This is a genomic window from Paenibacillus oenotherae (assembly GCF_019443105.1).
GTDB classification, from domain to species: Bacteria; Bacillota; Bacilli; order Paenibacillales; family Paenibacillaceae; genus Paenibacillus_Z; species Paenibacillus_Z oenotherae.
This window is the reverse complement of record NZ_JAHZIJ010000011.1, coordinates 115344-163965: the sequence shown is the minus strand read 5'-3', so window position 1 is coordinate 163965 and position 48622 is coordinate 115344. Positions and strand designations below refer to the sequence as shown.

The following is a 48622-nucleotide window of genomic DNA, read 5'->3' as shown; positions in this document are numbered from 1 at the left end:
GATACGATTGTAGGCAAGAGGTTTCCTTTCCGTAGGGGTGTCGTTACTATCTACGGTACAGGAACCTCTTCTTTTTGTAAAATTCCCCTCTGTATTTGGTGCTTGTGGTTCTTTGCAAAATTTCTGCCGTTAAGGAGAAAAGAAGGTGAAATACCTGCGCTCTGGCAGGCATTTCACCTTTATGGGGCTAGAAACGAGCAAATACATGCCGTTTCGCAGGTTTCGCCTAGCTCGCGCATCGCGTACTACGCATCTCGCTTGTCTCGGCGTTTGAATTATGGATCGTCCTCTGGTGAGGAGCATATCAAATGTCCCATGATCGCAGGCATTCCGCATCGTACAGCTTCTTAAAGTGGGAGTTGGGAATTCCATAAAGAACTTTCTGGACAACTCCCTCTGCCTTTTTATCCTTTGTCCGATGGACGCTTGAGCTTACCCTGCAGCTTCTCGATCGTCCCCACAATCCGGTTCGCGCGCGTCTCTTCCTTCACGGATTCGTTAATCCAACGGATATACTCCTTGCGATGCGACGGGGCAAGTCCAGTGAAGAACGCCTCCGCCTCTGGCGCATTGGCAAACGCAGCTGTCAAATCCTGCGGTACGACAAGATCCTGCTCCGAAGAAGCCGCGCGGTCCGATTTGCTCGACGATGCACGACGTGACCCCGCGCCGCTCTTAATGGCATCCTTTGGACGCAGTCTCATTGCTGACCACGTATCATCAATCGAGATGAGCGCAATGCCTTCCCAGCCCTCGTCATGAACTGATTTCCAGCCGCGGTCGCGGTTCAAATCGCTTTTCAGCTTGGAAGTGCCCTTGGGGTAGCAGATCCACAGGAGTCCATCCCGCTTCACCGCCTCCAGCGCTTCAGGAGCATGCTCCTCCAGATCTGCGATATCCTTCGCGAACAGCTGGACGAAATCATAGGTGCCCGCCTTGCTTTTATCATACACGGTCGATTCTTCGCCAAGCTCCAGCTCTTCCACATATGCTTCGTATGGAGGCTGCAGAACCAGCGCGGAAATGCCATGCGATAGCTTCAGCTTTTTCATAAGCTCAATATTCATTGTGTCTGTCCTCCTGAGGCCAACAAGTCCTTAACGACTACACTTACCATAATAAGCCCGGCTACAGGCGGCACAAAAGCATTGCTCGCCGGTGGCTGCTGCGCTTTGCGGATTTCCGGAGCATGCTCAGGCACGATCCGCTGCGTGACATCCTCACGCGGCTTCTGCGGCTCTTCTGTAGAGAATACGACCTTGACGCCCTTCTTGATCCCTTCCTTGCGCAGCCGCTGCCGTACAACTCGGGCAATGGGGTCCATGGAGGTCTTCGAAATGTCCGCCACCTGAAACCGGGTAGGATCCATCTTGTTCGCAGCGCCCATGCTCGATATAATCGGGATTTTGCGCTCCAGGCATTGCTTGATCAGATGGATCTTGTACGAAATGGTGTCCGAAGCATCCACCACATAATCAAGCGGATACTCGAACAGCTTCTCATACGTTTCCTCGGTGTAGAACATCCGCAGTGAAATGGCCTCGCATTCCGGATTAATGAGCTGGATCCGGTCACGCATCAAGTCCGCCTTGGGCTGTCCGACGGTTGTTGTAAGCGCATGTATCTGCCGGTTAATATTCGTGATGTCCACAACGTCCTTATCGATCAGAATAAGACGCCCTACTCCGGTTCTCGCCAGCGCCTCTGCCGCAATTGAACCGACGCCGCCAATGCCAAGAACAGCAACTGTGCTCCCCTTCATGAGCTCAAGTCCTTCCGGACCGATAGCAAGCTCTGTACGTGAGAATTGATGCAGCATTATGTTAACGCCTCCTTAGGCCAACAGAACTGGCATGATAACCCATCTGCAGCGGGATTAATTCTGCGTGCCGCCAGTTGCCGCCGCCTCAGGCTGCTTGACTGGCTTTGGAATGGTGCGGATATGCAGCTGCTGAAGCTGCGACAGCTCGACTTCCGACGGCGCATCGCATAGAAGATCTGTTGCGCTTGCTGTCTTAGGGAATGCGATCGTCTCACGCAGATTCGTACGTCCTGCAAGAAGCATAACCAGTCGGTCGAAGCCAAACGCAATGCCGCCATGCGGTGGCGTACCGTATTCAAACGCATCCAGCAAAAATCCGAACTTCTCATGCGCTTCCTCTGGGGAGAAGCCAAGCGCTTTGAACATTTGCTCCTGCACATCACGCTTATAAATACGCATCGAACCGCCGCCCACCTCATAGCCGTTCAACACGAGGTCATACGCCTGCGCCCGAATTTGGCCTGGGTCGCTCTCGAACAAGTGAACATCCTCATCATGCGGACGAGTGAACGGATGATGCTCGGCTACATAACGTTTCGCCTCTTCATCCCAGCCCAGCAGCGGGAAGTCAACCACCCATGCGAATTTGAACTCCGACTCGTTGATCAGGCCAAGATCCTTGCCGATCTTCAGGCGCAGGTTGCCAAGAACGTCAGCAACGACCTTCTTCTTATCCGCTGAGAACAGCAGGAGGTCGCCCTCTTCCACGGCAAGACGCTCGGTAAGCGCAGCAATCTCTTCCGGCTTGAAAAACTTCACGATCGGTCCGCGCCATTCGCCTTCCTTCACCGTGACCCATGCAAGACCTTTGCCGCCGTAACGCGCCGCGAACGGCTGCAGGTCGTCAAGCTCCTTGCGGCTCCAGCTGGCACATCCTTTGGCATTCAACGCTTTAACAACACCGCCGCCTGCCGCTACAGATGCGAATACCTTCACATCACTGCTCGATACGATATCGGTGATGTCCTCCATCTCAAGTCCAAAGCGCAGGTCCGGCTTATCCGAACCATATTTGTTCATCGCATCCGCATACGTGATCCGCTGGAATGGCACAGGAAGATCAACACCAACGGTTTCCTTGAACAGCTTGACAGCAAGCTGCTCCATCAAATCAAGCAATTGATCCTGGGACAAGAAGGAGGTCTCAATGTCCACTTGGGTAAATTCCGGCTGGCGGTCTGCACGCAGATCCTCGTCGCGGAAGCAGCGGGCGATCTGATAATAGCGCTCAACACCACTGACCATGAGCAATTGCTTGAAAATTTGCGGCGATTGCGGCAAAGCGAAAAATTCGCCTTGATGAACGCGGCTTGGCACCAAATAATCGCGTGCCCCTTCCGGGGTGCTTTTCGTCAGGATCGGTGTTTCTACATCAATGAAGCCTTCGCCGTCGAGGAAGTCGCGGAATATCTTCGCCGATTTGGAACGAAGAAGCAGCGTCTTCTGCATTTCAGGACGACGCAGGTCAAGATAACGATATTTCAATCGAATCGACTCATCCACCTCTACGCCATCCTCAATTGGGAACGGCGGTGTTTTGGCCGCATTCATAATTTCAATTTCCGTTACGCGGATTTCAATTTCACCCGTTGCGATGTTCGTATTGACAGTCTCAGAGTCGCGCTCCACCACTTGACCTTTGACAGCAAGGACGAACTCATTACGGGCACGGTCGGCAATCGCCAGCGCATCACCGGAGAAATCAGGGTTGAACACGATTTGTACAATCCCTGTACGGTCACGCAGATCAATAAACAATACGCCTCCAAGATCGCGACGGCGCTGTACCCAGCCGTTCAGTGTTACGGTTTGGCCGACTTCCGCTTTGGAAAGCTGGCCGCAAGAATGAGTTTTCAACATCATAATCAATTACACTCCCTTATTATTAATATTCGTTAATGACGCACCAATAATTACATCCGCCAGTTCCTGAAGCGGAACAACCCGCTGCTCGCCTGTGGACATATCCTTCAAAGCGATCTCGCCCCGCTCAAGCTCGTCATCGCCAAGAATGGCCGTGTAACGCACCTGCAGCCGATCCGCAGATTTCATCTGCGCCTTCATCTTGCGGCCTTGGTAATCCCGCTCGGCGGCGATGCCGCGCAGCCTCAGGCCATGCAGCAGCCTCGTGACCTCGCGATCCGCCGCTTCGCCAAGACCAACCAGATAAACATCGACACCACTCAGGTTGTCGAGCTCCACGCCCTGCTTCTCGAGCAGAATAACTGTCCGCTCCAGACCAAGACCGAGACCGACGCCCGGCTGATCGGGGCCCCCGATATCCGCTACAAGCCCGTTGTAGCGTCCGCCTCCGCCGATCGTATCGATGGCGCCGATGCCTTCAGCTTTGAATTCGAAGGCCGTGTGTGTATAGTAGTCAAGTCCGCGCACAAGCCTCGGATTAATCGTGAACGGAATATTCATACCGCTCAGGTGGCCTTGAAGCGCATCGAAGTGCGTCTGGCATTCCTCATCCAGACTATCAAGAATCGACGGGGCGCCTTCGAAGTGCTGCTGATCAACCTTGCAGTCCAGCACCCTAAGCGGATTGCGGTCGATCCGTGACTGGCAGTCCTTGCAGAGCAGCTCGCGCTTGGGCTCAAGGAACTGCAGCAGCCGCTCGCGGAATGCCGCCCTTACAGCAGGTGTGCCTACGGAGTTAATCTCAACCCCTACCCCCTTCAGACCGACCTCTGTATAGAAGGTGTAGCCAAGCGCGATCACCTCCGCATCGAGCGCAGGATCGACAGCGCCCAGCGCTTCAACACCAAACTGGTGGAATTGCCGATAGCGTCCTGCTTGTTGGCGCTCATACCGGAACATAGGGCCGATGTAATACAGCTTCGTCAAATCCGGCTCGCCATACAGCTTGTTCTCTACAAAAGCGCGAACAGCTCCAGCCGTTCCTTCCGGTCTCAGTGTAATGCTGCGATTGCCGCGATCCATGAACGTGTACATCTCTTTCTCTACAACATCGGTTGTCTCGCCAACACTGCGCTGGTACAATTCCGTTGCTTCAAAGATCGGCGTGCGAATTTCGCGAAAATTAAACCGTCGGCAAATATCACGCGCTTTGCTCTCTACGAACTGCCAGCGCTCGACTGCGCCCGGCAGAAAATCCTGCGTGCCTGGCTGTTTCTGAAATCCCATAGCTATCCCCCTATTCAATTCAGCTTCTCAAACATCAAAAAAGCCCCCGTCCTCCACCTCAAACAAGGCAAAGGGACGAGAGCTGCGCATTTGCTAAGCTACCGTGGTACCACCCACACTTTCGAAATGTCCGATGTCCGAATAGACATCTGCATTTCGCTTGATCGGTTAACGCCCGACTACGCAGACCGGCTAATGATTAGCTGGCAATGGTTCGCCAACATATGTTCACCGACTGTCCTCCGGGAAGTCTGTCCGTTCATACACGCCAAGGATTCTTGCAGCCATGGAATCCCTCTCTGGGTAGGTGCTCACTGAACGACGCGGTCCCTTCACTGGATCGACATCATATAACAATTATTTCTCATTGTAGCGATGCAGCTGCTCCCTGTCAAGAGGTGCACATCCAGCTGCTGTTCAGCACGGGCTCAATATAGATCATGCATGAAAATGCACTCTTACAGAATAGGTTATTTTGTCGAATTATGTAGAAAGAATGAGTATTTTGTACGATAACCAATATATAGAAATTATTTCATACATATGGTATATTTCAGTGGTACCGGTACATTTGATCACAAAATCACATTATGATAAGGAGTGTTTGTTGATTATGTCAAGAGTTCATTCAAAACTATCCTACACCGTTTTATCATTCGTTTTGCTGCTTGCTGTTTTCATATCGATACCTCCGCAAAATGCACAGGCTCAGCCCAACACAGTTGATTTGGTTAATGCCTCTATGAGTGGATACTTTGGCGGTCTCTTCTTCGGTGGTGGCATTGAAGTAGATGATCTGAACTATACGAAGCAGGTTAAAGTAGTTTGGCGGGTAAATAGCGGATCGTGGACAGAGACTTCCGCATCCTACGTACGCGACACAACGAACAACCATGAATTGTGGAGTTTCTATTCCGATATTGAAGAAAGTTATGAAGATTTGTCCAGCGGTTATTTGGAGTTCAAAGTCAAATACGTTGTCAATGGACAAACCTATTGGGATACAAATGGCGGCAGCAACTACAAGCTGAGCTTTGGTTCTGCTGCTCCATCGTTTGCGATAGGCAATCCGCCTGTAAGAGTCAATTTCAGTGAAGTGCCGTACAGCAGCAGTTACTTTGATACAACTGCAAACGTGGCTCATTTCGGAGTATTCGTTAAAAATCTGGGATTTAGCAAAACCGTAAAAGTCCGCTACTCCACCGACAACTGGGCTACCTATTCCGAGGCTTCCCTGGCTTACGATACCGCAGTAAGCAATAGCGGCAGCACACTCGAATCCTGGAAAGCCTCTGTACCGGTCAGTAGTACAGTCAACAACATCAAGTACAGCATCTCCTACACCGTCAACGGAGTTACCTACTGGGACAACAACCTCGGATTAAACTACGAATTCAACCGTTAATCAAAACAATAATTACGAACCGCAAACGACTGCCGTCTGATACAAAATCAGGCGGCAGTTTTAAGTTGAACGATTGAATTGAACATTAGAGCCGCTGCGCCGGGGAATGTTCTTACGATCGCTGTTGTTCCCGGAATTCTTGAATTTATGTTGTGCACAGTGGAATTCCGGGAACAAAGGCGAACGCTAACGCTTCTCCAGAAACATTCCCCTGCTCCGCTCTGTTGTTCTTTCTCTCATTCACTTATTGGGATAAAGTAAACATCTACGCATCACAGAACGATGCGTTTCTGTAAAAACCGTTTGTGAGCATCGTAATGACCTTACTTCCTCGCAGCTTCACTCGCAACTCATTAACATTAGTCGAAACAGAGTGGACAAAAAACACAAGCTATTCGCGTCCCGGGAGGGACTCACAAGGGAGCACATTAGTGAAGCGGGTCCCGAAGGGACGTAAAGCGGGGAGAAGCACACACTCCGGTTGGTTCGTCTCTGCGGCAGTACCCGTTATTCGTTAGTCCCGAGAGGGACTCACAATGGAGCACTTCAGTGAAGCAGATCCCAAAGGGACGTAAAGCGGGGAGAAGCACACACCTTGGTTGGTTCGTCTCTGCGACAGCACCCGTTATTCGTTAGTCCCGGAAGGGACTCAGAAGGGAGCACGTCAGTGAAGCGGAGCCCGCAGGGACGTAAAATGGGGAGAAGCACACACTCCGGTTGGTTCGTCTCTGCGGCAGTACCCGTTATTCGTTAGTCCCGGGAGGGACTCACAAGGGAGCACATTAGTGAAGCGGGTCCCGAAGGGACGTAAAGCGGGGAGAAGCACATAATGAAAGGGGGACGCTACGGGGGAGCATATCGACAACAATCCGGGTGTCCAGAGGGCGGAGCCCTTGGGGTCCCCCTTCCAGGGGGATTTAGGGGGTAATCAAAAGAAAAAAACCTACAAACAAGTTGTAGGTCCATCAATAGTATATTCAAAAAAGGGGGTCGACTTTTATTATAGGCTGAGCATGTTAAAGGAACATTGAAATCAAGTTACAGTTCCATTACAAAAAATAAAGCGTTCGCACCTGAACCTTACACGCCTGTCGTCTCCAGCTGTGGCTGAATGCGGAACAGTTTGTTCAATGCCTCAATTTTCGCGTCGGTATAGGCCAAATAAGTCTCATTGTAGGCCTTGGGCTCTTTGGGATTAGCCAATCTGCTGATGACACCTGTCACCGGATCAACCCATTTGCTGGACGCGCCGCAGCCCAGACCTATAATCGACTGCATCTCTTCGATAATAAGAATATTATACAGACTTTCAATGCCAGGCTTTGCATAGCCGACATTCTCCAGATTGCCGAGTATATTTTTTTGCCGGTACAAATAATAAGGGACATAACCGAATTGATCCGTCCATTCCACAGCACGGCGCATCATCCGGTTGATCTCATTGCGTCCGGCAACCTTGTACTTGCCTTTGCCGCGGTGCTGCGTCATCTCCGAAGCGCGCTTGAATGACAGTGTGTGCACGGTTAACGATTCAGGCATCAGCTTCGCCGTCTCCGATAAAGTATGATCGAACTCCGCTTCGCCTTCGCCGGGAAGACCGATAATAAGATCCATATTAATATTTTCCATGCCGGAGTTTCTTGCCAGCTCGAATTTATCGATTGTTTCCTGCACTGTATGATGCCTGCCGATAAGATCGAGCGTTTCTTGCGTATAGGACTGCGGATTGATGCTGATCCGGTCGATTCCCCATTTGCTCAGAACAGCAAGCTTCTCTGGCGTGATCGTATCAGGTCTCCCCGCTTCAACCGTAATCTCGCGAACATTGCGGACATCCGGAAAATGGTCATACATAAGCGAATAAAGCTCATCCATCTCTTCCGCTGTAATGCTCGTAGGCGTACCGCCCCCGAAATAAATAGTCGTAATGCCGATGCCATTGCGCTTCAGCCATTGCCCAATCTCACGCATCTCATAGTGAAGCCCTGCAAGAAAGCCGCTCACAGAGCCTTGACGTCCATTGATATCATAAGCCGGAAAAGTGCAATAGGCGCACTTGGTCGGACAGAATGGAATTCCAATATAAATACTCACTTCGTTCCGTAAACGGTACAGATCAGGCAGCGCGCCAAGCTGGCTGTCAACAATGCGCTGCATGAGCGCAACCTTCTCATCCGCGATCAAGTAATCCTCCCGAAGCTCCTTGTGCGCACGCTCTGCCGGCACACCGCTGCGCAGCCGCTCATGCAGCAGCTTCGTCGGTCTGATCCCGGTCAGAATCCCCCACGGCTGCACAATCCCTGTATGCTGCTGCAGCACATCGAGCAGAACGAAACACATCGCCTGCTTGATCGATTTGCGCCGATCCTCAGGCGATGCTTGAGCAGCTGCGAGCCGTTCATGACGAGCGAAGAGCTCTACACTCCGCGTATGATCGGTCAGCTTGGCCGCAGAGGTGATCGTCGTACCGACAGTCTCTACTTCCAGCCTGATTCTCATATCCGCTGCGGCATGATCCCCATTGCCATACGAGGTCTTCACTTCCTCGTAGAACAGCGGAACGATATGAGACAGCGTTCGCTCGAACGAAGCCTCTTCCGCTTGTATATGAACGTGCATGTACAATCCATCCCCTTCTAAAAACCGCGTTCGCCCCTTGGCCCATGGCGTGGCGATGATGTTCCCGCCGCCCATTCTGCGGCTGCTTCAATATCCTCCTCGAACTCGGAGAATAGCAAGGCTTCCCGGCGATCCGGATGAAGCAGCCTTCTGGTGGAACGCTCTACCCCTTGCTCTTTGCGCGATTGATGCACTGCAGGCACACTCCTTCCGTTGATGCGCAAGCCCTGCTTCAGGACTTCTGTCGCTCCCGGCTAAGGCGGCGATGCGCAATTCTACGTAATCTAGTGTTCCCCGCAAATGCCAGTTCTAACACCTTGGCCTTAACGGATTCGCCAAGCCTTCCTGCTTGCTCAGCTCTTGCTGTCTATAATGATGGTAACCGGCCCCCAGTTAACGAGCGATACGTCCATCATTGCACCGAATCTCCCAGTTGCCACTGACAAGCCCCTTTCACGAAGCCGCATGTTAAAAAGGTCATACAGCGCTTCCGCTTGCTCCGGACGTGCAGCAGCCATGAAGTTCGGCCTTCTGCCCTTGCGGCAGTCGCCGTAGAGCGTAAATTGCGATACGGACAATATGCCCCCGTTCAAATCAAGCACCGAAAGATTCATCTTGCCGCTCTCATCCTCAAATATGCGCAGACCTGCTATTTTGTCAGCCATCCAGACGATGTCCGACTCCGTATCCTCATGCGTAATGCCCACCAGCAGCATCAGCCCCTGGTCAATGGCGCCTGCAATCTCGCCCTCAATCGTTACCGCTGCCTGCTTGCAGCGCTGCACAACAACCTTCATAGCGGCAATCCTCTCCACTCAGAGCGGTCAATCACTCTATCCGCTACTGCATGATGCGCTGGACGGAGTAAACGTCCTTCACTCGTTTAATTTTCTCGACTACAGACTGCAGATGTTCAATGTTGCGGATCAGAATCGTCATATGGATCATCGCCATCTTGTTCCGATCCGAGCGGCCTGATACGGCAGATATATTCGTCTTGCTCTCGGATACCGCCTGAAGCACCTCGTTCAGCAGACCTCTGCGGTCATGGCCCGTTATCTCGATATCTACGCTGTAATTCGCCTCAACCGACTGCTCCCATTCCACTTCAATAACACGAGCGGCTTCTTCCCCGTCCGTTCCGCCCGGAATGTTCTGACAATCGAGACGATGCACAGAAACTCCGCGGCCTCTCGTAATATAGCCGATAATCTCATCACCCGGAACCGGATTGCAGCAGCGCGCGAACCGAACGAGCAAATTGTCGACGCCTTTGACAGATATACCGTGTGTCGGACGTGATTTGCGAAGCGCCGGAGCCGTCTTCACTTCCTTCTTCTCATTCGTCAGCTCAATTTGGTTGGCTTCCTCGGCTTCCTTGCGCATTTTCTCCGTCAGCTTCGTCACGATCTGAGCCGCCGTAATACCGCCAAAGCCAATAGCCGACAACATATCTTCATTATCGTTAAAAGTGAATTTCGCCGCTGCTTCCTGCAGCTTGTCTTCCGTCAGGAAGGCTGACGGCTCCAGACTGAGCCGTTTCAGCTCGCGCTCAAGCAGATCGCGGCCCTTGGCGACATTCTCTTCCCGCTTCTCTTTCTTGAACCACTGCTTGATTTTGCTGCGGGCGTGGGAAGATTGCGCGATTTTGACCCAATCCTGGCTTGGTCCGTACGAATGCTTGGATGTCAGAATTTCGACAATATCCCCTGTCTTCAGCTTGTAATCAAGCGGTACGATCCGGCCATTGACTTTGGCGCCAATCGTCCGGTTCCCGACCTCAGTATGGATGCGATAGGCAAAATCAAGCGGAACAGCGCCCGCCGGCAGCTCAAACACCTCGCCCTTAGGTGTGAAAACAAACACAAGGTCAGAGAAAAAGTCCATTTTGAGCGACTCTACAAACTCCGAAGCATCGCTCGCCTCATGCTGAAGCTCAATAATTTCACGGAAGATCGTCATTTTCTCTTCAAAGCTGTCTCCCGGTACTACACTGCCTTCCTTATAGGCCCAGTGGGCTGCGATACCGAATTCGGAGGTGCGGTGCATGTCCCATGTACGGATCTGCACCTCTGTCGGCTCGCCTGTAGGCCCAATGACCGTCGTATGCAGCGACTGGTACATGTTCGCCTTGGGCATAGCAATATAGTCCTTGAACCGGCCCGGCATCGGCTTCCACAATGTATGGATAATGCCTAGCGTGGCGTAGCAATCTTTAATATTATCCACGATAATGCGGATCGCAAGCAGGTCATAAATTTCATTGAATTGCTTGCCCCGCGTAGTCATCTTCTTATAGATGCTGTAAATGTGCTTCGCTCTGCCTGAAATGTCGCCTTCGATGCCCATTTCATCCAGCTTCTCTGTAATCCTGCTAATCACATCAGAGATATATTGCTCACGTTCAGCCCGCTTCTTCTTCATCAGATTCGCGATTCTGTAATATTGCTGCGGGTTCAAATAGCGGAGGGCGATGTCCTCCATCTCCCACTTGATCGCCGATATACCAAGACGGTGCGCGATGGGACAGAAAATCTCCAGCGTCTCGTATGCAATGCGCCGCTGGGCCTCTTCCGATTGATACTTGATTGTCCGCATATTATGCAGTCTGTCTGCCAGCTTAATGAGTATGACACGAATATCCTGCGCCATGGCAACGAACATTTTTCGATAATTCTCGTTCTGCTGCTCTTCCTTGGAACGGAACTGGATCTTCTCAAGCTTCGTCAATCCATCCACAACCATGGCGCACGCATCACCAAACCGCGTTCTCACTTCTTCGAGCGGTACGGTTGTATCCTCGACGACATCATGCAGAAGTGCCGCAATAATCGACAGCACATCCATCTGCATGTTGACAAGAATTTCTGCGACGGCTACAGGATGAAGGATATAGGGCTCTCCTGATTTGCGCACTTGCCCGTAATGAGCCTGATCGGCAAATTCATAAGCTTCTTTAATTCGCTTCAAATCCTGTTCCTTCATGTATGTCGATGCTTTTTCGAGTAAATGATCAATGCCCATGCCCATGTATGTCCCTTTCCCGAACTTTGCGAACAGAACGCGCTCCGCATCCGATTAACTTATACAACTATAATGGAGCCCTAACAAAAAATAACCGCAGAAGCGGCCGCGAATTTTCAACCCGAGGTTTTCTACTATTATGCCTGTTTCATAGGCTTTCCGTCAACCCGGTCCGCCGGAACGCAAGGGGCTCCAAACAAGCAACGGCCCCCTCGCATAAAGCGATGAAGGCCGTTATTAGAATTCCTTAATATGTTATTAGTGAGAAGACATCCAGTCCATCAAGCTTATCCCGGCCATCCAAGTAACCAAGCTCGATTAGAAATGCTGCCCCGACAGGCACGCCGCCAAGCTGCTTAATCAGATTGATTGTCGTAGCAATCGTGCCGCCAGTTGCAAGCAGATCGTCCGCAATCAGAACACGCTGCCCAGGCTTGATCGCATCACGATGCACGGCCAGCTTGTCTTTGCCGTATTCGAGGTCATAGCTTGCTTCTACTACTGCTCCCGGCAGCTTGCCGCTCTTGCGAATTGGAACGAACCCCACTCCAAGCGCTGTTGCGAGCGGCGCCCCGATAATGAAGCCGCGTGCTTCCGGGCCTGCTATGAGGTCAATTTCTTTGTCAGCGACCGCTTCCTTAATCGCCCCTATCGCCGAGCGGTATACTTCTCCATTGTTGATCAGTGTCGTAATATCCTTGAACCGAATGCCCGGCTGTGGAAAATCTGGAATTACGCGGATGTAGTCTTTATAATTCATGATACACTCACTCCCTCATTCTTGGATAATGGCATTGACTCCACCTGCTGGCCAATCCAGGCCGTTAACTGCTTTGCATCGGCGAAAAGTATCGCTTCCGATTCCAGCCTATGCTGCGCCTCGCGGAATGAAGCAGAATGTGTCAGATCTTTCTTTATTGGCATAGGAACGAGCACTAGCTGACCGTCCCGCGACTCTATAAATTCCAGTTCTTTGAATACCTGCAGCATATAAGCAAGGCTCCTGCCGTCGACGGGGTACCCCAGCATAACAGCGAGCCGTTCCGCGCTGCCCGCCTCCGCAATCGGGCACACTCTTCTGAGCGTCCCGTACAAGCGTCCGAATTGCTCCCGATCCGTTGTCAGCAGAGGTTCAGCGGCATCAACCCCCCGCTTGAAAGAGCTGCTGTTGCTGCTATTGCTATTCGCATGCATCCCAGGGGCAGAGCCAGTCTCGTCATAAAGCGCATAGACAGCCTCAAGCTCCTGGCAGCAGCCGATCACTGCAGCAAGCTTATCCGTTGCCGGAGGCCTGCCTATGAGGATTAGCTCCCGGCACGGCCTGGAGCTCTCGCGAAATTCATCATAGGTCCATATGCCAATGCCTTTTGGCCAATTTGCAGTTGGCGGCAGTTCCTCAATCGCTTCCCGCCACGGATCAGAAGGGACCAGGATCGCCCCCTGCTCGATTGCAGCCTTTTGCAGCCATTGTCCGATAACGGAGAGTGATTCATGCTGCGACCGCCTGTCGTACAGACGCACATGCCCGATGCGCATATCCTGTACGACAAACTGCGCTTTGCGCTGACCGTTCCACTCGTTGACACTAAGCTCCCCCACCAGCTCAAGCGCAGCCCCGTCTGTCAATTTATGAGCCAGCGGCCCTAAACCGAAACCAATTGCATCAAGCAGCTTGCCTTCTCCGCTTAGAGTCAGCTTAAGATGCGTGCTATCTTTGCCTATAACCCGCCGGTCGGCAAGAGCGGCATCCTGCAGCAGCAGGCGCGGGGCAGCATTGCCGATTCCAAACGGCTCAAGCTGCATCAGCTGATTAAGCACATCAAGCGTAGCGTCCTCAATCGTGCAGGCAAGATCGATTGCCGTCTTCGCTACCCATTGCTCGCTGCTGAGCCATTCATCCGCCAGCTTGCCGAGCCTTGTCTCCAGTTCGCCGAGCTGATCTCTATGCAGACTCATTCCGGCAGCAGCCTGATGACCGCCATAGTGCAGCAGCAGGTCCTCACATGCTGTCAATGCCGCATGAAGATCATAACCTTCGATTGAACGGGCGGAGCCCTTGCACATTCCTGTCTCCGGATCAATGCCTAGAATAAGGGTTGGCTTATAGCATCTTTCTACGAGCTTTGATGCGACAATTCCGACCACGCCGACATTCCAGCCCTCTCCTGCCAATACGATGACAGATGGCTCGGGTCGTCCCGCTTCGGCACATTCCTTGCATCTATTCGCCCACATGCCATACGCTTCCTGCACGGTCTCCTCCACGATCCGCTGTCGTTCCCGATTAAGCGTATCGAGATATTGAGCGGCTGCTTGCGCTCCTTGCTCGTCCGATTCCGTCAACAGCCGAACCGCCGCTTCCGCATGCTGCAATCTGCCTGCTGCATTGATTCGGGGTGCCATGCCGAAGGCAACATTGGCTGCAGTTACAACCGGCAGTTCGATTCCGGCAACTTCAGCCAAAGCGCGAAAGCCAGGCTTCTCCGTGCTGCGAAGCTCATCCAGCCCTAGCCGCACCAACACTCTGTTCTCATCCGTAAGCGGCATCAGATCCGCGATCGTGCCAAGCGCAACGATATCCGTCCACTCCACCGGCGGCTCTCCCAGCAGCGCCTCGGCAAGCTTGAAAGCTACCCCGACGCCAGCGAGCCCTTTGAACGGATATGGACAATCATGCTGCTTGGGATTAATAAGCGCAAGCGCAGCCGGAAGCTCGTGAGGGGGTTCATGATGATCGGTTACAATAACATCAATCCCCCGTGCGTTGGCATGAGCAATTTGCTCCACGGCACTTATACCGGTATCGACAGTTACGAGCAGCGTTACACCTGCATCTGCCGCTTTGTCGATTGCCCCGGCATTCAATCCGTAGCCTTCCAATGTCCGATGAGGAATATAATAGTCAAACTTCAGCCCCAGCCGCTGAAACAAGAAGTTCATAAGTGTTGTAGAGGAAACGCCGTCCGCATCATAATCACCATAGATCCGAACAAATTCTCCCCGCTCCCTGGCCAGCTGAATTCGTTCAACTGCGGCGCCCATGCCTTTCAGCAGAAAAGGATCATGCAGACATTCCAGACCGCCCTGCAAAAAAATACGCGCCTTCTCCTCCTCATCAAATCCGCGCTGCACGAGCAGCTTCGCAACGAGAGGCGGCAATGACAGCTTTCCTGCAAGCAGCGATGCACGCTGCATGCCTTCAGGGTCCAGCTCAGCTACCATCCAGCGTGTTCGCGATTGTAACAAGGCAGTACCCTCCTTCATCCTTCACTGTTCTATGCACATGAAACGACGCTGCTGCTATTGCAGCAGCGTCGGCACCTGCTCCCCATTAGGGTTATGATTCGATTTGTACGGATAACCCGGATCATAGGGCTCCACATGTACCGTAACATCCGTTATGTGGCTAAACCGCTTCATTAAGAAATATTTGACACGCTTGGCAATATCATTGCCTTCGAGCACCGATATTCGAGGATTGACGCTGATGACAGCATCGACCACAACATAGTGTCCATGCTCGCGCGCGCGCAGCTCCTCCACTGTAACGACGCCTTCGATCCGGCCTACAGCAACCTTGAGTTCAGCAATATCGGTCGCTTCAATCTCACAGAACAGCTTCCGCTGTACAGACGCTGTCATGACACGATATCCGTTATTAAATACAATAACGACAATTATAAGAGATGAAGCAGGATCAAAATAATAGAGCAGCGGAATATTCAGCGGCTTGCCCAGTGCAGCAGCACCTGTCCCGATTATAGCAGCCAAAGAAGCATAGAGATCCGCTCTTCTCTCCTTGACCGGGAAGAACAGCTCCTTCAGCGCAAAAGCGATGACAATTGCTGCGGCTGCCGACCATCCAGGCGCCTTCTCCACGCCTTCAGCAATAGACAGGATAGCCGAAATACCGATTTCCAAGCCGACTATAATGAGCAGCATGGATGCAATAACACCTGTATACGCCTCCGTCCGTCCGCGAATGCCCGAGATCGGCGCATCAGTCGCCCCGACCTGGCGGCAGCGCCGTATATCGGTTAACGAAACGAATGATGAAGCTGCATCAGATGCGGAACGGCAGGCATCGGCCAGCAGCGCCTTGCTGCCTGTATTCACACCGATGCCTCCCTTCACTGCCGCCAGACAGACATTGCCGAGAAGCCCTGTCCACGCTGCGGACTCCGCTTTAGCATATCGTTTGTGCGCTGACATGGACGCCTCCTATAAATGATAGCGCAGTCTCATCTTTGCCTGATTGTGCAAGCAAGCTCCGCAAGACGAGACCCGTTATAGTGATGGAACAATCGATATTGATTAAATATTGGCCTTATGACGTTGTCGATACCTTCGCCGCCTGCTTAGGCTTCTGGCCTTTTTTGAGCAGCAGCCAGAGCGGGCTTGCGATGAAGATCGAAGAATACGCACCGCTTATCAAACCGAACAGAATCGCAAGCGCGAACAGCTTGATCGATTCACTGCCGAGGAAGTAAAGGCAAGCTGCCGCCACCACAACAGTAAGCACGGTATTAATGGAGCGTGAAAGCGTTTGTCCTACGCTGTCATTAACTACCTTGGCAAGATCCGCAGCCGTCTTCACCTTCGTAAATCTCATATTCTCGCGAATACGGTCAAAGATAACAATGGTATCATTGATGGAGTAACCGACGATCGTCAGGATCGCTACGATGAACGGGAGATTAACCTCCAGACGAAGGATAGAGAACAGGCTGATTACGATAAAAGCATCGTGCAGCAGCGCGACGATAGCCGCAACAGCGAACCGCCATTCGAAGCGGATGCTCACATAGATGACAATTCCGATACTGGCGATCAGCACTGCCTTCAGCGCATTGAATTGCAGCTCTCTGGCAATCTCGACATCGACGGTGTTCACTTCCATCGAAGCCTCTTGATCAAAGTTGGCCATAAAGCCTTCCTTCAGCTTCTGCTCATTCCCATCGGACAACACTTCGTCGAAGCGCAGTGTAATCCGGTCAGAGCCGATCGTAAGGCCCGGCTTTCCCAAGCCGCTGTCCGTTAGAAATTTCTCAATATCCGCTTTCTTGCTCTCCAGATCCTTCGATACAACAATATCAACACTGGAGCCTGATTTGAAATCAACTCCGTAATTAAGTCCCAGCAGAGCGAGTGTCAATATCCCGAGAATCGTAATGGCAATCGAAAATATAAAGAAGTAGCGGGCTTTGCCGACAAAATTAAATGATGTGAAGCCCTCTCTGTTAAAGTTCACGAATCTCACTCTCCTTAACTCCGAAATAAGCCGGTTTATTCAGCTTGTCACTGCGAATGAGCAAATAAAGGAGCCAACGCGAGTAAACAACATTCGTGATTACACTGACGATAATACTGAGAATCAGAATGACCGCAAAGCCTTTTACAGCGCCCGTACCGATAAAGAAGAGCACCAGGCCGGCAATAATGGTCGTAATATTCGCATCCATGATGGTGCGGAACGAATTTTTCGTTCCCGCTCTAAGCGAGGACAATATACTCTTGCCGCTCCGCATTTCCTCACGGATTCGCTCGTACGTAATAATATTAGCATCTACTGCCATCCCGATCGCAAGAATAAATGCCGCGATACCTGGCAGCGTCAATGTCGCCTTGATCAAGTAGAAGCCGAACAGCAGCATCCAAATAAAGAAGATCAAGGAGAAGCTGGCAATTATGCCTGGAATCCGGTAATAGATCATCATGAACAGCAGTATCAGCACAGTGCCCAGCGCACCTGCGAGCAGCGTCTGTTGAAGCGACATTTGACCAAGCGAAGCTCCCACGCTTTGCGTATATTTCTCCTTCAGCTTGAGCGGAAGTGCCCCGAGATTGATCGTATCCTTCAATTGCTTGGCTGCATCGCGCGAGTAGTCGCCGGAGATGACAGCCTGATTGCTGTTAATCTCGTAGCTGACTGCTGGCGCTGACAGCTCCGTTTCATCCAGATAGATGGCCAGATTGTTGCGGCTTAGCTTGGCAACCTCTCTGGTAATCTCCGCAAACTGCGAAGCGTTTTTCAATTCAATTGTAATATCCCAATTGCCAAGAGTAGTCTGCTGAATGTCAGCACCGTTCTGTACAAAATCAATACCTGTCAGCTCTACCTTGCAATAACCTGCATCCTCCGCACAGCCTCTTGCACTGCGGAAAGTCAATTCTTGAGGCTTCTTAAGAATATTCCGTACAGCCTCCTGATCTGTTACGCCAGCAATTCTGGCGCGAATCCGGTCTTTGCCTTCCGGTGTAATCTCCGGTTCCTCAACACCTGTTGAGTTGGCCCGCTTCTCAAGGCTTCTCGCCGTTTCGCGGAGTGCGTCCTGAGTAATAACACCGCCTGGCGTAAGGGGCTCTGCCTGATACAGAATTTCGAATCCGCCCTTCAAATCGAGACCAAGCTTGATCTGATTGACAAGCCATGGGCTCGTAGCTCCTACGACGCCTGCAGTAACGACGACGATGAGCAAGAATGCTAACATACGGTTCATAATGTCTAATTCTTCCCCCTTGAGTGATAGTCAATATTCCTATTATAGCGATGCCGGAAAAACGAGTCAAAAAAAATAGCCCCTCGGCACGAAGAGAGGCCTGGCACCCTTCACGACAGCGTAAGCAGCTCTCTTAGAAATGCGTCCCTCGATAAGCGCTTAATGTCATGAAGTTCATAAATTTCATCACCTTCAGCGATAAAATATCATTAACAACCTGATGCATGGCAGGCTCGCCAGTCTTGGCGTAAGCAGCACTCACACATTCCCATACTTCCTGTCCTGTCACATGCTCGTAGCCGATGAGATGAAACTCATCCGCCTTGCTATTGCATAATGACTCAATGGTCGCGATCCACTCTTCGTCCTTCATTACCGCGCCCTCCTTTGCTTACTTCCCTCTGTTAAATTCGCCCTCATCCCCTACGATTCCTGCCCGTCAACACCCTCTTGCGAAAAAATGGCTGCATGGAACGAGACATGCCCCGCATAAGCATGAGCATAGGACATGTCGGCGGCAGCCTTGCCGCGGCCTCATGTTCGCCAGAAAGTCTTTAAGAGAGAGGGAACGCATGTGACCAAGCAAACGTTTATTAAAGGTGCACTCATCCTGTTAGTAGCAGGCATTGTCAATCGCATACTCGCCTTCGTCCCCCGCATCGCGCTGCCACGCATTATCGGCGCTGAGGGCGTAGGCCTCTACCAGCTTGGTTATCCCTTTCTCATTGTGCTGCTAACCGTCATCACCGGAGGAATTCCCCTTGCTGTCGCCAAATGGATTGCGGAAGCGGAATCCAAGGGCGATACCGCCAGGGTGAAGCATATTTTCCGTGCTGCAATGGGACTTACAATCCTCCTTTCGCTTCTGCTCACCCTGCTGTTTATTATCCTTACCCCCTGGATGACAGAGCATCTGCTGACAGATACCCGCGTCTACCAGACTTTTCTCAGCATGACGCCTCTGCTGCTTATTGTCGGTGTATCCTCTGTGTACAGAGGCTATTTTCAAGGCAAACAAAATATGGTGCCCACTGCGCTTTCGCAAACGGTGGAAACCGTTATTCGCATAGTGTTTGCACTATTGTTTGCAAGCATGCTGCTTCCATTCGGCCTGGCGTGGGCAGCTGCCGGAGCGATGCTTGGCGTAGTTGCAGGCGAGCTCGGCGGATTAGCGGTGCTTGTGTGGATGTATGCCAAGAGCCGGCGGCGCGAGCAGCCCCCAGGTCCCTCAGCATTACAGCAGCCCCCGGCTGCCAGCCTCTCCAAGCGGGTTCCCGTATTGCGCCGGCTGATCAGTCTGTCTATTCCTGTAACGGCCAGCCGCATGATCGGCTCGCTATCCTATCTGCTGGAATCGATCTTGACTGCGCGGGCGCTTGCAGCCGCCGGACTTGCCACCGGTATAGCAACAGCACAATACGGCGCCTTGCAGGGCATGATTATCCCGATTCTGCTGCTGCCCACAGCACTAACGTACTCGCTGGCAGTCTCGCTTGTCCCTTCACTCTCCGAAGCGGCGGCCAAGGGCGACATGGCAACGATACATAAACGCCTTCATCAGTCCATGAGACTGGCTCTTGTAACCGGCGCACCATTCATCGTCGTCATGTCGCTTTTCGCTGAGCCGATCTGCCGCATTCTCTATCATCATGCCGATATTGCCCCCATGCTGCAATGGATGGCCCCGATCGGGCTGTTCATCTATCTGCAGGCTCCTCTGCAAGCCGCGCTGCAAGCGCTGGATAAGCCTGGCGTTGCGCTCATGAACACTTTTATCGGCGCTATCGTTAAGCTGCTGCTCATCGTCAAGCTTGGCTCCGATCCCGAATACGGCATTTACGGGGCGATTATCGCCATTAACGTGAATATCGTGCTTGTAACGGCACTCCACTGGATCAGCGTTGTCCGATTTGTCGGGTTCCATATGAAGCTGCTCGACTTCCTCAAAGTTGGGTCGGCCATGATCATAATGGGTGCCGTCGCCCTGTGGATAATGAACCGCCAAGCACTTCCGGAATTATGGCTCAATCTGCTGCTGTCATCGCTGGCTGGCGTACTCATCTATCTGCTCATTATGATCCGGCTTGGCATTATTGACCGCTATGACGTTGCCCGTCTTCCCGTTATCGGACGTTGGTTCCATTAGTTCTATGCATGGCAGAAGCCGGATTCGTGTTTCTCTTCAGCTGCAAGAGATCACTTGTCCGGCTTCGCAATTGTATCGAAATAGAGCTTTCCTTTGTGGTCAATGGTGCATAAGTACACCTGCTTGCATTCGGTAATGCCCCGTTCTCTCATCTGTTGATTCAGCCAGAACCGGTTCTTGCCCAGCATTTCCAAATTAGTCGTCTGCACTTTGCCGTCCATAATAAGCGGTACCGGCAATATTTCAAATTTGAAGCCGCGTGGAAATATGCTGGAGACACCGTCTCTTGGAATGCTTTGCTGTTCTGCAACAAAGGCTCCGGTGTGAACCGTCATAGCTGGATTATCAGACTGCTCTTTCTTGATAACGGACAGTTTGCCTGTCGTCTCCAGAATAGCAAATTCAACATCTGCTACAGTGGACACCTCGTTCTCCCTCAACTGCTGCATCAAGTCATCCAGATTGTACCGCTGCTTATGCATCGCCTCGCGATTCAGCTTCCCCCGTTCAATCATGACCGTGGGCTTGCCGTCGAACAGGAATCTAAGCTTGCGGCTCTTCAAGGCCAGATAAGCAAGCCCCACCTGAATAACAAGCAGCACGACCATCGGAAGCACGCCTTCCAGCATAGGACGCTTCGTATCTTCAATGACAATGACCGCTATTTCCGCAATCATGAAGGAAATGACCAGATCGAAGACAGACAGCTTGCCGATCTCCCTTTTGCCCATGAAACGCATGATCAGAAACACAACAATATAAATCAAGACCGTTCGGATAAACAGAATCCACAACTCCAATGGAAACCGCCTCCTCCAATGCTATGCGGTGCAAACCCTGGTTCGCAGCGTCTTAACCTCGTTATGCAGTCCATAACGTGTAAACTTATTGTCACCTTGTCAACCCGTCATCATTCAGGAGGCAGAAGCCCGAATTTTGGAAGTATAACGGTTAACGGTGCCCCATCATGATGGATGAACGCTATTTGAGCCTATTTGAGTCGTCTATGGTGTACTATTTCCGTCAGCTTGGCCATATGTTGTACAAACCGTTCATATGTAATTCTGCATTGAATAAGAGGATAAAAGGAGGGGACAAGGATGAATCCAATGAAAAATGTTCCAAAAGTGCAGATGACTTCGCCCATTCTATCAGGTATATTGTATGCCGCCATATGGTTGTCGATCGGGGCACTGATATTGTCGGCACTGCTTCGCTGGGGTAGTATGCACGAGAATGCGCTGCCAGCTTACAGTCTTATCGTGCATGGTTTGGCCGCCCTTGCAGGAGGCTTTATAGCAGGCAAACGATCCGGACAGCGCGGATGGTATTACGGCTGCTTGTTAGGCTTCGCCTATGGCATCATCGTGCTGTTAATCAGTTTCCTGGCTAACAATTCCGGCATGAGCGGAAGAACACTGATCATGCTCGGCGAGACATTGCTGGCCGGCGGAATTGGCGGCATGTTCGGCGTTAATGCCAAGCGCAACTGACAATGTGTGCCGTTTGTGAACAGTATTGGGAAATTGTATTATCCCCTTGAATATATGCTATACTAGATCGAGTATTTTTTTAGGGGGGAAGAGGACGCAATGGTTTTGTTCGACAGCATGACGACCGTTACAATCTATACGACAATCACCGTTATTTTTCTGATCTGGTATGGCGCTCTCGCTAATCCATTCAGCATCGGGGGATTGTTCGTTAAGGAACTCGTAACCAATCGCAAATATTTATTTCACTTCATCGCTTTATTAGCCATTCTGTTTCTGAATAAGATAGAGCTTCAAATTGAACAGAATATGAACTATACATCTGATTTCACTGCTTGGTTTCAATCCCTGGAGGGCGATTTCGTCAGCAACCTGCAGCAGCTTTTCCATAATGATATGCTGACAACCTTTCTCGCTTTCATCTACGTTGTTGTATTTCAGGCTCTCATGATCGCCTCGATCGGCATCTATACGTATCAGAGCAAGGACAGAGTGATGTTCTACGCAACTTGCTATGCGATCATGCTCAACTATCTCGTAGCGATTCCGTTCTACCTGTTCTTCCCGGTCAATGAGGTCTGGGCGCATGATTCAAGCGTTGCATTCCTGATGCTTGATGCATTCCCTAACTTCGAGTCGGAATACCGGGCACTATCCGGTCTGGACAACTGCTTCCCAAGCTTGCATACATCCATCTCTGTTACGCTTGCCATCCTGGCAATACGCTCGGGCAATAAGCGCTGGGCATGGTTCTGCAGCATCGTCGCGGCATGTGTCATTTTCTCAATCTTCTATCTAGGCATTCACTGGTTTATTGATATGTGCGGCGGTGTATTGCTCGGCGTATTCGCATCGACCACGGGAATCTACCTTAGCAAGCATGGATTCTCCCTCAGCCGTCGCCGCAAGCGCACCCTGGCTGGCAGCCCTGTCAATTATATTCGTGAGGACGCCAATTAATTCTTCAAGGAGCTGTCCGAAAAGTCCAAGTCCAATATCCAATGAGTCCGTCCTAAATGATGTGAAAATGTGACAAGAAGCCTCCAAAACCGCTAAAAGCGGGACTGGAGGCTTCTTTTTCATAGGGGACTCAGAAATGATCAAGCAACTCATCACACAACTCATCAAACAAACTTTTTGGAAAACCCCTTCTCCAAGTGTTTTGAAGGCAGAGTGACGGAGCAAGAAGCCTGCGAAAGTGCATGAATTTCGGTTACAAGACGCCATAATGGCAAAATTCCTGCGATCATGCATGAATTTGAGCAAAAATCGGCCGTTAAGGAGAAACTAAGGTGAAATACCTGCACTTTGGCAGGCATTTGCTCTACAGTAGGCCAAAACTCGAAAATTCCTGCTCTCTGGCAGGCATTTCACATCGTACCGCTTCTTAAAGCAGGAGCGCTGAGATTTCCAGAAAGGACTTTCTGGACAGCCCCTTGTCGTTCCATTCATGCATCAACAATCTGCATAAGAAAAAACCGGAGCACAGGCATCACTGCCCTGATCCGGCCTTGCAGGCGAGCTTCAAGCATGCCTCTGATGGCTATGCTTTAATCTCTTCTTTCTTCTCTTCCTTCTTGTCAATCGTAACTGTGGACGCCGCCGCTGCGCTGGCAGCAGTCACATTGTTCACCGCGCTGCGGTCAAATGTGATCTTGGTTGCATCATTAACTCGAAGAACGACAACATCATCGGTAATTTCAAGAATCGTACCATGCATCCCGCCAATTGTGACGACTTTATCGCCTTTCTTCAGCTGGCCCAACATCAAATTACGCTGTTTGGCTTTGCGCTGCTGAGGCCTGATAAGCAAGAAGTAGAATACTGCAAACATCAGCGCAAACATCAGAATCGGACTTAAACCTTCCATTGATTGTTCACCCCTTTCTAGAATCCTCTCGTATTCTCGAATAAACCATATTTGGTAAAGAAAGCTTCGCGGAAATCCAGCAGCCTGTCCTCCATAATGGCCTGCCGCACATCTCTCATAAGCTGCAATAAGAAATGCAAGTTATGGTATGTCGTTAATCGGATACCGAACGTTTCATCCGCTTTAATCAAGTGGCGGATGTAAGCGCGGGAATAGTTGGTGCATGTATAGCAGGAGCATTCCGGGTCCAGCGGCCCAAAGTCCTCCGCGAACTTCGCATTTCGAATGACCAGTCTGCCAGAGCTTGTCATCGTTGTGCCATTGCGTGCGATGCGAGTTGGCAGTACGCAGTCGAACATATCAATCCCGCGAATCGAACCGTCAATGAGCGCATCAGGTGAACCAACACCCATCAAATAGCGTGGCTTCCCGTGAGGCAGCAGAGGAACCGTGCTTTCAAGCATGCGGTTCATAATATCTTTAGGCTCGCCAACACTTAATCCTCCAATAGCATACCCCGGGAAATCCATGGAAGTCAAATCAGCAGCGCTTTGACGGCGCAAATCCTCGTACATGCCGCCCTGAATGATAGCGAATAACGCTTGATCATGCGGCCGGGCATGTGCCTGCAAGCAGCGTTCAGCCCAACGGGTAGTCCGCTCAAGCGACTGCTTCACATAATCGTATTCCGCCGGATATGGCGCACATTCATCGAATGCCATCATAATATCCGAGCCGAGTGCGTTTTGAATTTCCATGGCCTTCTCCGGCGAGAGAAACAGCTTGTCCCCATTGAGATGTGACCGGAATTCAACGCCTTCCTCTTTAATCTTACGCATGTTGCTCAGACTAAATACCTGAAATCCGCCGCTATCCGTCAGAATCGGCCGATCCCAGTTCATAAATTTATGCAGCCCGCCTGCCCGGCGCACAATCTCATGGCCGGGTCTGATAAACAGATGATACGTATTGCTCAGAATAATATGAGCATCCATCATCTTCAGCTCTTCGGGACTCATCGTCTTAACCGTTGCTTGGGTTCCTACCGGCATAAAAGCCGGGGAATCGATCACGCCATGCGGGGTATGAATACGCCCCAATCTTGCTCCTGATTGCTTGCAAGTCTTTATTAATTCATATTTAATCGCCACTATGCACTCTTCCAATCCTGGTTGCTAGTAAATAAACATTGCATCGCCAAAGCTGAAAAAACGGTATTCCTGTTGAATCGCTTCCTTATAAGCCTTCATAACGGCCTCTTGTCCGGCAAGTGCGCTGACCAGCATCACAAGCGTCGATTTGGGCAGGTGAAAGTTGGTCAGCAGCGCGTCGACAAGCTGAAATTTATAACCAGGATAGATGAATATATCCGTCCAGCCGCTGCATGCCCCGATGCTCTCATCGGCAAATCGCTGGGCGACTGTCTCCAATGTTCTGGCCGAGGTTGTTCCAACCGCGACAATCCGTCCGCCCTGCTCCCGTGTCTCGCTCAGAATTTTCGCTGTCTCTGCACTTAGCTCATAATATTCGGAGTGCATCGTATGCTCTTCGATAAGCTCCACAGACATCGGCCGGAACGTGCCCAGACCAACATGCAGCGTAACATAAGCAATACGAACCCCTTTCAATCTCAGCTGCTCCAGAAACGGTTCGTCAAAATGAAGACCCGCTGTAGGTGCCGCAGCTGACCCTTCATGCTTCGCATAAACAGTCTGATAGCGTTCCCTGTCATCGAGACGTTCTTTGATGTAAGGAGGCAGCGGCATCTCGCCAAGCCGGTCAAGCAGCTCCTGGAAAATACCGTCGTAATGAAACTCGATCTCCCGTCCGCCCATTTCACCCTCGGAGACAATTGTAGCCCGCAGCAGCGGCGAGCCAGTGCCATCATCGCCAAATGCCAGCTCCGTTCCGAGCTTCAGCCGTTTCGCGGGCTTCGCAAGCGTCTCCCAGCGATCCCCTTCCAGCTGCTTCAGCAGCAGAAGCTCTACTTTCGCACCGGTATCAGCCTTCACTCCAAGCAGACGGGCGGGCAGCACGCGTGTATTGTTCAATACAAGCGTGTCACCTGGATGCAGCATATCGGCAAGCTCCCGGAAGCTGTGATGTCCGACTTTGCCCGTATGCCGTTCCAGCGACAACAGCCTTGAAGCTGTCCGTTCTGCCAGCGGCGTCTGGGCAATTAATGATTCCGGCAATTCAAAATCAAATTGATTAACATTCATTGGATTCATTCCTTAACGATCGTAACGTCTTTGTAGTAGTATTGCAAAATATATTTGTAGTCATACCCTGTTTCTGCCAATCCGCGCGCGCCATATTGGGACAATCCCACGCCATGTCCGTAGCCTGAGCCTACGAACCGGAACTTGGGCTCAACAGTTGCCGCTCTTACCTTGCCCTCGCCATTCATTATATAGACATTGCTATTGGATTGCTTGGCAGCTCCATCCGCGCCAATGACATATAGCGTTCCTCCATCGGCAGGCCGTTCACGCTTATTGTCGGCACCGGCGATCGTCATCCTTGCAGTCTCGTCAATGGCAAACTTCGTGCTTGGAAGTCCACCCAGCGAGGAACGGAACAGATCCGGATATTTGACATCCAGCACTCCGCCATTCACGAGAATTTGTGTCGGTCGGCCGGATGGCCCTTGCTGGCTGATCTCCAATGTGCGAATCGACCCGCTGACGGGCGTTTTCACTTTGCCTTTTATCGAGGCCAACAGCTCATCCGAGGAGAACGGCCCTCTCACCCAAGTCATTTCATTCGACTGAATCGTTTTTTCCAATACAATAACGCGCGTTCCTGCATTCAGTTGCCCGACAACCGCCACATTATCCTGAACGAGCGGAATCGGACGAACCTTAACGCCGTCGCCCTTCACTTTCATGATGGGCAGGCCTACGGGAGATTTGTCCCCCGTTTCTTCCAGCAGATCTCCCCGAATATAACCGGGAACACCGTCTGGAATAACGACCCTGTACCACGTATACAGCCCTTTCTCCGATAATTGATCCGGGCTGGCGGCGGTTTTGAGATAAGGAACCTCGCTCCCCCAAATCTCCTTGGCATCGGCGCTGGCTCCGCCGGCACTGGAAGAGAAGACGGCTTCGATCAGCTTGCCGTTGTTCATCGCCACTTCGCCGCGGGTTGCATCTACAGCCGCAATAGTTGTAGGCTTCTCTGCGCTAATGCCGCCGTAGACCTGGCTGAGAACCGTATCCACAACATGGGCGATCTGGAAGCCGAAGCCCTGATAGAGCGCATAGGTACGGGCGGCAACCGCCTGTGCTTTAAGCGCCTCCCCATGCCAGGAGCCCGGCATCTCTCCGCCGACAACCGAATACAAATATTGCTCGAACGGAAGCTCATTCACAACCGCCAGCTTGTTGTTGAAGCCGCTAATCTCGAATGCTCCCCTGTAGCTTCGATTGTACCGCTCCGTCAGCTTGATGCCTGTCGGCGCATTTGAAGCGATCGTTACCTTGGCTCCCTTCATCGGTATCGCATACAGTGATACCGATGATTTGGCTGATTCGCTAATCGTATGGTCTTCTCTGAGCCAAATATAGGAGGAGGCGGGATCTGTTTGGCGAAGATCCGCTCCACCTGCCGATTTCGCTGCCTGCGCTTTAATCGCATTCAAAGATGCTGTATCCGCCGCTGCGCCTACCAATACCGTGTAGAGAGCAGCAGCATCTCCGGTTACCTTCAAGGCCGGATAGGCATCCACCGAAGCGGCGCCGAATGCTGCCGCCGCAGTGCGGGCATCGGCTTCTGTTGCATACACACCCGCCTCCAGATGAAGGGGGCCGGCCACCTTCGGCCTGACCGCCCCAACCAGCCCTTGCAGTGCGCTGTCCTTGATCAATCGGTCAATAGCTGTTCCTGCCTCTGCTTCTGTTGCATAGGAGCCTTCAGTTACTTGATACACAATACCGTTATTCTTCGAGAGCGAAGTTAGAAGGCCGGTACCGCCTAACGCCTTCACCCGCTTCAGAACAGCCAGCGCCGCCTGGAAATCAGAAGTCTCGATCAATTGCGGCTTGTAATCATCCAGAGTGAACCGGACAGCTTGCCCCGCTGCGCCTTGCATAAGCGGAATTGTACCCGATGGCAGCCTAAGACCAATATCCAGAGGAGCAGCTGATGTGTAGGTCGCTGCTGTCGTATTAAGCTTGTACTTGGAAGGCAGATCGATAAAGAGAGCCACTCGTATCGTGTCCAGCTTAGGTACTGCTGCATATGAAGGCCATGCCGTGCTCAGCGAAATCAGTGCCAGCGCGGCCAGCAGCACGGAGAGCGTCCGCTTCCATTTGGGCAAACGCAGAGCCGGCGCATTCCTCTTGCTCGCATTTGCAGTAACGTCATTTGCATTCATTCTGCCGCTCAACCCCCTAATCGGTCTTGTTGTTCAGATGTTGATCCGGCAGACGGCATGCGCCGTTGTGGCAGCCCTCATCCGTCTTGCCGAACCACTCATAGCGTCTGGCAGCAATGTAACGATACAACCTGTCGGCAATTCTGCCCATGCCCGGAATTCGGTACAGCGGGGCCAGCCATCGCAAACCGCGCACGGTGCGTATGATTCGGACGACGCCATCCGCGCCGGCCCAAACATTCCCTTCACCGTCTACAACATGAATCTTGCTTAGCAGCTCCTCCTGCGTCTTGCCGATCACCGCTGGAACAACGTTCGCCCCATCCTGAAGCGATTGAACCGGTATATAATGAAGCTCCGCAGTGGAACGAAGCTCCTTCAACCTCCGGACACTGGCCATGCACAAATTGCAGGTCCCATCGTACAATACATACAATCTTTCGCCTTTGGCGGTTGCTGAGAGATGATCCAACCGACAACCCCCTCTTATTCGCCGTCTTTCGTGGAATCCTCGGCGGCGCTGAACTGCTCTGGAAGAGGCAGCCCCAGATGCAGATAAGCCTGGGGCGCTACGACCCGTCCACGCGGTGTCCGCTGAATGAAGCCGATTTGGAGCAAATAGGGCTCGTACACATCTTCAATGGTCTGGCTCTCTTCACCGATTGTCGCCGCTATCGTATCCAGCCCGACCGGCCCCCCGCGATAATTGACAATCATCGCACGAAGCATCTTATGGTCGATGCCGTCAAGTCCAAGCGGATCGATCTGAATCAGCTCAAGCGCAGAGCGTGCAAGCTCATGGGTTACAATGCCATCTCCCCGAACCTGTGCGAAATCGCGAACCCGCTTGAGCAGCCGGTTCGCAATCCTTGGCGTCCCGCGGGAGCGCATCGCAATCTCATGCGCAGCTTCGCCAACAACGCTAACGCCAAGAATCTCCGAAGCGCGAGACACGATGAAAGCCAATTCATCCACATGATAAAATTCGAGCCGGCTCACCACACCGAAACGGTCACGCAGCGGCGCAGACAGAAGACCCGCTCTTGTAGTCGCTCCTATGAGAGTGAACGGCGGCAGATCCAACCGCACCGAGCGGGCGCTTGGCCCTTTGCCGATCATAATATCAAGCGCAAAGTCCTCCATCGCCGGATAAAGAACTTCCTCGACTGTGCGGTGAAGGCGGTGTATCTCGTCTATGAAGAGCACATCGCCCTCCTGCAAATTCGTCAGCAGCGCAGCAAGGTCGCCGGGCCGTTCAATCGCAGGCCCGCTCGTTGTGCGCAAATTTACGCCAAGCTCATTGGCGATAATGTTCGATAATGTCGTCTTGCCAAGCCCTGGCGGGCCATACAAAAGGACATGGTCAAGCGCCTCCTTGCGCAGCTTGGCCGCTTCAATGAACACCTTTAAATTCTCTTTCACTTGAGACTGACCGATATATTCGGACAAGAAGCGAGGGCGCAAGCTTAGCTCGGCCACCGAATCTTCCATCATAAGGTTGGCGGAGATTATCCGGTCTTCCATTCACGCTTCCTCCTTTCCGCTCAACCTTTGAACAGCTGCTGCAGCGCCTTCTTCATAAGCGCGTCTACTGTAATATCGGGATCTACTGTATTCTTCAGGCTGTGCCACGCCCGATCAAGCTCCGCTGCAGTGTATCCCAATGCGGCAAGCGCCTCGCGGGCTTCCTGCCAAACGGTGCCTCCTTCGGCCGATGCAGCGACACCGCCACCGAATACGTCATCCAGCACCAGCCCGGAGGCGGCACCTCCAAATCCGGCCGGCAGCGCGTCCAGCTTGTCCTTCAAGTCCAGAATCATGCGCTGGGCCGTCTTCTTCCCGATGCCCGGCAGCTTGGTCAGAAAGGCTATATTCTCCTGCTGAATCGCTGCCGCCACCGCTTCCGGCTTGCCGCCAGCCAATATTCCCAGCGCAACACGCGGCCCGATACCCGAGACATCAAGCAGCTTGCGGAACATGGACTGCTCCTCGCGGGTCGCAAATCCGAACAATAATGTGGCATCCTCACGGACATGGTGGTGGGTGAAGATCGTTACAGCCTCATCGCTCTTGGCGAAATAATACGGATTAGGGGTATATACCTGGTAGCCAATATCCCGAACATCAACGACAACATATTCGGTTTCCCAATGGATGACACGGCCTCGAACGAAATCTATCACGGCCTCGTCACCTCGCTTATTTTGTGCGACAGCACAGAGGAATGGGCATGACAGATCGCTATTGCGAGCGCATCCGCCACATCATCCGGCTTCGGAATTGCACTTAAATTCAGAAGCATCCGGACCATCTCCTGCACCTGGCGCTTCTCTGCCTTGCCATATCCAACAACAGCCTGCTTCACCTGCAGCGGCGTATACTCCGATACCGGAAGCCCGCGCTGTGCAGCTGCCAGAATAATAACCCCTCGCGCCTGGCCGACCGAGAAGGCAGTTGTAACATTCTTATTAAAGAACAATTTCTCAACGGCAACGGTATCCGGCTTGTACTTATCCATAAGCGAGCATGCAGATTCATAGATCTGCTTCAGCCTGATCTCCTGCGCTGTACGCGCTTCCGTCTCAATAGAGCCATACTGGACGGGAACGAGCTTGCTCCCGATCTTGTCTATGAATCCGAACCCCGCAATCGCGATGCCCGGATCGATGCCTAGTACCCGCAAGCTTCCTCTCTCCTTACGCCTATCGAATGGTCATTAATGGGCTACCATCCATTATAACAAATGACAAGCAGTATGAGAACAAGCGTTTTGTCCACCTTGTGAAACTCCGCCCTGTTCATTCCCCCAATGCAAAAAAAAGAACGCCCAGATGCTCGTTGGCGCTCTTCTTCCAGTATGATCAGAAGCTAGTACGTTGGCTTCATCACTTTCTCGCTTTTCACCCGCGCATAGTCGCTAAAGGTTGACAGAATGCTGTTATAATCGTCAACATCGGTTACACGAATGCCGGCGATAAGCTGGTCGATCTGTTCCTTGGGCAGGCTGCTCTCCATAAATTGAACATCAAGCTGAAAAAAGGTGCGCAGTACCTTCTCTTTCTTGGGCGGCCCTTCGAATAGCGACAGAGAGCCTTCCTTGTCTATGCTCATATAGGCGTTCTTCTTGCAAGCCTCCGACAGATCGTCAACCCGCTGCTCCATAACGACAGCCCCGTCCTTATCCATTACGGCAGTCCATTCCGGACGGCTTCGAAGCAGTCCAAGCACCTCTTTGGCATTCATTCTTCCCAGCGGGCTTGTCTCTTCCCCGCACAGGTATACAAGCCTAAGCTTCACTGTGAGCTGCCTATTGCTATCTGTCAGAGCGCGAATAACACTTTGACTCTCCGGCCTGCCGAGTGCCTCGGCTGCATCCGCTGGCGAAGAGTAGCACCACCAGCTCATCAGCAGCGGGCCCATCAGACATCCAAGCGCCCACATGGGCTTTTTGCTGCGGCGTAATCGTTTTTTCAATTGTTTCCACAGGCTGAATTCCATCATAAAGGAACTCCCCTTTTACCTTTTTTGCTAGTGTTCCACCTCCATTGGTAATTATGCGGACATTCAGGACGGCTGCTAATAAAAAAAAGAACATGGCTGTCGCACCGTCATCCCGAACCCATGACAGTGAGACAGCCTTTAGTAGGACAGATCGTTTTATGACTAACGGTTAATCCAAGGCTGGTTGTTTCGCGATCTCGGCAGCTGGTTGGATTTGCGTGATTTTTTGGCCGCTTTTCGTGTTACAGGCTCCTTGCTTCTTTGTGCCAGTGCGATCATCTCGGTATCAGCCTCGATGTTGATGTCCTCTTCCCTGTCCTTGCAGCCGCAATTGCATTTCTTGGGCTCTAATGTGCCAAGCGGAGACACTTGGCCTTGACCGCTATAGCCATAAGTCTGAACGGGCATCCCTGCCGGACCAGCCATTGAAGGGGAGACACTTGTCGGGCCAAAGCCATAATCGTAGCCACCCGGGCCCATTCCTGCAGGGGACACGGCTGTTGGAGCATAGCCATAACCATGATGCGGGCCTATGTTGGCTGGCGAGACGGCTGTCTGATCGTAGCAGTCATACGGATTCATGCCTGCTGGCGATATTCCTGTCGGGCCATAGCCATATCCATGATGCGGGCCTATGTTGGCTGGCGAGACGGCTGTCTGATCGTAGCAGTCATACGGATTCATGCCTGCTGGCGATATTCCTGTCGGGCCATAGCCGTATCCATGATGCGGGCCTATGTTGGCTGGCGAGACGGCTGTCTGATCGTAGCAGTCATATGGATTCATGCCTGCTGGCGATATTCCTGTCGGGCCATAGCCATATCCATAGCCATCATGCGGGCCTATGTTGGCTGGCGAGACGGCTGCCTGATCATAGCAGTCATACGGATTCATGCCTGCTGGCGATATTCCTGTCGGGCCATAGCCATATCCATAGCCATCATGCGGGCCTGCACTGGCTGGCGAGACTGCCCCATGCCCATAGTCATCATGAGGCCCGGCACCTGCTGGCGAAACGAGATCGGCTCCATAGTGCGGCTCAGTGCCAAGCGGACTGACGGCCTGTGAATCCCAATGTCCGTATGAGGAAGGAGCAGGAGCCCCCCAAGGAAGTGTTGATGCGCCCATAACTGACTCGGGCGGGCACCAATCGGCAGCCGGACTGAGTGCGGCAGGCAGCGTCTGGGGCTGCGGATATCCATAGCCGCCCATCATGGCAGGAGATACAGCGGGACTGACATGGTGTCCATAATCATGGCCATAACCGGGCGTTGCGGCTGCGGGCGACACTGCACCCGGCATTTGCGGCATATTATACAGGGACATCACTTCCTTTGCTGGTGTGCCATATTGTTTGAACAAATCAATATGCTGCTCATATTGAATATGGATCGGGTATACCTTCTTCTCGACCGGCTTCTCCATGACCGGCATAGGGGCCGGCTGCGGCACGGGAGCCGGAGCTGGTACAGGCGCCGGCAAAGGAGTCGGGAGCGGCGCTGCAGCTTGCGGCATAATCGGGCCTGTCGGCTTCTTGCCGATGAATGGCGCCGTTGACATTTTGCCCATTATACCTTGAACCCCTTGAACGCCCTGTTGAACCCCATGACCCAGCCCTTGCATAAGCGACATCGGATGGAGGGGATGCTTAGCCGATTCGCCTTGCCCCATATCCGGCATATTGGCGGGCGTACCAGTCTTAGGTATATTGACAATTTCTCCTGTCAGCAGCACATTGGGATTTTTGAGCTGCGGGTTCGCTTTAATCATATCACTCAGTGGAACTCCCCATGCTTTGGACAGCTTCCAGAGTGTATCCCCTTGCTTCACAACATGCTGATGCATAATTTCCATATTCCCCGGCTTAGACGTCGGAACCTTGACCTTCATCCCGACATCAATGGCATCCGGATTCGTGATGTTCGGATTGAGCTTCAATATCTCTTCGAGGGTGACATTGTACTTCTGCGCAATCATGTATAACGAGTCGCCTTTTTTGACAATATGAATTTTCACTCGCCACTAACCTCCTGTCACGGTCTTAGTTTCACGGGCATACGCAGCAAATGCCCATTACCAATCCTTACATCCTATGCATGATGTGGGCGGGTGTCACCTATTCAGGCAAAAAAAAGTTAAAGCCCGTCCGGCAATATGCCGTTCCGAGCTTTAACTTTATCCGGTTCCAAAATCATATCCAGCCTATTCTTTTTTGTAAGAATAGCTTGGATAACTGCCTAGTACGCGAACCTGACAGCCGATCGCTTCGATCTCAGCAAGAGCTGAAGGCAGCAGAATCGTATCGAGCGACATCTCGATGTCGATAAGGAAGTAATAATTGCCCAGCTTCTTCTTCGTCGGGCGGGATTCGATGCGTGACAAGTTGATTTTGCGCCATGCGAATGCCGACAGCACCTGATGCAGCGCCCCCGGATAATCCTCGGGCATTGTCATATGAATGCTTGTCTTGCACTTATCCGTCGGCTTGCCAGTGAAAGCTTCCTCGCCAATGAGAAGGAATCGCGTGAAATTGTTGTCATGATCGGTTACGCCTTGCTCCAGCACATCAAGTCCATTATTGGCTGCAGCCGATATCTGGCCGATAGCCGCCCATCCGCTATGCGGATGATCGCGCACGATACGGACCGCCTCCGATGTGCTGCCAACATTCTCAAGCTCCGCATGGGGAATATGCTTGCGCAAATATTGCAGACATTGCGCCATTGCTACCGGATGGCTCAGCACTTTGACGATCCGGCTGTAATCCAGCACGCCATCAGCACCGGACAGCTCCGAGAGCGGCCCAATCAGGTTCTGTATGGACGGATAGACCCACTCCGCCTGAATAGGCAAATTCACCTCATTGATCAGCCAGTCCGTGTGCAGGCTTACAGAGCCGTCAATCGTATTCTCGATAGGAATAATGCTGTAATTCGTTCTCCCTTCCGCCGTGGAGAGAAAGACATCGGCAATGATGGAATGATAGCTGAAGTCAACATCCATCCCTTTGAACAAATATCTCGCTGCTTCATCCGAGGTGGAGCCTTGCGGCAAACATGCAACTTTTATCATGCCCTTACTTCTCCTTTAATCTGATCCATAAACGAAGCACCTTCGCTTCCCCTGCTATATACCGTCACTTCTGGCCCGCTGACGCATGGCTTCAGCCACATCGTCTCCGCCTGTATGCCTTCCTTCTGCAAAGTGGCAATCAGGAACGCCTCCAGCTCTGCCTTATCCGGGCTGGCCGCATCTACGAGTGCAAGCAGCGTTGGTCCGGCTCCGCTCAGCGCAGCGCCAAGCGCCCCATGCTCTGTCGCCTCATCCAGAATGGTCGCCATACCCGGAATAAGCGCAGCACGATAGGGCTGATGCAGCCGATCGCGCATCGCATGCTTGATCAGATCGAAGCGCCCGCTCGCCAATGCCGCAACTAGCAGGGAGCTGCTGGCTACGTTAAATACAGCATCGCTCATTGCGATCTGGGAAGGGAGCGCATGGCGCGCCTTCTCCGTAGACAGCTGGAACGCCGGTATTGCCACTAACACTTCCAGCTGGGAATGCGGCTCAAGCCGAATCAGCTCCGCCCGGCTGCCGTCCCACGAGGAGACGATAATACCGCCGAACAGCGAGGCGCCCACATTGTCAGGGTGACCCTCCAGCTTAGTTGCGATCTGGAACAGCCGATCCTCGCTCAATGGATTGCCGACAAGCGCATTCGCTGCCGTCAATGCCCCGACAATAGCCGATGCGCTGCTGCCCAGCCCGCGCGTCAACGGAATATCGCTATACATCGCGATATGCAGCTCGGGTATCGATACACCCGCTTCGTCGAAGACGATCTGGGCGATTTTATAAATAAGATTGGACTTGTCCCGCGGAATCCCGTCCAAGCCCTCGCCATGCAGGTCGATTACGGTCTCGCCGCTTGCAAGTGGCGTCATCTCAATCCAGGCATACAGGGAGAGCGCCATGCCCAGCGTATCGAAGCCCGGGCCCAGATTGGCCGTACTAGCCGGAACCTTCACAATTACCCGCCGATCCATCATTTTACATCACCTTCCAACTTGCGATTAGCCTCAATAACAGACTCTTCTGCCGCCTCTGCAACGAGAGGCTCAGCGTTCATCAAATCTCTCATATTCGGTAATGACTCCTTTAGGTTTACAGGATCGATCAGCCTTCAACGCGATAGACACTCTTAACGCTCTTGACGACCTCCATGCTGCCGAATGCCTGCAGAACCTTCCCGATCGAAGCCTTGCTTGCGTCATGGGTAATGATAATGATCTCGGCAATATGGTCAGTCGAATTCGGCTGCTGCAGTACGGAGCCAAGGCTCACTTCACAATCCGCAAACGCTTGTGTAATACGCGCAAGCACGCCTGCACGATCTTCTACATGCAGCAGCATGAAATACTTGGCAGCGATCTGCTCATCGGTCTTAAGCTTCTTCTCCTTGTAAGACAACAGCTCCTGCTTGCCGTTCACACCGAGCTTCAGGTTCTTGACGACGGCAACAAGATCAGCTACGACCGAAGTTGCAGTAGGAAGCTCGCCTGCACCCGGACCATAGAACATCGTCTCTCCAACCGCTTCACCGTATACGTAGACAGCGTTGAACACGCCATTGACAGAAGCGATAGGATGGCTTTGCTTCACCATTGTCGGCTGAACGCTGACGCTGATATAATCATCCTGCCTCTCCGCAATTCCAAGCAGCTTCACTTCATAGCCGAGACGCTTCGCATATTGGATATCTTCGCGGCTGACCGCGGATATTCCCTTCACATCCACATCTTCAAGCGCTACATTCGCACGGAAGCCGAGCGTGGACAGAATCGTCATTTTGCGTGCTGCATCCAGTCCCTCCACATCAGAAGTCGGATCGGCCTCCGCATAACCAAGAGCCTGCGCTTCCTTGAGAACATCAGCGTAATCAGCGCCCTCCTGGCTCATCTTCGTCAAGATATAATTCGTTGTTCCATTAACGATACCCATTATCTTCGTAATCCGGTCGGAGGAGAACCCTTCGATTAGCGTACGAATGATCGGAATGCCCCCGGCAACGCTCGCCTCATACAGCACATCGCATCCATGCTGCTGCGCTTTCTGAAGAATCTCCGGCCCGTGCAGCGCCATCAGATCCTTGTTCGCTGTCACGATATGCTTGCCATTAGCAAGCGCTTCAAGAATATAGCCTTTCGTCTGCTCGATACCGCCCATAACCTCAACAATGACGTCGATCTCCGGGTTATGGATAATGTCCCATGGGTCCTCTGTCAGCTTCCCGGGATCAATTGCGAGCGAACGCGCCTTGCTCTTATTCTGCACGAGCACCTGCTCGATGACGATTGGCGAACCAACCTGGCTTTGCAAATCCTCTTGATGACCTTCCACGATTCGAACGACACCCGTTCCGACCGTTCCAAGTCCAAGCAACCCCACTTTTATCGCTTTCATCGTTTCTCCTCCATTCGTTCATTCTATCCTTGTCCGATGACGGACGCTTTGCGCACGCCGTCTTGTCCTCTAATAGCTTCCATAAGATCCGTAAGACCGTCGCTCAAGAACGAAGTTTCCACGGAAATAACCACATTCGCCATCCCTTGCAGCGGAATGGTCTGGTTGATGGTCAGCACATTGCACTCCGAGCTCGCAACAAGGCCCAGCACTTTGGACAATACGCCGGAGCGATGCTCCAAATCCATCGAAATCGTCACGATCCGCTCACGATCAAGCTGATTGAGCGCATATACGCCATCCTTGTACTTATAGAACGCGCTGCGGCTTATTCCCGCTCTCTCGGTCGCTTCATGAACAGTAGCAGCTTCGCCGCGCTGAATCATTTCCTTAACCTGGATCGTCTTGACAATCGCTTCGGGCAAAATATCCGCGCGAACGACAACATACCGTTCCGTCATCCTGATCGTCCTCCTACAAGAGACAGATGTTCATCTATAGTGGACATTATATCGAATTATATCGCATGCGGCAATAGGCAAAAAGATCCTCGCATTACCAAATGCGCTTTGCAAACGCTGCTCCCTGGCCAGCAAATGAAAAACTGCCTCATGCCCTCTCCGCATCTGGTGCAGAGAATGGCATGAAGCAGTTCAATTTTGTTTAATCGTAGAAATAGTCGCTTCCCTCAAAGAACTCGAAGGTGAAATCGCCAATACGAACCGTATCCCCATCCTTCGCGCCTCTCTTGCGAAGCTCCGCGTCAACGCCCATCTTGCGCATCGTGCGTCCGAACCGGAGTATCGCGTCCTGCGTATTCAAGTTCACACGCTTGATGAACTTCTCAATAGCCGCGCTCTCCACGACATAATCCTCATTCTCTCTGCGTATCGTGAAGGAGTTGTCTTCCTCCTGCTCATAGGTGAACACCTTGCGCTCAGCAACGTCCTTCACCTCTTCCAGGGAAGGCAGCTCAGGTACAGTCTCAAGCAGATCCGCTGCCTTGTAGAGCAGCTCCTGCACACCCTTCTTCGTCAGCGACGACATCGGAATGATCTCGTACTTATCGCCATCCTCGCGGGCAGCCAGCTGTTCACGGAACAGAGCCAGCTGCTCCTCCGCTTCCGGCATGTCCATTTTGTTGGCAGCAATGACCTGGGGCCTCTCCGCCAGCAGCGGATTGTACAGCTTCAGCTCATCATTGATCTTCACCCAATCCTCGAACGGATCGCGTCCCTCTGAGCCGGACATGTCAACCACATGCAGAATAACACGGGTCCGCTCAACATGCCGGAGAAAATCATGACCGAGACCGACACCTTCATGCGCGCCCTCAATCAGCCCCGGCAGGTCAGCCATTACGAAGCTTCTTCCATCACCAACATCAACAACGCCCAGATTGGGAGACAGGGTAGTAAAATGATACGCGCCGATCTTAGGCTTCGCACCGGAAACAACGGATAACAGCGTCGATTTGCCTACGCTTGGAAAGCCGACCAGACCGACATCAGCCATAACCTTCAGCTCCAGAATGATCCAGCGCTCCTTGCCCTCTTCACCATTCTCACAGAAATCAGGAGCCGGATTGCTTGGCGTGGCGAAACGGCAATTGCCGCGTCCGCCGCGTCCGCCGCGAGCTACGATCACTTCCTGTCCATGCCGCGTCATATCCGCGATAATTTCCTGCGTATCATCATCGATCAATACCGTTCCAGGAGGGATGCGGACAATCATGTTCTCTGCGTTGGCGCCGTGCATGCTCTTCACCTTGCCACGCTCTCCGCGCTCTCCCTTGAAATGCTTCTGATAACGGAAATCCATCAGCGTTCTTAAACCTTCATCTACCCGAAAAATAACATCCGCGCCCTTGCCGCCGTCTCCGCCAGCCGGTCCGCCCTCCGGGACATACTTCTCACGGCGGTAAGATACGATGCCATTGCCACCGTCCCCGCCTTTAACAAATATCTTCGCTTTATCGACAAACATGCCTTATCCTCCAATTAATTCCCAAGCTTAGCCTCAAGTATTATGTTAGCCGGCTGCTCCAGCTCCACCGCTTTAAACGGAGAACCTTTCAGAGCTCGCTTGCATTTCTGCTTCCAATCGCTCGCATCATTCAATTCCCCATCGTAATGGAAGGTAACATCGAGTGAATGATCGCCAAGCACAAAATCAACGGACAGCTTAGCAACATCACCAGCTCCTTGCTTGGTCCCAAGCCGGTAAGCGTTGATAATATCGATAATTGCCTCGCCAGTCTGCTCCCCATCCAGCGGGAGTCCCGCCAGACTAAGCTCGCCCTCAATCTCTACATCAAGTTCCATGGCATGTGTCATCGTACGAAATGATTGCAAATACGCAACGAGTGATGGAATGCCAAGCCTGGCAATCCTGCTCTCTGCCGTCATTCTCTCTCTTATCTGTTCCACGCACACCACCATCTTATCCTCTTTGCCCATACGAATGTACCCATATAGCACTTGAAGCTCATTCATCCAGTCATGGCGGTGATGGTTCAAAGTCGCTATGGATGAGGTCTGCATCGCATGAACCGTGCGAGCGAGACGCTGCCCCTGCTCCTTGCGGTCACACCAGATCCACAACAGTGCGGCTGCAAGAAACCAAGCGAGAAAAACGGCGATTACCCAAAGCTGAGAGTGCCAAATCAAAACCGCTGCCGCCGGCAGTATGACTGATCCAGCTGCATAAAGCTTCGTCATTCTAAAGCGATTCATGAACGGATCCTACTTTCCTGTTCTTTCCTAGCATTTAACCAGTATAGCATGACAAGCAAGAAAGTTCATCACACAGCACATCACATTCATGACAAAAAAAGCCCCGGCCTGCATAAGCAAACCGGGGCTTCGTGTCTATTATGCTTGAACTGCAGCAGCTACAGCAGCTACATCTACCGGATAGACGCTTACTTTCTTGCGGTCGCGTCCCCAACGTTCAAACTTAACCACGCCTTCCACTTTCGCGAATAACGTGTCATCTTTGCCGATTCCAACATTATTGCCCGGGTGGATCTTCGTTCCGCGTTGGCGGAAAAGAATGCTGCCCGCTGATACCAATTGACCGTCAGCACGTTTAGCGCCAAGACGTTTCGATTGGCTATCACGACCGTTCTTAGTGGAACCTACACCTTTCTTCGAAGCGAAAAGCTGAAGATTCAGTTTCAACATGGTTGTTCCCTCCTTCATAACCGATATTGTTCACGAATTAGAACATACTTGCCGTATGAGGCTGCGATTGATTCCAGCATGACAATCATCGATTCCAGCAGCAGTTGAACACGCTCATTGACAAGCTGCTCCGCTTGCTCCGGAACCTCCGATTGCAGCCAGCCGCTCTTCATGGAAGCCGGCAGCTCAAGGCCAGCCAACTCCTCAATCGCGTTCACCGTACCGACCGTTACAGCCGATACGCCTGCACAAATAATATCCTTGCCAGGCTTGGCAAACTTAGCGTGTCCCTCAATCGCAAACGATACAATCCGTCTATCGTCGGCGGAATGCCGCTCAATCGTGATTGTTATCATTTCCAGCCTACTAAGCTTTGATAGCGCCGATCGTCACTTTCGTGTACGGTTGACGATGACCTTGCTTACGACGGTAGTTTTTCTTCGCTTTGTATTTGTAAACGATGATTTTTTGACCTTTGCCGTGTTTCTCGACTTTCGCCGTTACAGTAGCGCCGGCAACAACCGGAGTACCTGTTACGAGACCGTCGCCTTTAGAAACAGCCAATACGCGGTCGAACGTTACGTTCTCTCCGTCATTAGCGTCCAGTTTCTCAATGTAAAGTACATCGCCCTCTTGAACTTTGTACTGCTTGCCGCCAGTTTCAATAATCGCGAACATGTAGTGCACCTCCTTATTCTCGAAGACTCGCCTGATTCAGGTGCCGAACAGCCCAGCCATTCAGACTTGGGTACCTGATCTGTGCGGTAATAGCATGACAAGAGTAGACCTCTTCTGCACGCACCATAGTAGTTTATCACAGGCATCGCATAGAATCAACTATCAATTCGCTAACTTTACGATTTGCCAGACAAATATAGACTGTCACCAAGCTGCCCGACAGGTGAGCGGCCTATCACCATCCCTGTCCATGAACATAAAATGATCCTATCAACATCTATCAATGGCGAATGATAGATCGCTATATTTGCCAAGGGAGGCGAAAAATAATGCTCTTATTGCTTGTGATCATTGCGGTTGCCGGATCCGTATTGTTTTCCCTGCTTCAACCACCTGTCCCGGAATCGGCTGCCGCCGAGATTCAGCAGCGGCCAGATGGCACAACAACGAAAGATGCTGATGAGCCAGCCTATACCAACATCCATCTTTGAAATATGCCAAGTTCAGACAGGGGTGATAACGATTCATGTACGGGTCAGCAGCTACAACCATTACGATTTTTGCATTTGTGATGACCGTTGTTCTTATTTTATGGAGGCCCAAAGAATTGAACGAAGCCATTCCATCCTCTATAGGCGCACTGCTTGTACTATTAAGCGGAACAGTGACATTGGCTGATTTTGGACAGATCAGTGCTACGGTCAGCGGTGCCGCCATCACGATAATGGCAACGATTGTAATGGCAGTTGTACTGGAGAGCTTCGGATTTTTCGTATGGGCAGCTGAGGGGCTGGCAGCCAGAGCCAAAGGCTCCGGTATTCGGCTGTTCTGGTATGTTAACCTGATCTGCTTCCTGATGACGCTATTCTTCAATAATGACGGGAGTATCCTCATTACAACACCAATTCTGCTTATTCTGCTTCAGAACCTTGGCATCAAGAACCATCAGAAAATACCGTACCTGCTGTCGGGCGCTCTTGTCGCCACTGCTTCAAGCGCGCCGATTGGCGTCAGCAACATTGTCAATCTGATTGCGCTGAAGATCGTTCATATGGATCTTTATATGCACACAATCATGATGTTTGTACCCGCTACACTTGGCCTGCTGGTTCTTGTATCTCTGCTGTTCATATGCTGCTATAAAACCTTGCCCAAGCGTCTGCCGCAACTAAAAAACAAGCTGTGGGCGCCAAGCTCCGACCTGTGGCACCATCCGCTCAAGGATCATCCCGTGTCCAAGCTAAGCCTGCTAACTCCCAGACAAAGAACCCGCTTCATGCAGAAGGTGCTGCTGTTCGTATTCGCCGTCCGCGTCAGTTTGTTTGTCGCCTCCTATTTCGCCATTCCTATTGAGATCGTCTCCGTCATCGGCTCTTGTCTGCTGCTCGGCTGGAGATGGTACTACCTGCGAATGCCCCCGATGGACATGCTGAAGAAGACACCGTGGCATATTCTGATCTTCGCCTTCGGCATGTATGTCATAATCTATGGCTTGCATAATATCGGCCTGACGAATTGGCTCGTCACCTACTTCAGTCCACTCGTCCAGGGAAGCCTGTTGAATGCCAGCTTAATTATGGGAGGCGTACAGAGCTTCATGTCCACCCTGTTCAACAATCATCCCGCACTCATGATCGGTACTCTCACCTTGACAGAGATGAGCCTTGATCCGCTTTCACTCAAGATCGCTTATTTGGCTAATGTAATTGGCAGTGACATCGGATCATTGCTATTGCCAATCGGTACTCTTGCTTCTTTGATTTGGATGCATATTCTGCGGAAGAACAAAGTGAAAATTTCATGGAAGGATTATACGAGAATTACGATTATAGTCATTCCGCCAACCGTGTTATTCACGCTTGTTGCGCTGTATTATTGGGTTAATTGGATTTATTAATCGTAGAAGGGAGTGATTGATATGAGCTTGTTTCACCCATACATGGGGAAGCCTGTGGCGATTGAAGTCACAGAATACAGGGGCAAGGGGATGAACGGCCTGCTTATCGATATTGGCGAGGACTATCTCGTCTTGCATCGGGAAAGCAGCTATTACTATATTGCCTTGCAGCATCTCCATCTATTGCGAGCTGATCTGGATGCACAGATGCTGACGCCGTCCGCTCCGCAATGGACAGCCAGCGGAAGCACCTTCGCTTCATTGATCATAGCTGCAAAAGGACAATTCATCGAACTCTATCTGACCGGACAGCAAACGCTGTATGGACGAATTCTGCATATTATGGATGACTATATCGTCTTTGACACCGTGCGCCATCACATCTCTTACATTCCGGCCTTCCACATCAAGTGGTTCTCCCCGGCTTCGTCTGACGGGTTCTTGAATACGAGCCCCGATTCTCCGGCAACTTCTCTCCCGTTCAGACAGACCTGGATCGAGCAGCTTGAGGTTGAATTAGGATCTGTCATTGTCATAGATCTTGGGCTTCGAACAGATCAGGTTGGACGCTTGCACGCCATACATCAAGGAATCATCGAGCTTGTTACACCGGATGGGTTGTCCAAATGCTGGCATGCCGCACACATCAAATCGGTCCACCTCCCAAAGAGATAAGAACTACAGCTTGCCTCTCCCTTTGCACGCGCTGCAAGTTTCATAACGCGGACTCAGCTCATGATCGCGCACTTTTTTGCGGGTCAGCTCCAGAAGCCCTAAGCGGGTCCAGCCGACTACCTGGCATTTGGTACGATCATCACGCATCAATTGCTCCAGTCTCCCCATAATCTGCTCGCGATGGCCTTGCTGTTCCATATCGATAAAATCAATAATAATGATACCGCCAACATCACGCAGCCTAAGCAGGCGGGCAATCTGCTCCGCCGCCTCCATATTCGTCTTGAACACGGTATCCTCCAGGTCGCTTGTGCCCACAAACTTGCCCGTGTTCACATCGACTACTGTCAGCGCCTCCGTCTGGTCCCAGATGAGGTCGCCGCCACTGCCAAGCTGGATGCGGCGCTCAAACGCCTTGTGAAGCTGTTCATTCACCGCATACTTATCGAATAAAGACAGCGCTGCCTGCCGTTCGTACAGCTTGAGCCGCGGTAGCATTGCGGGCGCCATTATGTGCATAAGGCGTTCCATTTCTTTGAATCTGGCGAGATCGTCAATCCACACCTCGTCCATCTCCGCTGTCAACAGGTCTCTTACAAGCCGGTGCACCAATCCCGCTTCACGGTGCAGCTCGCTGGGCGCTGGCATCCCCTTCGCCCGAGTCTCAATACCGTCCCAGAGCTCGCGGAGAAACTGGAGATCCGATTGCAGCGAATCACTGCTTTCGCCATCTGCAGCGGTTCGCATAATGACGCCTTCGCCACATTGGCGGATCGTCTCGCCGACCGACCGGAGACGGCCTCGTTCCTGCTCACCGTTAACCTTCTTCGAAACACCCACATAATCGGCATGAGGCATATAAACGAGAAACCGCCCCGGCAGAGAATAATGCGTCGTTACACGAGCTCCCTTGCTGCCAAGCGGTTCTTTAATAATCTGGACCACTACCTCTTGTCCGACCTTGAGAAGTTGGGTAATAACCGGCTTCTCTTTAGGCTGCCGCTCCAAATTCGGGTGCAGAACATCATCGATGTACAGAAATGCATTCTTGCCCAGACCGATATCGACGAAAGCCGCCTGCATGCCTGGGAGCACATTCACTACCCGCCCTTTATAGATACTGCCTACCAATTGGCCGGAGACCGCAGTCTTCTCCATATAGAATTCGATCAGCTTGCTTTCCTGCATGATTGCCGTCTGCAGCATGTCGCTTTGTCCGTGAATCAACATTTGTTTCATCGTCATTCGAACACCTGCCTAATCCATTTCTATCTATTTTACATGAAAAGCTCTGAAACTGCACGATCAGCCTTCCCATCGGACAAAAAACCTTCAACAAGCTGTTGTTCAGGCAAAATGGCAAGAATGCTGCCTTCGTCCTCCATAATGACGATCAGATGATAGCTGTCGCGTTTGAAGAGCCGCAATATAGCCGCAACAGAATGCCGCTTCGATACGACAATGGGCAGCGCCCATACGCCTCGAGCCATGCTTTTGGAAGCCGCCAAGCCGCGATTGGTCAGGAAGCGAAGAAATAAGAATGGAACATGACGGGAATAGGTCCAATTCGTAATGAGCAGGAACAAGCCAACGACCAGCAAATTCGCTTGTATTCCTTCACCCTCTGCCTGCAGCGCCGGAACAATGGAGACGAGAACCATCCCGCCGCTTAGAACTAAGCTGATTCGGGCTCCCCACATTAAAGATTGGTGAAAAGTAAACGTGCGGGTGAACCAGGCGTGCATCAGCTTGCCGCCATCCAGCGGCAAAATCGGCAAAAGATTGAACAGCCCGATCATAGCATTGGCTCTCCATACATATTCCGACCAATCGGCACTCCACCAGCCAAGCTGCCCCATCGTCCATGCCGCCATACCCATCCATACATTTTGCAGCGGCCCGGCTAGTGCTACGATTGCCTCCTCTCGGGAAGGCATGCTTCCTCCATCCTCAACCTCGGCCACCCCGCCAAAAGGCAGCAGCTTCACCTCGCGAATCGTCCAGCCGAAGCCGCGGGCGGCTATGACATGGCCCAGCTCATGCACGAATACAATAGCGAACAAGGTCAGCAATTCGATAAAATAACCGGTTATGACCGAAGTCAGCATTATGAGTACAAATAGCGGGTGCAGAGACCATGCGATACCTTTAAATTTAATCAAACGGAACGACATCCGCCGGATTGACATATCGGTTCTTCTCTTTTACCGCGAAGAACAACAGACTGCTCTCATTCTCACCCGCAGCGGCAAGATGGCCAAGCCCGTCACCGCCCTCGACCCAATCACCGACTGCAACCGCCACTTTCTCAAGCCCGCCATAGACTGTAACCCGCTCGTTCGCATGCTGCAGTACAACTGTCTTTCCTGTCTTCTCTTCTTCTGTTACCAGCAGCACACGACCGGTTTCTGCGGCGACGATCTCGGCTTCCGACTCCCCCGCAATCTCTACGCTGCCCAGTGTCTCTGCGAAAGAGCGAACAATCGTGCCGTTCTCCAAGGGTGCTGTTACCGGCAAGGACACATTGCCCTCCACCTGCTTGGACTCCCCCGGTTGATCGCTGCCGAATAACGGGATGAAAGAAGGCGCTCCGGCAAATGTATTCCGGTACCAGTCCGCAGCTCGCTCAAAATCGATCTCGTCTGTCAGCGCAATCGCAACGATCTCTTGCCCTTTTTTGAACATCGGCCCCTCGATCCGGAACATGGCGAAGACGATAACGAATACCGCTGCCGCCACGGCTGACTGGATAAATAATCCTCTGGCAAAAGAAGGGTACCTCGGTTCATCGTCACGCTTGCCTCCACTGCCCATGCTTGCGCCCGCATGAGGCGCGATTCTCCAGCCGGCACTCTCCCACGGATTCGCCTGTGACTTCCACAATTGCTCCGGGTCACGATCTCCTTTATCCGCTGTCATTATTGGCAAGGCTTGAAGCTCCTGGGGCAGAGGCTGCGGTTGCCAGCCTGACGGAGGCTCCGGTCCTATTTGCTCGCTCGGATAACTATCCATAGAATAAGACCAAACCGGGCTCTGGTTTTCGCTCATGATCTTTCTTATCCGCTCTTGCCGGCGCTCGCGAATTCCTTTCGTTGTATCCATCGCCAATCCCCCTATACAGACAGCTTGTTCGCTCTATGTATATGTGGAGACAGGCCTCTTTATGTAGCCCCTCACAGCCATAAATACAGCAAAAAGCCGTCTAGCGTCCTATCGCTAAACGGCTACTCGGCCATCTCATATTTCTCTTGATGCGCCTTGACACTAAACACAATTCCGATACTGAGCATGTTCAGCAGAAGCGACGTGCCGCCGTAGCTGATAAAGGGCAATGTAATTCCCGTTATCGGCATCAGTCCGATCATCATGCCAATGTTCTGGAACACCTGGAATACGTACATCGAGACAATTCCTACAATAATGAAGGAGCCCCGCAAATCATAACATTGAAACGCTATAATAATCATGCGGTAGATCAGCAGAAAATATAGCATAAGCACCACCGCAGCGCCTTGAAACCCGAATTCCTCTCCAATGACGACAAAGATAGCATCCGAGTACGGATATGGGATAAAGCCGCGGTTTTTGGAATCCCCCTGCATGTAGCCATCGCCAGTCAAGCCGCCAGAGCTGATCGCAATCTTGGCTTTATCGGCTTGATACACTTCATTGGCAGAAGCCTCGTTAGGGTTAATAAAACCGTTAATCCGCTCATGCCAGTGCTTCTTCTCATGCTCTTTGAGGTAATCATAAATTTCCGTATTATACGTATTGAACAGAAAAACAAACAGCATCAATCCCCCGATTACGAGGGAAATACCAATCAGCACATGCGTATATCTGACATTGCCAATCCACAGCATGCCGAGCAGAATGACCAAATAGATAATGGCGTTTCCAAGGTCAGGCTGAATCATAACCAGAGCAAAGGGAACAAACGAGAACGCCCCTATGACGAGCAGATCCTGCCGCACCCGGAGCGGATCTCCCTGACGCCTTCCCATAAGAAAGGCAACCGTAATGATAAGGATGATCTTCACCATTTCGGCAGGCTGGAACTGCAGCCCCCCTGGTAATGCGAACCAGCTTCTGGCGCCATTGATCTCTTCGGCAGTCAGATAGACGACAACCAGAAGCACAAGGCCAAGGATATATAAAAATAACCATGATTTCAGAAAAACACGATAGTCAACCAGCGTTACGGCAATCGCTACTGCAAATCCGATTCCGTAAAAAATCAGTACCTTCATGTCATAGTTGTCATATCCCGGATTGCCGTTCGTTGCGCTGCGGACCAGAATAAAGCTGACAACCATCAGAGCAAGAAGAATGAGAAGCATGCCCCAATCCAGTTTTTTCAGTTTGCCTATCACAATCCGATCATCCTATTCCAAAAAACTTGCGAAACCGCTTCATAACACCCGACGACTTCTCTTCCAGCGGCATAAGAGGCACCATGTCCCCAAGCATTCTTCTGGCGATATTGCGATAGGCAATCGCAGCACGCGAGGAAGGATCCATAACAGTCGGTTCACCGGCATTCGCAGCTTTAATCACTTTCTCATCATCGGGAACGATACCCAGCAGATCAACAGCCAGCACCTGGCAGATTTCATCAATGTCGAGCATTTCGCCGGAGCGTACCATGTTAGCCCGAATCCGGTTAATAACCAATCTGGCCGGCACCTGAGATTGCTCAAGAAGACCGATTACCCGGTCCGCATCCCGAACAGCAGCATTCTCGGGCGTAGTTACTACAATCGCCCGGTCAGCCCCGGCAACCGCATTGCGGAAGCCCTGCTCGATTCCTGCG

The 48622-nt window shown here is 51.9% G+C and carries 47 protein-coding genes and 1 other annotated feature (1 of these 48 running past the window's edge); of the genes, 8 read left to right on the top strand and 39 right to left on the bottom strand.

Features of this window, described 5'->3' with window-relative positions:
* A partial coding sequence (locus tag K0T92_RS16085) for a hypothetical protein (RefSeq protein WP_219873497.1) occupies positions 1-351 on the top strand: 351 nt, incomplete at its 5' end.
* A 53-nt stretch (positions 352-404) separates the two neighbouring features.
* Here K0T92_RS16085 and K0T92_RS16080 read toward each other — a convergent pair.
* From K0T92_RS16080 to hisS, 4 genes are read right to left on the bottom strand one after another with little or no spacing between them, the layout of a single operon-like run.
* Positions 405-1067 (bottom strand): YdeI/OmpD-associated family protein, encoded by a 663-nt coding sequence (locus K0T92_RS16080; protein ID WP_219873496.1) that lies wholly within the window; start codon positions 1065-1067, stop codon positions 405-407.
* Positions 1064-1819 (bottom strand): tRNA threonylcarbamoyladenosine dehydratase, encoded by a 756-nt coding sequence (locus K0T92_RS16075; protein WP_219873495.1) that lies wholly within the window; start codon positions 1817-1819, stop codon positions 1064-1066. Before K0T92_RS16075 ends, K0T92_RS16080 begins: the two co-directional genes overlap by 4 nt.
* Positions 1820-1876: 57 nt before the next feature.
* Complete coding sequence (gene aspS / locus K0T92_RS16070) at positions 1877-3685, bottom strand: aspartate--tRNA ligase (RefSeq protein WP_219873494.1); 1809 nt, start codon at positions 3683-3685, stop codon at positions 1877-1879.
* A 6-nt stretch (positions 3686-3691) separates the two neighbouring features.
* A complete protein-coding gene (hisS, locus tag K0T92_RS16065; protein WP_219873493.1) occupies positions 3692-4972 on the bottom strand; it encodes a histidine--tRNA ligase in 1281 nt (426 codons plus the stop codon).
* 496 nt (positions 4973-5468) lie between these two features.
* Between hisS and K0T92_RS16060 the strand changes: the two genes are divergently transcribed.
* Positions 5469-6377: a hypothetical protein gene (locus tag K0T92_RS16060; RefSeq protein ID WP_343223723.1), complete on the top strand. Its 909-nt coding sequence runs from the start codon at positions 5469-5471 to the stop codon at positions 6375-6377.
* A 1080-nt stretch (positions 6378-7457) separates the two neighbouring features.
* Here K0T92_RS16060 and K0T92_RS16055 read toward each other — a convergent pair.
* The 10 genes from K0T92_RS16055 to K0T92_RS16010 form a co-directional block, all read right to left on the bottom strand.
* Positions 7458-8996 (bottom strand): coproporphyrinogen III oxidase, encoded by a 1539-nt coding sequence (locus K0T92_RS16055; RefSeq protein ID WP_219873491.1) that lies wholly within the window; start codon positions 8994-8996, stop codon positions 7458-7460.
* Positions 8997-9013: 17 nt separating this feature from the next.
* A complete protein-coding gene (locus tag K0T92_RS16050) occupies positions 9014-9190 on the bottom strand; it encodes a hypothetical protein (RefSeq protein ID WP_219873490.1) in 177 nt (58 codons plus the stop codon).
* A 159-nt stretch (positions 9191-9349) separates the two neighbouring features.
* On the bottom strand, positions 9350-9793 hold the full coding sequence (dtd, locus tag K0T92_RS16045; RefSeq protein ID WP_219873489.1) for a D-aminoacyl-tRNA deacylase: 444 nt from the start codon (positions 9791-9793) through the stop codon (positions 9350-9352).
* A 43-nt stretch (positions 9794-9836) separates the two neighbouring features.
* Positions 9837-12020, bottom strand: coding sequence for a RelA/SpoT family protein (locus tag K0T92_RS16040; protein ID WP_219873511.1), 2184 nt, complete (start codon positions 12018-12020; stop codon positions 9837-9839).
* A 247-nt stretch (positions 12021-12267) separates the two neighbouring features.
* Positions 12268-12780: an adenine phosphoribosyltransferase gene (locus tag K0T92_RS16035; RefSeq protein ID WP_219873488.1), complete on the bottom strand. Its 513-nt coding sequence runs from the start codon at positions 12778-12780 to the stop codon at positions 12268-12270.
* Positions 12777-15266 (bottom strand): single-stranded-DNA-specific exonuclease RecJ, encoded by a 2490-nt coding sequence (recJ, locus tag K0T92_RS16030; RefSeq protein ID WP_219873487.1) that lies wholly within the window; start codon positions 15264-15266, stop codon positions 12777-12779. The genes K0T92_RS16035 and recJ overlap by 4 nt, the downstream gene beginning before the upstream one ends.
* Positions 15267-15320: 54 nt before the next feature.
* The gene (locus K0T92_RS16025) at positions 15321-16232 is read right to left on the bottom strand and encodes a cation diffusion facilitator family transporter (RefSeq protein ID WP_219873486.1); all 912 of its coding nucleotides are present in this window, start codon (positions 16230-16232) and stop codon (positions 15321-15323) included.
* A 115-nt stretch (positions 16233-16347) separates the two neighbouring features.
* A complete protein-coding gene (gene secF, locus K0T92_RS16020; protein WP_219873485.1) occupies positions 16348-17271 on the bottom strand; it encodes a protein translocase subunit SecF in 924 nt (307 codons plus the stop codon).
* A complete protein-coding gene (gene secD / locus K0T92_RS16015) occupies positions 17261-18520 on the bottom strand; it encodes a protein translocase subunit SecD (protein WP_219873484.1) in 1260 nt (419 codons plus the stop codon). The genes secF and secD overlap by 11 nt, the downstream gene beginning before the upstream one ends.
* A gap of 133 nt (positions 18521-18653) precedes the next feature.
* Entirely contained in the window at positions 18654-18893 is a 240-nt protein-coding gene (locus K0T92_RS16010; protein ID WP_219873483.1) for a post-transcriptional regulator, read from the bottom strand.
* Positions 18894-19094: 201 nt separating this feature from the next.
* Here K0T92_RS16010 and spoVB point away from each other — a divergent pair, with 201 nt between their 5' ends.
* Positions 19095-20666 (top strand): stage V sporulation protein B, encoded by a 1572-nt coding sequence (spoVB, locus tag K0T92_RS16005; protein WP_219873482.1) that lies wholly within the window; start codon positions 19095-19097, stop codon positions 20664-20666.
* 50 nt (positions 20667-20716) lie between these two features.
* Here spoVB and K0T92_RS16000 read toward each other — a convergent pair whose 3' ends face one another.
* Complete coding sequence (locus K0T92_RS16000) at positions 20717-21406, bottom strand: YetF domain-containing protein (RefSeq protein WP_219873510.1); 690 nt, start codon at positions 21404-21406, stop codon at positions 20717-20719.
* 360 nt (positions 21407-21766) lie between these two features.
* On the opposite strand from K0T92_RS16000, the gene K0T92_RS15995 reads away from it, so the two are divergent.
* Positions 21767-22159 (top strand): TIGR04086 family membrane protein, encoded by a 393-nt coding sequence (locus tag K0T92_RS15995; RefSeq protein ID WP_219873481.1) that lies wholly within the window; start codon positions 21767-21769, stop codon positions 22157-22159.
* 99 nt (positions 22160-22258) lie between these two features.
* A complete protein-coding gene (locus tag K0T92_RS15990) occupies positions 22259-23119 on the top strand; it encodes a phosphatase PAP2 family protein (protein WP_219873480.1) in 861 nt (286 codons plus the stop codon).
* Between the two features lie 583 nt (positions 23120-23702).
* Here the strand turns inward: K0T92_RS15990 and yajC are convergent.
* From yajC to rplU, 19 genes are all read right to left on the bottom strand, one after another.
* A complete protein-coding gene (yajC, locus tag K0T92_RS15985) occupies positions 23703-24029 on the bottom strand; it encodes a preprotein translocase subunit YajC (protein WP_219873479.1) in 327 nt (108 codons plus the stop codon).
* A gap of 17 nt (positions 24030-24046) precedes the next feature.
* On the bottom strand, positions 24047-25183 hold the full coding sequence (gene tgt / locus K0T92_RS15980) for a tRNA guanosine(34) transglycosylase Tgt (RefSeq protein ID WP_219873509.1): 1137 nt from the start codon (positions 25181-25183) through the stop codon (positions 24047-24049).
* 21 nt (positions 25184-25204) lie between these two features.
* Positions 25205-26251, bottom strand: coding sequence for a tRNA preQ1(34) S-adenosylmethionine ribosyltransferase-isomerase QueA (gene queA / locus K0T92_RS15975; RefSeq protein WP_219873478.1), 1047 nt, complete (start codon positions 26249-26251; stop codon positions 25205-25207).
* Positions 26252-26256: 5 nt separating this feature from the next.
* The gene (locus K0T92_RS15970; protein ID WP_219873477.1) at positions 26257-28410 is read right to left on the bottom strand and encodes a SpoIID/LytB domain-containing protein; all 2154 of its coding nucleotides are present in this window, start codon (positions 28408-28410) and stop codon (positions 26257-26259) included.
* A 16-nt stretch (positions 28411-28426) separates the two neighbouring features.
* Positions 28427-28882 (bottom strand): thiol-disulfide oxidoreductase DCC family protein, encoded by a 456-nt coding sequence (locus K0T92_RS15965; RefSeq protein WP_219873476.1) that lies wholly within the window; start codon positions 28880-28882, stop codon positions 28427-28429.
* 14 nt (positions 28883-28896) lie between these two features.
* Positions 28897-29934 carry a Holliday junction branch migration DNA helicase RuvB gene (gene ruvB, locus K0T92_RS15960; RefSeq protein WP_219873475.1) on the bottom strand — a complete coding sequence of 346 codons (1038 nt, stop codon included), beginning with the start codon at positions 29932-29934 and terminating at the stop codon, positions 28897-28899.
* Between the two features lie 20 nt (positions 29935-29954).
* Positions 29955-30593, bottom strand: a complete 639-nt coding sequence (gene ruvA, locus K0T92_RS15955) for a Holliday junction branch migration protein RuvA (protein WP_219873474.1) — start codon at positions 30591-30593, stop codon at positions 29955-29957.
* Positions 30590-31093: a crossover junction endodeoxyribonuclease RuvC gene (gene ruvC / locus K0T92_RS15950; protein WP_219873473.1), complete on the bottom strand. Its 504-nt coding sequence runs from the start codon at positions 31091-31093 to the stop codon at positions 30590-30592. The genes ruvA and ruvC overlap by 4 nt, the downstream gene beginning before the upstream one ends.
* Before the next feature lie 185 nt (positions 31094-31278).
* Complete coding sequence (locus tag K0T92_RS15945; protein WP_219873472.1) at positions 31279-31911, bottom strand: BofC C-terminal domain-containing protein; 633 nt, start codon at positions 31909-31911, stop codon at positions 31279-31281.
* A gap of 162 nt (positions 31912-32073) precedes the next feature.
* Entirely contained in the window at positions 32074-33927 is a 1854-nt protein-coding gene (locus K0T92_RS25325) for a LysM peptidoglycan-binding domain-containing protein (protein WP_219873471.1), read from the bottom strand.
* A 186-nt stretch (positions 33928-34113) separates the two neighbouring features.
* Complete coding sequence (gene pheA, locus K0T92_RS15935; protein WP_219873470.1) at positions 34114-34983, bottom strand: prephenate dehydratase; 870 nt, start codon at positions 34981-34983, stop codon at positions 34114-34116.
* Positions 34980-35960, bottom strand: a complete 981-nt coding sequence (gene thrB / locus K0T92_RS15930) for a homoserine kinase (protein WP_219873469.1) — start codon at positions 35958-35960, stop codon at positions 34980-34982. Before thrB ends, pheA begins: the two co-directional genes overlap by 4 nt.
* Positions 35961-36087: 127 nt before the next feature.
* The gene (locus K0T92_RS15925) at positions 36088-37374 is read right to left on the bottom strand and encodes a homoserine dehydrogenase (RefSeq protein ID WP_219873468.1); all 1287 of its coding nucleotides are present in this window, start codon (positions 37372-37374) and stop codon (positions 36088-36090) included.
* Between the two features lie 23 nt (positions 37375-37397).
* Entirely contained in the window at positions 37398-37835 is a 438-nt protein-coding gene (locus tag K0T92_RS15920; RefSeq protein WP_219873467.1) for an ACT domain-containing protein, read from the bottom strand.
* A gap of 202 nt (positions 37836-38037) precedes the next feature.
* Complete coding sequence (gene obgE / locus K0T92_RS15915) at positions 38038-39360, bottom strand: GTPase ObgE (protein ID WP_219873466.1); 1323 nt, start codon at positions 39358-39360, stop codon at positions 38038-38040.
* Between the two features lie 14 nt (positions 39361-39374).
* Complete coding sequence (locus tag K0T92_RS15910) at positions 39375-40109, bottom strand: Spo0B domain-containing protein (RefSeq protein ID WP_219873465.1); 735 nt, start codon at positions 40107-40109, stop codon at positions 39375-39377.
* 138 nt (positions 40110-40247) lie between these two features.
* Positions 40248-40559 (bottom strand): 50S ribosomal protein L27, encoded by a 312-nt coding sequence (rpmA, locus tag K0T92_RS15905; RefSeq protein WP_219873464.1) that lies wholly within the window; start codon positions 40557-40559, stop codon positions 40248-40250.
* A gap of 14 nt (positions 40560-40573) precedes the next feature.
* A complete protein-coding gene (locus tag K0T92_RS15900; protein WP_219873463.1) occupies positions 40574-40915 on the bottom strand; it encodes a ribosomal-processing cysteine protease Prp in 342 nt (113 codons plus the stop codon).
* Between the two features lie 10 nt (positions 40916-40925).
* Complete coding sequence (gene rplU / locus K0T92_RS15895; protein WP_219873462.1) at positions 40926-41237, bottom strand: 50S ribosomal protein L21; 312 nt, start codon at positions 41235-41237, stop codon at positions 40926-40928.
* Positions 41238-41250: 13 nt separating this feature from the next.
* Positions 41251-41336, bottom strand: a sequence feature (ribosomal protein L21 leader region).
* Positions 41337-41566: 230 nt separating this feature from the next.
* On the opposite strand from rplU, the gene K0T92_RS15890 reads away from it, so the two are divergent.
* From K0T92_RS15890 to K0T92_RS15880, 3 genes are read left to right on the top strand one after another with little or no spacing between them, the layout of a single operon-like run.
* Positions 41567-41728: a hypothetical protein gene (locus K0T92_RS15890; protein WP_219873461.1), complete on the top strand. Its 162-nt coding sequence runs from the start codon at positions 41567-41569 to the stop codon at positions 41726-41728.
* Positions 41729-41763: 35 nt separating this feature from the next.
* Positions 41764-43134 (top strand): arsenic transporter, encoded by a 1371-nt coding sequence (locus K0T92_RS15885; protein WP_219873460.1) that lies wholly within the window; start codon positions 41764-41766, stop codon positions 43132-43134.
* Between the two features lie 21 nt (positions 43135-43155).
* Complete coding sequence (locus K0T92_RS15880; protein ID WP_219873459.1) at positions 43156-43809, top strand: YuzF family protein; 654 nt, start codon at positions 43156-43158, stop codon at positions 43807-43809.
* Between the two features lie 3 nt (positions 43810-43812).
* Here K0T92_RS15880 and K0T92_RS15875 read toward each other — a convergent pair whose 3' ends face one another.
* The 5 genes from K0T92_RS15875 to minD all read right to left on the bottom strand — a co-directional run.
* Positions 43813-45048, bottom strand: a complete 1236-nt coding sequence (locus K0T92_RS15875; RefSeq protein WP_219873458.1) for an Rne/Rng family ribonuclease — start codon at positions 45046-45048, stop codon at positions 43813-43815.
* Between the two features lie 38 nt (positions 45049-45086).
* Entirely contained in the window at positions 45087-45971 is an 885-nt protein-coding gene (locus tag K0T92_RS15870; RefSeq protein WP_219873457.1) for a M50 family metallopeptidase, read from the bottom strand.
* Positions 45964-46911, bottom strand: coding sequence for a M23 family metallopeptidase (locus K0T92_RS15865; RefSeq protein ID WP_219873456.1), 948 nt, complete (start codon positions 46909-46911; stop codon positions 45964-45966). The genes K0T92_RS15870 and K0T92_RS15865 overlap by 8 nt, the downstream gene beginning before the upstream one ends.
* A 122-nt stretch (positions 46912-47033) precedes the next feature.
* Positions 47034-48182 carry an FtsW/RodA/SpoVE family cell cycle protein gene (locus K0T92_RS15860; RefSeq protein ID WP_219873455.1) on the bottom strand — a complete coding sequence of 383 codons (1149 nt, stop codon included), beginning with the start codon at positions 48180-48182 and terminating at the stop codon, positions 47034-47036.
* Between the two features lie 7 nt (positions 48183-48189).
* On the bottom strand, positions 48190-48622 hold the 3' portion of the coding sequence (gene minD / locus K0T92_RS15855) for a septum site-determining protein MinD (protein ID WP_219873454.1). It continues 362 nt past the right edge of the window; only the last 433 of its 795 coding nucleotides appear in the window; its start codon lies off the right edge, out of view — the gene reads right to left on this strand; its stop codon occupies positions 48190-48192.

Excerpts from the sequence above, each read along its gene's own strand:
- K0T92_RS16080 (WP_219873496.1), bottom strand. The coding sequence starts at position 1,067 with ATGAATATTGAGCTTATGAAAAAGCTGAAGCTATCGCATGGCATTTCC.
- K0T92_RS16075 (WP_219873495.1), bottom strand. The coding sequence starts at position 1,819 with ATGCTGCATCAATTCTCACGTACAGAGCTTGCTATCGGTCCGGAAGGA.
- aspS (WP_219873494.1), bottom strand. The coding sequence starts at position 3,685 with ATGATGTTGAAAACTCATTCTTGCGGCCAGCTTTCCAAAGCGGAAGTC.
- hisS (WP_219873493.1), bottom strand. The coding sequence starts at position 4,972 with ATGGGATTTCAGAAACAGCCAGGCACGCAGGATTTTCTGCCGGGCGCA.
- K0T92_RS16060 (WP_343223723.1), top strand. The coding sequence starts at position 5,469 with ATGAGTATTTTGTACGATAACCAATATATAGAAATTATTTCATACATA.
- K0T92_RS16055 (WP_219873491.1), bottom strand. The coding sequence starts at position 8,996 with ATGCACGTTCATATACAAGCGGAAGAGGCTTCGTTCGAGCGAACGCTG.
- dtd (WP_219873489.1), bottom strand. The coding sequence starts at position 9,793 with ATGAAGGTTGTTGTGCAGCGCTGCAAGCAGGCAGCGGTAACGATTGAG.
- K0T92_RS16040 (WP_219873511.1), bottom strand. The coding sequence starts at position 12,020 with ATGGGCATTGATCATTTACTCGAAAAAGCATCGACATACATGAAGGAA.
- K0T92_RS16035 (WP_219873488.1), bottom strand. The coding sequence starts at position 12,780 with ATGAATTATAAAGACTACATCCGCGTAATTCCAGATTTTCCACAGCCG.
- K0T92_RS16025 (WP_219873486.1), bottom strand. The coding sequence starts at position 16,232 with ATGTCAGCGCACAAACGATATGCTAAAGCGGAGTCCGCAGCGTGGACA.
- secD (WP_219873484.1), bottom strand. The coding sequence starts at position 18,520 with ATGAACCGTATGTTAGCATTCTTGCTCATCGTCGTCGTTACTGCAGGC.
- K0T92_RS16010 (WP_219873483.1), bottom strand. The coding sequence starts at position 18,893 with ATGAAGGACGAAGAGTGGATCGCGACCATTGAGTCATTATGCAATAGC.
- K0T92_RS16000 (WP_219873510.1), bottom strand. The coding sequence starts at position 21,406 with ATGCGTTTCATGGGCAAAAGGGAGATCGGCAAGCTGTCTGTCTTCGAT.
- K0T92_RS15995 (WP_219873481.1), top strand. The coding sequence starts at position 21,767 with ATGAATCCAATGAAAAATGTTCCAAAAGTGCAGATGACTTCGCCCATT.
- K0T92_RS15990 (WP_219873480.1), top strand. The coding sequence starts at position 22,259 with ATGGTTTTGTTCGACAGCATGACGACCGTTACAATCTATACGACAATC.
- yajC (WP_219873479.1), bottom strand. The coding sequence starts at position 24,029 with ATGGAAGGTTTAAGTCCGATTCTGATGTTTGCGCTGATGTTTGCAGTA.
- queA (WP_219873478.1), bottom strand. The coding sequence starts at position 26,251 with ATGAATGTTAATCAATTTGATTTTGAATTGCCGGAATCATTAATTGCC.
- K0T92_RS15970 (WP_219873477.1), bottom strand. The coding sequence starts at position 28,410 with ATGAATGCAAATGACGTTACTGCAAATGCGAGCAAGAGGAATGCGCCG.
- ruvB (WP_219873475.1), bottom strand. The coding sequence starts at position 29,934 with ATGGAAGACCGGATAATCTCCGCCAACCTTATGATGGAAGATTCGGTG.
- K0T92_RS15945 (WP_219873472.1), bottom strand. The coding sequence starts at position 31,911 with ATGATGGAATTCAGCCTGTGGAAACAATTGAAAAAACGATTACGCCGC.
- pheA (WP_219873470.1), bottom strand. The coding sequence starts at position 34,983 with ATGATAAAAGTTGCATGTTTGCCGCAAGGCTCCACCTCGGATGAAGCA.
- thrB (WP_219873469.1), bottom strand. The coding sequence starts at position 35,960 with ATGATGGATCGGCGGGTAATTGTGAAGGTTCCGGCTAGTACGGCCAAT.
- K0T92_RS15925 (WP_219873468.1), bottom strand. The coding sequence starts at position 37,374 with ATGAAAGCGATAAAAGTGGGGTTGCTTGGACTTGGAACGGTCGGAACG.
- K0T92_RS15920 (WP_219873467.1), bottom strand. The coding sequence starts at position 37,835 with ATGACGGAACGGTATGTTGTCGTTCGCGCGGATATTTTGCCCGAAGCG.
- obgE (WP_219873466.1), bottom strand. The coding sequence starts at position 39,360 with ATGTTTGTCGATAAAGCGAAGATATTTGTTAAAGGCGGGGACGGTGGC.
- K0T92_RS15910 (WP_219873465.1), bottom strand. The coding sequence starts at position 40,109 with ATGAATCGCTTTAGAATGACGAAGCTTTATGCAGCTGGATCAGTCATA.
- rpmA (WP_219873464.1), bottom strand. The coding sequence starts at position 40,559 with ATGTTGAAACTGAATCTTCAGCTTTTCGCTTCGAAGAAAGGTGTAGGT.
- K0T92_RS15900 (WP_219873463.1), bottom strand. The coding sequence starts at position 40,915 with ATGATAACAATCACGATTGAGCGGCATTCCGCCGACGATAGACGGATT.
- rplU (WP_219873462.1), bottom strand. The coding sequence starts at position 41,237 with ATGTTCGCGATTATTGAAACTGGCGGCAAGCAGTACAAAGTTCAAGAG.
- K0T92_RS15890 (WP_219873461.1), top strand. The coding sequence starts at position 41,567 with ATGCTCTTATTGCTTGTGATCATTGCGGTTGCCGGATCCGTATTGTTT.
- K0T92_RS15885 (WP_219873460.1), top strand. The coding sequence starts at position 41,764 with ATGTACGGGTCAGCAGCTACAACCATTACGATTTTTGCATTTGTGATG.
- K0T92_RS15880 (WP_219873459.1), top strand. The coding sequence starts at position 43,156 with ATGAGCTTGTTTCACCCATACATGGGGAAGCCTGTGGCGATTGAAGTC.
- K0T92_RS15875 (WP_219873458.1), bottom strand. The coding sequence starts at position 45,048 with ATGAAACAAATGTTGATTCACGGACAAAGCGACATGCTGCAGACGGCA.
- K0T92_RS15865 (WP_219873456.1), bottom strand. The coding sequence starts at position 46,911 with ATGGATACAACGAAAGGAATTCGCGAGCGCCGGCAAGAGCGGATAAGA.